The 57,671-nt window shown below is 61.3% G+C and carries 50 protein-coding genes (1 of these 50 running past the window's edge); 13 read left to right on the forward strand and 37 right to left on the reverse strand.

Going from position 1 to position 57,671, the window contains the following annotated elements:
- Nucleotides 1-19 precede the first annotated feature (19 nt).
- Together QM649_RS03890 and QM649_RS03895 are read right to left on the reverse strand one after the other, a co-directional pair.
- Nucleotides 20-2,290 (reverse strand): APC family permease, encoded by a 2,271-nt coding sequence (locus QM649_RS03890; RefSeq protein ID WP_415197701.1) that lies wholly within the window; start codon nt 2,288-2,290, stop codon nt 20-22.
- 204 nt (nt 2,291-2,494) lie between these two features.
- The gene (locus QM649_RS03895) at nt 2,495-2,620 is read right to left on the reverse strand and encodes a hypothetical protein (protein WP_415197702.1); all 126 of its coding nucleotides are present in this window, start codon (nt 2,618-2,620) and stop codon (nt 2,495-2,497) included.
- 84 nt (nt 2,621-2,704) lie between these two features.
- On the opposite strand from QM649_RS03895, the gene lnt reads away from it, so the two are divergent.
- The 3 genes from lnt to QM649_RS03910 all read left to right on the forward strand — a co-directional run bounded on the left by lnt (nt 2,705) and on the right by QM649_RS03910 (nt 5,979).
- Entirely contained in the window at nt 2,705-4,393 is a 1,689-nt protein-coding gene (gene lnt, locus QM649_RS03900) for an apolipoprotein N-acyltransferase (RefSeq protein ID WP_415197703.1), read from the forward strand.
- Nucleotides 4,394-4,410: 17 nt separating this feature from the next.
- Nucleotides 4,411-5,545 (forward strand): peptide chain release factor 2 gene (gene prfB, locus QM649_RS03905; protein ID WP_415197704.1). Its coding sequence is split into 2 segments (ribosomal slippage): nt 4,411-4,479 and nt 4,481-5,545, totalling 1,134 coding nucleotides; the frame shifts between segments, so codons are not numbered across the junction.
- A 5-nt stretch (nt 5,546-5,550) separates the two neighbouring features.
- The gene (locus tag QM649_RS03910) at nt 5,551-5,979 is read left to right on the forward strand and encodes a CoA-binding protein (RefSeq protein WP_415197705.1); all 429 of its coding nucleotides are present in this window, start codon (nt 5,551-5,553) and stop codon (nt 5,977-5,979) included.
- 3 nt (nt 5,980-5,982) lie between these two features.
- Here the strand turns inward: QM649_RS03910 and ligD are convergent, their stop codons facing one another.
- A complete protein-coding gene (gene ligD, locus QM649_RS03915) occupies nt 5,983-8,796 on the reverse strand; it encodes a DNA ligase D (protein WP_415197706.1) in 2,814 nt (937 codons plus the stop codon).
- Nucleotide 8,797: 1 nt separating this feature from the next.
- Nucleotides 8,798-9,724 carry a Ku protein gene (locus tag QM649_RS03920; protein WP_415197707.1) on the reverse strand — a complete coding sequence of 309 codons (927 nt, stop codon included), beginning with the start codon at nt 9,722-9,724 and terminating at the stop codon, nt 8,798-8,800.
- 61 nt (nt 9,725-9,785) lie between these two features.
- On the opposite strand from QM649_RS03920, the gene QM649_RS03925 reads away from it, so the two are divergent.
- Nucleotides 9,786-10,844: a Gfo/Idh/MocA family oxidoreductase gene (locus tag QM649_RS03925; RefSeq protein ID WP_415197708.1), complete on the forward strand. Its 1,059-nt coding sequence runs from the start codon at nt 9,786-9,788 to the stop codon at nt 10,842-10,844.
- A 68-nt stretch (nt 10,845-10,912) separates the two neighbouring features.
- Here the strand turns inward: QM649_RS03925 and QM649_RS03930 are convergent, their stop codons facing one another.
- Together QM649_RS03930 and QM649_RS03935 are read right to left on the reverse strand one after the other, a co-directional pair.
- A complete protein-coding gene (locus tag QM649_RS03930) occupies nt 10,913-12,259 on the reverse strand; it encodes a replication-associated recombination protein A (protein WP_415197709.1) in 1,347 nt (448 codons plus the stop codon).
- On the reverse strand, nt 12,256-12,999 hold the full coding sequence (locus tag QM649_RS03935) for a TrmH family RNA methyltransferase (RefSeq protein ID WP_415197710.1): 744 nt from the start codon (nt 12,997-12,999) through the stop codon (nt 12,256-12,258). The genes QM649_RS03930 and QM649_RS03935 overlap by 4 nt, the downstream gene beginning before the upstream one ends.
- A gap of 203 nt (nt 13,000-13,202) precedes the next feature.
- Between QM649_RS03935 and QM649_RS03940 the strand changes: the two genes are divergently transcribed.
- Nucleotides 13,203-13,847, forward strand: coding sequence for an L-threonylcarbamoyladenylate synthase (locus QM649_RS03940; protein WP_415197711.1), 645 nt, complete (start codon nt 13,203-13,205; stop codon nt 13,845-13,847).
- A 24-nt stretch (nt 13,848-13,871) separates the two neighbouring features.
- Entirely contained in the window at nt 13,872-14,570 is a 699-nt protein-coding gene (locus QM649_RS03945; protein WP_415197712.1) for a YdcF family protein, read from the forward strand.
- On the opposite strand, the gene QM649_RS03950 is transcribed toward QM649_RS03945, so the two are convergent.
- Nucleotides 14,567-15,340: a DUF92 domain-containing protein gene (locus QM649_RS03950; RefSeq protein ID WP_415197713.1), complete on the reverse strand. Its 774-nt coding sequence runs from the start codon at nt 15,338-15,340 to the stop codon at nt 14,567-14,569. The genes QM649_RS03945 and QM649_RS03950 overlap by 4 nt on opposite strands.
- Nucleotides 15,341-15,635: 295 nt before the next feature.
- Between QM649_RS03950 and QM649_RS03955 the strand changes: the two genes are divergently transcribed.
- On the forward strand, nt 15,636-17,135 hold the full coding sequence (locus QM649_RS03955; protein ID WP_415197714.1) for a hypothetical protein: 1,500 nt from the start codon (nt 15,636-15,638) through the stop codon (nt 17,133-17,135).
- A gap of 75 nt (nt 17,136-17,210) precedes the next feature.
- On the opposite strand, the gene priA is transcribed toward QM649_RS03955, so the two are convergent.
- The 8 genes from priA to QM649_RS03995 form a co-directional block, all read right to left on the reverse strand.
- Nucleotides 17,211-19,676: a primosomal protein N' gene (gene priA / locus QM649_RS03960; protein ID WP_415197715.1), complete on the reverse strand. Its 2,466-nt coding sequence runs from the start codon at nt 19,674-19,676 to the stop codon at nt 17,211-17,213.
- A 42-nt stretch (nt 19,677-19,718) separates the two neighbouring features.
- On the reverse strand, nt 19,719-20,615 hold the full coding sequence (locus QM649_RS03965) for a uracil-DNA glycosylase (protein WP_415197716.1): 897 nt from the start codon (nt 20,613-20,615) through the stop codon (nt 19,719-19,721).
- A gap of 157 nt (nt 20,616-20,772) precedes the next feature.
- Nucleotides 20,773-22,008 (reverse strand): bifunctional phosphopantothenoylcysteine decarboxylase/phosphopantothenate--cysteine ligase CoaBC, encoded by a 1,236-nt coding sequence (gene coaBC, locus QM649_RS03970; RefSeq protein ID WP_415197717.1) that lies wholly within the window; start codon nt 22,006-22,008, stop codon nt 20,773-20,775.
- Nucleotides 22,009-22,172: 164 nt separating this feature from the next.
- Nucleotides 22,173-22,406 (reverse strand): DNA-directed RNA polymerase subunit omega, encoded by a 234-nt coding sequence (gene rpoZ / locus QM649_RS03975; RefSeq protein ID WP_415197718.1) that lies wholly within the window; start codon nt 22,404-22,406, stop codon nt 22,173-22,175.
- Nucleotides 22,407-22,441: 35 nt separating this feature from the next.
- The gene (gene gmk / locus QM649_RS03980; RefSeq protein WP_415197719.1) at nt 22,442-23,152 is read right to left on the reverse strand and encodes a guanylate kinase; all 711 of its coding nucleotides are present in this window, start codon (nt 23,150-23,152) and stop codon (nt 22,442-22,444) included.
- An 88-nt stretch (nt 23,153-23,240) separates the two neighbouring features.
- Entirely contained in the window at nt 23,241-24,197 is a 957-nt protein-coding gene (locus tag QM649_RS03985; RefSeq protein WP_415197720.1) for a YicC/YloC family endoribonuclease, read from the reverse strand.
- Nucleotides 24,194-26,056, reverse strand: coding sequence for an ABC transporter ATP-binding protein (locus tag QM649_RS03990; protein WP_415197721.1), 1,863 nt, complete (start codon nt 26,054-26,056; stop codon nt 24,194-24,196). Before QM649_RS03990 ends, QM649_RS03985 begins: the two co-directional genes overlap by 4 nt.
- Before the next feature lie 63 nt (nt 26,057-26,119).
- On the reverse strand, nt 26,120-26,785 hold the full coding sequence (locus QM649_RS03995) for a TMEM175 family protein (RefSeq protein WP_415197722.1): 666 nt from the start codon (nt 26,783-26,785) through the stop codon (nt 26,120-26,122).
- Between the two features lie 187 nt (nt 26,786-26,972).
- Here QM649_RS03995 and QM649_RS04000 point away from each other — a divergent pair, with 187 nt between their 5' ends.
- The 3 genes from QM649_RS04000 to QM649_RS04010 all read left to right on the forward strand — a co-directional run bounded on the left by QM649_RS04000 (nt 26,973) and on the right by QM649_RS04010 (nt 29,416).
- The gene (locus tag QM649_RS04000; RefSeq protein WP_415197723.1) at nt 26,973-27,998 is read left to right on the forward strand and encodes a radical SAM protein; all 1,026 of its coding nucleotides are present in this window, start codon (nt 26,973-26,975) and stop codon (nt 27,996-27,998) included.
- 42 nt (nt 27,999-28,040) lie between these two features.
- Complete coding sequence (locus tag QM649_RS04005) at nt 28,041-28,760, forward strand: class II aldolase/adducin family protein (protein WP_415197724.1); 720 nt, start codon at nt 28,041-28,043, stop codon at nt 28,758-28,760.
- A 65-nt stretch (nt 28,761-28,825) separates the two neighbouring features.
- A complete protein-coding gene (locus QM649_RS04010; RefSeq protein ID WP_415197725.1) occupies nt 28,826-29,416 on the forward strand; it encodes a UbiX family flavin prenyltransferase in 591 nt (196 codons plus the stop codon).
- Between the two features lie 127 nt (nt 29,417-29,543).
- On the opposite strand, the gene QM649_RS04015 is transcribed toward QM649_RS04010, so the two are convergent.
- The 10 genes from QM649_RS04015 to QM649_RS04060 form a co-directional block, all read right to left on the reverse strand.
- The gene (locus QM649_RS04015) at nt 29,544-30,059 is read right to left on the reverse strand and encodes a hypothetical protein (RefSeq protein ID WP_415197726.1); all 516 of its coding nucleotides are present in this window, start codon (nt 30,057-30,059) and stop codon (nt 29,544-29,546) included.
- A 25-nt stretch (nt 30,060-30,084) separates the two neighbouring features.
- Nucleotides 30,085-31,173, reverse strand: coding sequence for an RNase adapter RapZ (gene rapZ / locus QM649_RS04020; protein WP_415197727.1), 1,089 nt, complete (start codon nt 31,171-31,173; stop codon nt 30,085-30,087).
- A gap of 145 nt (nt 31,174-31,318) precedes the next feature.
- Complete coding sequence (gene hpf / locus QM649_RS04025) at nt 31,319-31,999, reverse strand: ribosome hibernation-promoting factor, HPF/YfiA family (protein ID WP_415197728.1); 681 nt, start codon at nt 31,997-31,999, stop codon at nt 31,319-31,321.
- A gap of 265 nt (nt 32,000-32,264) precedes the next feature.
- Complete coding sequence (locus QM649_RS04030; RefSeq protein WP_415197729.1) at nt 32,265-34,007, reverse strand: RNA polymerase sigma-54 factor; 1,743 nt, start codon at nt 34,005-34,007, stop codon at nt 32,265-32,267.
- Nucleotides 34,008-34,161: 154 nt separating this feature from the next.
- Nucleotides 34,162-34,890: an LPS export ABC transporter ATP-binding protein gene (lptB, locus tag QM649_RS04035; protein ID WP_415197730.1), complete on the reverse strand. Its 729-nt coding sequence runs from the start codon at nt 34,888-34,890 to the stop codon at nt 34,162-34,164.
- Nucleotides 34,891-37,452, reverse strand: coding sequence for an LptA/OstA family protein (locus QM649_RS04040; protein WP_415197731.1), 2,562 nt, complete (start codon nt 37,450-37,452; stop codon nt 34,891-34,893). It abuts the gene before it with no gap.
- Between the two features lie 198 nt (nt 37,453-37,650).
- Complete coding sequence (locus QM649_RS04045; protein ID WP_415197732.1) at nt 37,651-38,274, reverse strand: hypothetical protein; 624 nt, start codon at nt 38,272-38,274, stop codon at nt 37,651-37,653.
- 122 nt (nt 38,275-38,396) lie between these two features.
- Complete coding sequence (locus QM649_RS04050) at nt 38,397-39,470, reverse strand: DUF481 domain-containing protein (RefSeq protein WP_415197733.1); 1,074 nt, start codon at nt 39,468-39,470, stop codon at nt 38,397-38,399.
- A 213-nt stretch (nt 39,471-39,683) separates the two neighbouring features.
- A complete protein-coding gene (locus QM649_RS04055) occupies nt 39,684-40,730 on the reverse strand; it encodes a 2-oxoacid:ferredoxin oxidoreductase subunit beta (RefSeq protein ID WP_415197734.1) in 1,047 nt (348 codons plus the stop codon).
- Between the two features lie 2 nt (nt 40,731-40,732).
- Nucleotides 40,733-42,571 (reverse strand): 2-oxoacid:acceptor oxidoreductase subunit alpha, encoded by a 1,839-nt coding sequence (locus QM649_RS04060; RefSeq protein WP_415197735.1) that lies wholly within the window; start codon nt 42,569-42,571, stop codon nt 40,733-40,735.
- A gap of 173 nt (nt 42,572-42,744) precedes the next feature.
- Here QM649_RS04060 and QM649_RS04065 point away from each other — a divergent pair, with 173 nt between their 5' ends.
- Nucleotides 42,745-43,710, forward strand: a complete 966-nt coding sequence (locus tag QM649_RS04065; RefSeq protein WP_415197736.1) for a TIGR03435 family protein — start codon at nt 42,745-42,747, stop codon at nt 43,708-43,710.
- Between the two features lie 118 nt (nt 43,711-43,828).
- Here QM649_RS04065 and QM649_RS04070 read toward each other — a convergent pair whose 3' ends face one another.
- Nucleotides 43,829-44,908, reverse strand: coding sequence for a dihydrodipicolinate synthase family protein (locus QM649_RS04070; RefSeq protein WP_415197737.1), 1,080 nt, complete (start codon nt 44,906-44,908; stop codon nt 43,829-43,831).
- A gap of 151 nt (nt 44,909-45,059) precedes the next feature.
- Here QM649_RS04070 and QM649_RS04075 point away from each other — a divergent pair, with 151 nt between their 5' ends.
- On the forward strand, nt 45,060-45,578 hold the full coding sequence (locus QM649_RS04075; protein ID WP_415197738.1) for a hypothetical protein: 519 nt from the start codon (nt 45,060-45,062) through the stop codon (nt 45,576-45,578).
- Nucleotides 45,579-45,583: 5 nt separating this feature from the next.
- Here the strand turns inward: QM649_RS04075 and QM649_RS04080 are convergent, their stop codons facing one another.
- The 9 genes from QM649_RS04080 to QM649_RS04120 form a co-directional block, all read right to left on the reverse strand.
- Nucleotides 45,584-47,056 (reverse strand): GGDEF domain-containing protein, encoded by a 1,473-nt coding sequence (locus tag QM649_RS04080; RefSeq protein WP_415197739.1) that lies wholly within the window; start codon nt 47,054-47,056, stop codon nt 45,584-45,586.
- 338 nt (nt 47,057-47,394) lie between these two features.
- Nucleotides 47,395-48,081 carry a hypothetical protein gene (locus QM649_RS04085; RefSeq protein WP_415197740.1) on the reverse strand — a complete coding sequence of 229 codons (687 nt, stop codon included), beginning with the start codon at nt 48,079-48,081 and terminating at the stop codon, nt 47,395-47,397.
- A 223-nt stretch (nt 48,082-48,304) separates the two neighbouring features.
- On the reverse strand, nt 48,305-48,511 hold the full coding sequence (locus QM649_RS04090) for a hypothetical protein (RefSeq protein WP_415197741.1): 207 nt from the start codon (nt 48,509-48,511) through the stop codon (nt 48,305-48,307).
- 82 nt (nt 48,512-48,593) lie between these two features.
- Nucleotides 48,594-49,523, reverse strand: coding sequence for a tetratricopeptide repeat protein (locus QM649_RS04095; protein ID WP_415197742.1), 930 nt, complete (start codon nt 49,521-49,523; stop codon nt 48,594-48,596).
- 154 nt (nt 49,524-49,677) lie between these two features.
- Nucleotides 49,678-50,445: a peptidoglycan-associated lipoprotein Pal gene (gene pal, locus QM649_RS04100; protein ID WP_415197743.1), complete on the reverse strand. Its 768-nt coding sequence runs from the start codon at nt 50,443-50,445 to the stop codon at nt 49,678-49,680.
- Nucleotides 50,446-50,527: 82 nt separating this feature from the next.
- A complete protein-coding gene (tolB, locus tag QM649_RS04105; RefSeq protein WP_415197744.1) occupies nt 50,528-51,886 on the reverse strand; it encodes a Tol-Pal system beta propeller repeat protein TolB in 1,359 nt (452 codons plus the stop codon).
- 56 nt (nt 51,887-51,942) lie between these two features.
- Nucleotides 51,943-52,749: an energy transducer TonB gene (locus QM649_RS04110; protein ID WP_415197745.1), complete on the reverse strand. Its 807-nt coding sequence runs from the start codon at nt 52,747-52,749 to the stop codon at nt 51,943-51,945.
- A gap of 16 nt (nt 52,750-52,765) precedes the next feature.
- Nucleotides 52,766-53,191, reverse strand: a complete 426-nt coding sequence (locus QM649_RS04115) for an ExbD/TolR family protein (RefSeq protein WP_415197746.1) — start codon at nt 53,189-53,191, stop codon at nt 52,766-52,768.
- Nucleotides 53,175-53,957, reverse strand: coding sequence for a MotA/TolQ/ExbB proton channel family protein (locus QM649_RS04120; protein WP_415197747.1), 783 nt, complete (start codon nt 53,955-53,957; stop codon nt 53,175-53,177). The genes QM649_RS04115 and QM649_RS04120 overlap by 17 nt, the downstream gene beginning before the upstream one ends.
- 301 nt (nt 53,958-54,258) lie before the next feature.
- Here QM649_RS04120 and recN point away from each other — a divergent pair, with 301 nt between their 5' ends.
- The gene (recN, locus tag QM649_RS04125; protein ID WP_415197748.1) at nt 54,259-55,944 is read left to right on the forward strand and encodes a DNA repair protein RecN; all 1,686 of its coding nucleotides are present in this window, start codon (nt 54,259-54,261) and stop codon (nt 55,942-55,944) included.
- A gap of 337 nt (nt 55,945-56,281) precedes the next feature.
- On the opposite strand, the gene QM649_RS04130 is transcribed toward recN, so the two are convergent.
- Both QM649_RS04130 and QM649_RS04135 read right to left on the reverse strand, forming a co-directional pair.
- Nucleotides 56,282-57,055: a hypothetical protein gene (locus tag QM649_RS04130; RefSeq protein WP_415197749.1), complete on the reverse strand. Its 774-nt coding sequence runs from the start codon at nt 57,053-57,055 to the stop codon at nt 56,282-56,284.
- A gap of 84 nt (nt 57,056-57,139) precedes the next feature.
- A protein-coding gene (locus tag QM649_RS04135; protein WP_415197750.1) for a M56 family metallopeptidase crosses the window boundary here: on the reverse strand, nt 57,140-57,671 show its end. The gene runs 899 nt beyond the window's last position; 532 of the gene's 1,431 nt are visible here — the last part of the coding sequence; the start codon falls outside the window, past its right edge; its stop codon occupies nt 57,140-57,142.

Raw genomic sequence — 57,671 nt, forward strand, 5'->3', positions numbered from 1 at the left:
AGAGTAAATATTCGTTATCTCAAAAGAGACCTGGTATGGAATAGCCCTCACCGCGACGTGAGCGGTCGCGGACCTCGTAAACAGAGCCTGTCGGCGTTCCGTCATCCTGTGTATAGCGGCGAAGCTCCTTCACCGTCTCGACCTTGTCACGGGCATATTCGCTGGCCAGCCGCGTAAGCGCGTAGGTCACGATATCGCTGTGATGCAGGCCCTGCATCTCCGGATCGCGGCGGAAATTCAGCCACAGACGATGCACCAGCTGCACATCTTCGGCCTGCAGCTGCGGAGCATGAGGACCGATGTGGAAGGCCTGCGCTTCGCCGTCAGGCATCACCACATAGAACGTGAATTGCCGCTTCGGCTCGGGAAGCGCTTCCCAGGCCTGTCCCACGCGATAGGCCTGTTCCTGCGCCGACATCTTTGTCGAAAGGCCGGAAACAAGCGCCGAAGCCTCGAGCTTGCTTGCCGTCTGCACCAGCGCCGCGAAGATGTCGCCCGCCGGCACCACCAGCAGAGAGATGTGCTTGCCGAAGCTTTCCGCGACAGACACAGCCTTGGTGAAGAGCATCTGCTCGTGCTCGCTGAAGGGCTGTTCGTCGACAATTTCCGGGCCACCGGCGCCCATCATGCGTACTGTCATCACGACGACGTCCTGCTCGTCCGTGTTGGTTCGCGAGAGCGCCCATTTCAGCGCGAAGGGATTGCCGGAATCGCGCATGGTGACCAGCATCGCGCCGGGACTGATCTCAAGTGCGTCGCGATCGATCGCCTCAGGATGCTCGAGCTGAAAGTGCTCCTTCATCTGGGCGGCGGTGGCAGCCTGCTTCTTCAGGTTTTTCTGCTCGGAGATGGAGAAGATGACGAAGAACGTCGCGGCAAAGGCAATTCCGCTCTCGGTGGCTACGCTCTTGGTGAAGAGATTCACGATCGCCGTCGTCAGCAGGACAAGGAATACGGAGAACAGGCCTACAGGGAATTCCGTCTTGCCGAACTTCAGATTGATCGGCACTTTCCATCCGCGCTCGCCTTTAAACTTCCAGCGCAGAACCAGCATCGCGAGGCTGTTGAACGTGAAGCTCCAGATCACTCCGAAGGCATAGGCCTCACCCAGCGTGATCACGTTGCCGCGGCTCACGATGATCGTGAACAATTGCAGCGCCGTGACAAGATTTACGATGCGGTAACTGGTGCCGTACTTGTGGTGCGGCTTACGAAACCAGTCGGTGAGCACGCCATCTTCGGCGACACGCATCAGCACGCCGGTCGAACCGATGAGAGAGGTATTGACCGCGCCGGAAAGAATCAGAAAGCCGACGATCACCACGAAGACGCGGAAGATGATCTTCAGCGTGAGCGGACCGACCATGTACATGGCCAGGCCGGCGATGAGGTTATCGCGATAGAGCGGCACGCGCACCGAGTCAGGAATGATCATGACTGCAAGCAGCGAGACGATGCCGGTAAACACGAAGCTGTAAATCGCGATGACAATCGCCGCGCGCTTCAGATTCTTGAGCTTGGGATGCTCAATCTCGCGGTTGACCTGCGCGAGCGTTTCCTCACCGCTCATGGCAAGCACTGAATGGCCGAAGGCCATCAGGATGCCGAAGAGCCCCAGCGCACCGGCAAGCTTGGTGCCGGAAAGAAAGCCCAGCGCGTCACTCGAGAAGTGTAGGTTCGATGGAACGGGAAACGGCGGCAGCGGGGAATGGCGGAGGACCGCCGTCACGATACCCCAGCCCAGCAGCAACACCACCATAATGGTGGTGATCTTCATCACCTCGAGGGCCTTGTCGCTGGACTCCTCGATGCCTTTGATGTTCTGCCACCAGTAATAGACCGTTACGATGGCGCAGAAGACCGCCGAAGTCTCATCGACCGGAAACTGCCATGCAGTCTGCCCGTGCACGAGCGCCGCGGGCAGCCATCCGTGCTGAGCACCCTGCACCATGAGTTCGTTCATCAGGCCCGTGATGTACTGCCCCGCGGAGACGCCGGAGATCGGGCCGGTGAGGATGTAATCGAACATCAGCGCCGAAACGCTCAGCTTGGCGAAGGTGCCGCCGAGGGCTTCCTTCACCACGCGGTAGACACCGCCGCGCGTGAACATCGAGCAGCTCTCCACGTACACCGCGCGAACGGCGAAGGAGAACAGCATGACGCCGAGGATGAACCAGGGAGCGGCCTTGCCCACCGCCTCTTCTGCAATACCACCGGCATAAAACGCCGAGGAGCCGAGGTCGTTCAGAACGACCGCTGCCGCCCTCCAGAACGAGATGAAGGTCAACATGACCGAGGAGGCTACGACGAGCCTGACTCGATTCGATTGCGGAGCGGAAAAAGTTTGTCCGGATGACATGGAATGTGGGCAAAGACTGCGGGTCAGAATCGGATGCCGGCGCTATCTTTCGCTAAAACCGGCTATCTTTCGTCCTGACGCTCTCGCTGAGTGTATGACCCACCGGCGAGGACGTCAATCGAATGGTGCCCTCACCTATTTCTCAAAAAGTTCGCCGAAGTCCTCAATGAAGCTGAGAACCACCACCACGGCCGCACCGGCAAGTCCCACGAAAAACAATGCGGTGAGCAGGTGCATTCCGAACTGAGCCAGCGCAATCATTCCCCTGATTGTAACCCCGCCCGGCTTTTGCCGCCGCGTCCCAGCCAGTGAACATCCGGGGTGTTACACTCGCGCTGAATGGCCGTGGCAATTGACAGCATCAAACCCAGCGTGGCGCACGGCTCTCGTAGCAGCGGAAAGTGGCCGTCTTTCTCTGCGATCGCACTGGCCCTGCTCGCTGCCGTCCTGCTCGATCTTCCCTTCCCCATTGCCGGACCGATGCCGCCCTGGCGTGCCACATTCGCCTGGATTGCGCTGATCCCGCTGTTGGTTGCGATTCTCCGGTCCGGATTCATAGCTCCGGCGCACTACCTGCGGCGCAGCGCTGTCACCGGATACGCTGGTGGCATTGCCTGGTACACGCTCAATTCCTATTGGATCGAGCGCACCATGCACCTCTACGGTCACGTTCCGGTGCCGGGAGCTATCGGAATCCTGCTGCTCTACTCGCTGGTCCTAGGACTCTATTTCGGGCTCTTCACGTTCCTCTTAGCTCTGGTTCGCTCGGTTACCCGGAGCATCTATCCTGCGCTCGTTCTCGCACCTTTTGCATGGGCAGCTGTCGAGATTGCGGCCTCCCGCATTACCAGCGTTCCCTGGGATCAGCTCGGCTATTCGCAGGTGGATAACCTGCTGCTGACGCACCTTGCGCCGTTTACCGGCGTCTACGGCATCTCGTTTGTGCTCGTAGCCGTAAATGCCGTGCTGGCCGCAGCCGTGCTGGCGAAACCGCTGCGCGTACGCCTCGCTCTTGCGGCCACCGGCCTGATCGCAGCCGCAGTCTTGCAGTCCGGAACCTGGAGCCGCGTACCTGCCGCGCCCACGCGGGCAACAGCCGTGCTGCTCCAGCCCAACTTCAGCGTGGATGAAGAGCACGACTGGCCCGGCGCAAAGTGGGACCAAAACATCGCCCGCTTTCTCGCCCAGAGCTCCGAAGCGCTGACACCGTATTACAGCGGCATGCCATCCCCCGCGAAGACGCTGCAGCCCGCGCCCGCTACGCCGGCACCTCCTATTTCATTGATCGCATGGCCCGAGGCGCCCTCACCGTTTGAGGAGACCGATCCGCGCTTTCTCGCCGCCATGCATCAGCTCGCGGCCAAGACCCATGCCGGCATCGTCGTCGGACTCCCGGCAGCCGACTGGGCAACGGACAGCCAGGGCCGCCAGTACATTCAAACCTTCAATTCGGCGACCATCTTCTCGTCCGCCGGCGACCGCATCGGCCGTTACGACAAGATTCACCTCGTTCCTTTTGGGGAATACGTCCCTTACAGCGATCTTTTCTTCTTTGCGCACAAGCTTACCCGCCAGGCCGGCAACTTCGACCGCGGCACGCACCGCAGCGTTTATACGCTGAATGGCCATCGCTACGGCGTTTTCATCTGCTACGAATCGATCTTCGCGGATGAGGTCCGCCACTTCGCGGACAACGGCGCAGAAGTCTTCGTGAACATCTCCGACGACGGCTGGTACGGCGACACCAGCGCACCCTGGCAGCACCTGAATATGGCCCGCATGCGTGCCATTGAAAACCGCCGCTGGATCGTGCGTGACACCAATACCGGCGTCACCTCGGTCATCGACCCCGAGGGCCGGCTTCTCACCAGCGCGCCGCGCGGCGTCTTCACCTCGCTCGCCGTCCAGTACGGCTTCCGCAGCGACGTCACCTTCTACACGCGCCATGGAGACCTCTTCGGTTATGCGTGTGTGATAATCACACTGGGCGTGGTGCTGCTGCTGGGTAAGCGGCGCATCCGATTCCAGCCCTGAAGACAGGTCCCGACCACGTGTTGAACGATCTTGAATTCGCCTACACTCCCGTACGCGAAAAAGTCCGTGGCCTGCGGGAGTATCTTTGACCCCGCCCGCCTCAAGTCTGATCTAGCCGAGATCGAGCAGAAGCTCTCCGATCCCAGTCTCTGGTCGAACCCCCAGCTCTCTCAGCCGCTCATGCGCGATCGCAAGCGCTTCGAGGCCCTCCTTGCCGACGACGCGGAACTCGAGCGCCGCAGCGGCGATGTGGAGGCCTACTTCGACCTGGCGCGCGAAGGCGAGCCCGTCGAAGCGGAGCTCGAACGCGAGATCAACTCGCTGAATGAATTTGCCGAAGCGATGGAAGCTCGCACGCTTCTCTCCGGCGAGACCGATGGTCTCAACGCCATCGTGACCGTGCATCCCGGAGCCGGCGGCACCGAAAGCCAGGACTGGGCCGAGATGCTGATGCGCATGTATCTACGCTGGGCCGAGCAGCAGGGTTTCAAAACTGAAATGAACGACTACCAGGATGGCGAAGAAGCCGGCATCAAGTCGGCAACCTTCACCATCAGCGGCGAATATGCATTCGGCATGCTCTCGGGCGAAACCGGTGTGCATCGCCTCGTCCGCATCTCGCCTTTCGACCAGGCCAAGCGGCGTCACACCTCGTTCGCATCGGTCTTCGTATCGCCGGAAATCGATGACTCGATCCAGATCGACATCAAGCCGGACGAGATCCGTACCGACACCTACCGCTCCGGCGGCAAGGGCGGCCAGCACGTGAACACGACGGACTCGGCGGTGCGCATTACGCACATTCCCACGGGCATCGTGGTGCAGTGCCAGAACGAGCGCTCGCAGCACAAAAATCGCGAGAAGGCGATGAAGATGCTGCGCTCGCGCCTCTACGAATACGAACTCGAGAAGAAGAACGCAGAGTCCAAGAAGCTCGAAGACTCAAAGCTCGACATCAACTTCGGTTCGCAGATCCGCTCTTACGTGCTGCAGCCCTACCGCATTGCCAAGGACCACCGCACCAAGGTCGAAGTGGGCGATGTGGACCGCGTGCTCGACGGCTATCTCGAGCCCTTCATCCGCGGCTACCTGTTGCTGCGCCGCAATGGCGGCGTGCCTTCCGTAGTGGATAGCGGCGACGATTTGGAGTAACGACGATGAACGAGCCCCAGCTGATCCAGCAGATTCTCGAAGACACGAAAACGATCGCCGTCGTAGGCCTGAGCGATAACCCCGCGAAGGCCTCGCACGGAGTTTCGAAGTTCATGCAGTCGCGCGGCTATCGCGTCGTACCTGTAAATCCGGCCATCGCAAGCGCACTCGGCGAAAAGTCCTATCCGTCGCTGGAAGAGGCCGTCGCTGCGCTCTCTTCGGAGGGCGTGAAGGTCGATCTCGTGAACATCTTCCGGCTGCCGCAGCACCTTCCGCCCATCGTCGACGACGTGATCCGCCTTGGCCTGCCTGCCATCTGGATTCAGGAAGGCATCATCAACGAAGAGGCCGCGGCGAAAGCCGAGGCTCACGGCGTAAAAGTCGTGATGGATCGCTGCATTCTGAAAGATCGCATGGCCGCAGGCTGGAACTAGAGCCTACTTCTTCCCTGCTTCGCGCACCGCAGCCAGCGCCTCCGCCGTGAGGCGCTGTTTCATTTCCCACATCTTGGTCCAGGGATCGCGCTTCAGCCGCTGCTTCCAATCGGCAAAATTCGCGACGGCAAACTCCGGGCGCTGCTTCAGGTCTACCCACGCAAGCGGCAGCGCCACATGTGCTCCTGCACGCGCTCTCGGTGAAAACGGCGCCACCGCCGTCGCTCCACGCTCGTTGCGCAGGTAATCGAGGAAGATCTTTCCCTTACGCGCGGCCTTGGTCATCTTGATCAGGTACAGCTCCGGATCGCTCGCTTCAATCGTCTCGGCGAAACTACGCGCAAAGGCCTTTACCTCGGTCCAGTCATGCTCCGGCACAATGGGCGCAACTACATGCAGCCCCTTGCCTCCGGTCGTTTTCACGAAGCTCTCGAGGCCCAGAGTCTTCAGCCCCGCCTTCACATGCTTCGCTGCATCCACGAGAGTCTCCCATCGGATGGCCGCATCGGGATCGAGATCGAAGATGAGCATATCGGGCGTCTCGAGCGCATCGTTGCGCGAGCCCCATGGATGCACCTCGAGCGCGCCCATCTGTGCCAGCCCCGGCAGCGCCTCCGGATCGCTCAGCGTGAGATAGTCCTCGGCGACGCCTTTCTTATCCTTGATGCGAACACTGCCGATGCCCTCCGGAACTCCCTGCCCGATATGTTTCTGGAAGAAGCACGGATGTCCCACACCTTCAGGACAACGCACCAGGCTCAGTGGCCGGTTCGCGATATGCGGCATCATGTGCTCCGCGATGGCTGCGTAATAGTCCGCCAGCTGTTGCTTGGTGAGACCGCTCTCCACGTCGAGCACTTTGTCCGGATGCGTCAGACGTACCTTCCCATGTTCTGCATCCTCCGCGCCGCTTGCGCCCGGTTGCGTCTTTGCCGCTTTACTCAATGGCGTCCGATGCGTGGCAGCCTTCTTCGAGCCTGTATCCGCTATCTCTCTTTCCGCGTTTTCCCGCGGAAGCTCACGCGTCACTTCCTTCGCAGGCTTGTCCTCACGTAGCCCCTTGAATGAAGCCTGCCGGACGAGCTTATCCGCTGTCCATGTAGCGAACGCGACTTCCGCCACAAGCACCGGCTTCACCCACAGCGCATCCTTGCGCCCATCGGCGATGATCCTGGCGAAGGGGCTTTTCTCGACCCGGATCTCCTCGAGGCGCTTGCGTAGTTCACGCTGCGATTTCTGCGTAAAGCCCGTACCGGTGCGTCCCGCATAGATGAGCCTGCCCTCTTCGTAGTAGCCCAGTAATAGCGATCCCAGGCCCGCGCCGCGATCACCCGGCAGCGTGAAGCCGCCAACCACAAACTCCTGCTGGCGGACGCATTTTACCTTCACCCACGCCGAGGAACGGCCGCTGCGGTACACAGCATCGGCACGCTTCGAAACGATGCCTTCCGCGCCCAGGCGGCAGGCATGCGCAAACACATCGGCACCGCTCTGGTGCACGTCGTCACTGAAGCGAATAACATCGTCTCCCCCTGCCAGAAGGCGCGCCAGCACAGCCTTGCGCTCGGTCAATGGTAGGTTGCGCAGGTTGTGCCCATTCAGGTGCAGCAGATCGAAGACGAAGTAGGTCAGAGGGTACTTCCCGTGTTCCTGGAATGCCGCCTGCAACCGCGCGAAGCTCGTCGCGCCCTCATCGTTCAGCACGACAACTTCACCATCGATCAGGGCAGACTCCACCGGCAGCTTTGCAACCGCCTCCGCCAAGCTACGCATGCGATGTGTCCAGTCGAGCCCTTTGCGCGTGAGTAGCGTTACGTTACCGTTCTTGATATGCGCCTGCACCCGATAGCCGTCCAGCTTAAGCTCGTGTATCCAGTCGCTCCCGCTCGGCGCTTCCTTCAGCTGCGCGCATAGTTGCGGCGCGATAAATTTCGGCATTGCCTCGCGCGGCAGGGATTTCAGTTCTGCACTCGTGACGTTCTTTTTCTCAGGCCTTTTGGATACCCTCGCGCGGGAGGATGCAGCCTTCTTTGGTGTCTCTACCGGGGCCGGCGTCTTCTCGTCGATCTGCTTCGTGTCCTTCGAATTCCAGATGTGGTCTTCGTCCTCCGCGATGCCATCGAGGTCGCGGCCCGTCACAACGCTGTCAGGAGCTTCTTCCGTGATCGGCGGATCCCCTTCGCCCTGTTCATACTCGTCATGCTCCTTGATCAACAGCCAGTTCGGCTTGGCTTCCTGCGCAGCCTTGCCTCCCATGCGCACCAGCGTCCAATTGCCCTTCAGCTTCTCGCCATGGAGTTCGAACTTCAGGCGGCCGGTACGCAGTCCCTCGTCAGCATCGCCATGCGGAGTCCATGTGCCGTGATCCCACAGCATCACCGTGCCGCCACCATACTGCCCCTTCGGAATCGTGCCCTCGAAGCCGCCGTACTCGATGGGATGATCCTCGACCTGTACCGCCAGGCGCTTGTCGCCGGGATAGTAGCTGGGCCCTTTGGCCACCGCCCAGCTCTTGAGCACACCACGCCAGCCCAGGCGAAAATCGTAATGCAGCCGCGTCGCCGCGTGCTTCTGGATCACGAAAGGGAGCGCCTGCTCCTTTGCTGCTTTGCCACCCGCAGGCTCCGCCGTCACGGAAAAATCCCGCATCGAGCGATACTTCTTTAGCTGCCTGTCGACTTCCGCCGACGCTGAGATATGGCGGCTCCCCGCCTTCGAGCTCGCAGTCTTTGGGGTCCCAGCTTTTGATATTCCAGTCTTCTTCGGAACGACGGCCTTTTTCGTCGACTTCTTCTGCGCTGACTTTTTCGCTGCCATCTCAGGCGCTCTTTCTGCGGGCCGCTGGCGCGCGCTTCGCTGCCTTCGGAGATATCACCCGCTTCGCCGCAGTCTTCTTTGCGGGAGATTTCTTTTTACCTGCGCTCTGTGCGTTCAGGCTTGCCCGCAGCGCGTCCATCAGGTTGATGACCTTGCCCTTCGCCGGCTTCTTCTCATCTTCATCCAGCGGCAGGGGCTGCTTCTTCACCTTCGCTTCGACCAGCTTCTTCACAGCGTCCTCATAGTCGTCATGAAACTCCGCCAGATTGAAGGGCTGCGTATACTGCTCAATCAGGTCCGTCGCCATCGATAGCTGCTTTGCATCGACCGTTTGTGCGCCGATATTGCCGAAGTACTGATCCTCATCGCGAAGCTCCGTACCATAGCGCAGCGTGTAGATCATCATGCCGCGGCTCTTCTCGCCGGGTGCGGCAGTAATCGCAACAAGATGCTCGCGCCCCGCAAAGACAATCTCACCCAGGCCGGCTTTGCCGCTCTTCGCCAAGGCCCGCTGAACCACCGCAAACGCCTGTGCCTGCTCCTTGCCTCCCGGCACAACGAAATAGGGCTTTTCGAAAAGTGTGAGCGGAATCTCGGCAAGATCGACGAACTGCGCGACCTCAAGCCTGCGCTTGCTCTCGATGCGCAGGCGGTCTATCTCCTCGGGCTCGATGGTGACGTATTTTCCCGGGCGATACTCGTAGCCTTTGACGATCTCCGCCTTCTCCACCGGATCGTTCCCGTCGATGACCTTCATGTGTCGGACGCGCTCGCCCGTGTTGCGGTCGATCTGGTGAAAGGCGATCTCGCTCGCGCTGTTCACCGCCGGAAACAGTTCGATGTCGAACGACACCAGAGAAATTTGCAGCTGCCCTGACCAGTACGCACGCGCCACGCCTGAGATCTCCTTGTGGCGATTGGATTCCAATCCCCCGCCTCTGGGTGGCCAGAGGCGGGCGAAACATGCATGCAGGGACTATAGTGCTGCTATGAGCCAGAGCACCCCTTCTCAGCCCATTCGCGCCGGAGTCGTCGGCTTCGGACTCGGCGGCCGTATTTTTCATGCCGCCGTCATCGCCGAGACCCCCGGCCTTGAGCTCGCAGCCGTCGTGCAGCGCAGCAGCCACTCCGCAGCAGAGGTTTATCCCGGCATCACCATCGCCCGCTCCATTGGCGAGCTGCTCAAGGATGAGTCGATTCAACTCGTGGGAATCAGCTCTCCGAGCGGCGACCACTACGCGCATGCCAAGCAGTGTCTCGAGGCTGGGAGGCATGTGATGGTCGACAAACCGTTCACGCTTACCTCGGCGGATGCGCGGGAGCTTGTCGATCTGGCCGCAAGTAAAGGCCTGGTGCTTGCGCCCTACCAGAACCGCCGCTGGGACGGAGATTTCGTCACGCTGAAGCAGGTTCTTGCCTCGGGCGAACTGGGCCGCATCGTCACCTATGAGTCTCACTTCGATCGTTTCCGGCTGAAGCAGCGGGATACATGGAGGGAAAACGGTACAGTCGGAGGCGGCCAGTTATTCGACCTCGGCTCCCACCTGATCGATCAGGCTGGCGCGCTCTTTGGCGACCCCGTGAGCGTGTGGGCGGACGTCCGCACCGATCGGGAAGGCAGCGTTGTGGACGATGCCTTCGACATCGAACTGAAATTCGCGGGCGGTCTCTCCGCCTGGCTACGCTCCTCGATGACGGCGCTCTTCCGCGGTCCGCGCTTCCTCGTTCATGGCACCGGGGGCAGCTTCGTGAAGTGGGGTCTCGATCCTCAAGAGCCGCAGCTGCTCGCCGGGATGCAGTTCACCGATGCCGGCTTCGGGGAAGATCCGGAGACAGACTGGGGCACGCTGCATCTCGAAGGCCAGCCGGACCGGCGCATCGCAACGGTCCGCGGTGATTATCGTGGCATTTACGCGAATGTGCGCGACGCGATTCTCGGAAAGGCTCCCCTCGAAGTCACGGCCGAGCACGCCTGGCGCACGGCGCGCATCATCGAACTGGCGCGGGAATCTAGCCGCAGCGGTCAGCGGCTGCCATTCCCCGGCTGAATATCGAATGAATGAAAAAGGCCGGAGCTTTCTCTGAGAGCTCCGGCCTTTTTTCGTGACGTTTTCAGTTAACTTCTGTTGTTCTCGCGCTTCGACTCGCGAATACGCCGGATCTCTTCCAGCCGCTGCCCGAGCAGCTTTTCCCGGCCTTCTGCGGTCGGGTGATACCAGCGCCGCCCGCGCAGGCGATCCGGCAGGCACTCCATGTCGGCAACCTTCCCGGCTTCGTCGTGCGCATATTTGTAACCGTGACCGTAGCCTAATGTCTTCATCAGACCGGTCGGCGCGTTGCGGAGGTGCAGCGGCACAGGCTCGGCACGATTGCTCTCAATCTCGCCCAGAATCTCACCATAAGCCGTGTAGACAGCATTCGACTTGGGAGCGAGAGCAAGGTAAACCACTGCCTGCGCCAATGCGAGATCGCCCTCCGGCGAACCGAGGAAATCCATGGCATCGCGCGCCGAAAGGGTGAGGTTCAGCGCCTCAGGCGAGGCCAGTCCGATGTCCTCGACCGCCATGCGCACCACGCGCCGGGCCACGTACATCGGATCTTCGCCCGCCTTGAGCATCCGCCCCAGCCAGTAGAGCGCCGCATCGGCATCGGAGTTGCGCACCGACTTGTGCAGCGCGGAGATCAGGTTATAGTGCTCTTCGCCTTTCTTGTCATAGAGCAGAACGCGCTGTTGCAGCGCTTCGACGGCAAGATCCTTCGTGATCGTCTTTTCGCTGCGCGCATCGGCCAGCTTCGCGGACACTTCGAGCGCATTCAGCGCATTGCGGGCGTCACCGCTCGAATAGGCGGCGAGCGTCAGCAGCGCGTCATCCTCCGCACCAATACCCATGCGGCCCAAGCCCCGCTCTTCGTTCTCTAGGGCACGGCGCAGCAACAGCAGCAACTCTTCATCGCTGAGCGCCTGCAATGTATAAACGCGGCAACGCGACAGGAGCGCACCGTTGATCTCGAACGACGGGTTCTCGGTCGTCGCGCCGATCAGGCGAATCGATCCGTGCTCGACATACGGCAGGAAGGCATCCTGCTGTGCGCGGTTAAAGCGGTGAATCTCGTCGATGAAGAGAATCGTGCGCGAGCCGAACTGCGCCGCCTTCTCCGCATCCACCATCACCTGCTTGATCTCTTTGATCCCCGACATCACCGCCGAGAATTCAATGAAGCTGGCATTCGTCGCGTGAGCGATGATCTTGGCCAGCGTCGTCTTACCGACGCCCGGAGGTCCCCAGAAGATCATCGACGCCGGATCGTCGCGCTCAATCTGCACACGCAGCGGTTTACCCGGTCCAAGCAGATGCTTCTGCCCTACGTATTCCTCAAGGTTGCGCGGACGCATGCGCTCGGCAAGTGGCGCAGTGAGATTGCCAGAAGAAGAGAGGTCCGGTGTCGGCTGAAAAAGACTCATCGCTTCCCTCCACGCTGACGGGCAGCCTCATAAAGCAGCACCGATCCGGCCACTGCCGCGTTGAGAGACTCCACCGGTCCGGGCATGGGAATCGTCAGCCGCACTTCGGCCTCAGCCAGCAGCGACGGCGAAAGCCCCGCTCCTTCATTGCCGAGCAGCAGCGCAGCCGGCTTTGTGAAATCCCATTCACTTGCGGACTCTCCCTCTGCGGCCACCGCAGCGGCGATCCGGATTCCCCGCTCATCCAGAGCCTCAAACAGATCGTCTTCCTTCACCGCAACACAAGGCAGGCGGAAGGCCGACCCCGCAGAGGCGCGCAGTACCTTCTGGTTGGCAAGGCTTACCGTGCCCGGCAGCATGATGAATCCTGTTGCGCCGAAGGCTTCGGCCGAACGAATCAGCGTGCCGAGGTTGCCCGGATCCTGCAAACCTCCGGAGACAACCAGCAGCGCGGGCTCTTCGCGATCGAGAATCTCATCCAAAGTCCACTCCGGCATTCGCACCAACGCGGCCACACCCTGTGGAGACTCCGTGTGCACGGCGCTGCTGAAGACATCCCGCGCGACCACCAGTACTTCCGCATCCGCTGGCAGAGTCAGCCGTTCGAGCCGATGCTCCTGCCCCTGCTCGACGAAGATCGCTGCAAAGTTCAGTCCGCTCTCCGCGGCTTCAGCCAGCAGGTGCTCGCCCTCAATGGCGATATCGCCGGCCGCCGACACGCCCGCGCGCAACTCCTTCACACGTGCATTCTGTCGGCTCTGAATCAGTCTTGGCGCGGCCATGGGCATAAAGGGATTCTATCGCTCCTGGCATCGTCCCAGAGCCACACTCCCTGTGGACACGCCGTGGCATAGAATTGAAAGCGTCGCATCTGTTCCGGTCCGGTGCCGTTCCGGAAGCCGCAAGAGCCGCCGGACAGCTTTTTATTTTGATGGGAGCCACCTTGTCTGCAGAGATTCTGCGCATCCATCCGGATGAGCCCGAACCGGATCGCGTGCAATACGTTGTGTCCTGCCTGAAGAGCGGCAAAGTTGTCGCCATGCCCACGGATACCTTCTACGGGCTGGCCGTCGATCCCGTGAACCTGCGCGCCGTCGAGCGCATTTACGAAATCAAGCACCGTCTCAAGCAGAAGCCTCTGTCGCTGCTGATCGCCAATGTGGCTCAGGCGTATGAGCTGGCGCGGGAGACCGGCTCGACTCTCGACCGGCTCGCCGAGCGTTTCTGGCCCGGCCCTCTCACGCTGATCGTCAAGGCCGGCTCGAAGCTTCCGCTGCGCAGCACCGCGAACACCGGGAACGTGGCTATCCGCGTTCCCGATGCAGCCATCCCGCGCGCTGTCGTCGAGGCCTTTGGCCTGCCGATCACCGCGACCTCGGCCAACCTGCAGGGCATGCCGGAGTGCACATACGCGGCTGGCGTCCGTGACCAGATCGGCGACCGCATCCCGGTCATTGTGGACGGCGGCCCAACCGGCCGAAGCCTGCCCACCACCATTGTCGACCTCTCGGGCGGCGAGGGCACCTGGCAGATTCTCCGCGAAGGCGCCATTCCCACCCATGAGATCGCTCTCGCGTTGCAGTCTTAACGACTGCGGCCGTCTTCCTTATCCATGATCGTGCCTGCTTCCAACCTGCGACCTCTTCATCCGCCGGTAGCCCCGGGCCGCCGGCGTGGGCGCAGCGGCCGGGTCATCGCCTTCACCCTGCTCCTGCTGCTCATCGGCATCGCCGGTTGGACAGCATGGGTCTATAACCAGATACTCAGCTACGCAAATCGCGACGACGCTCGCCCGGCCGACGCCATTGCCGTCTTCGGAGCCGCCGAATACGACGGGCGCCCGTCCCCTGTCCTGCGCGCTCGCCTCGATCATGCCCTTGCGCTCTACCAGGAAAAACTCGCTCCCATCGTGGTGACGCTCGGCGGAGGCGATCCGGCCGATCTCCACTCCGAAGGCGGCGTAGGCCACGACTATCTCCTCGGCCAGGGTGTGCCCGAGCGCGCGATCATCGCCGAAACGGAGAGCCGGAACACTGAGCAGTCCGCACGCAGGCTCGCAGTCATCGCCGATGCAAACCATCTGCGCACCGTGGTCGTCGTCAGCGACGGAACCCACCTCTTCCGCATTCACGCCCTGTGCGAAAGCCTCGGGCTTACCGTCTTCACCTCTCCGCGCAGCGCGGGTAAAGGCCTGGGGCGCAAGGAAGAGGCGGAACGGATCGCCCACGAGATCCTGAGCTACAGCGCATGGCGGCTGCGCCGCGCCGCCGGGCTCGACCGTTCCGGCGTTACCGCACCTGCCACCAGCTAAACCATTCCCGCCAGCAGAAAGCCGGCGAGAGCCGCCGCACAGGTGGAGAGGAAGTTCACCGCATCGTTGTTGAGCTTCCCGCCGCGCTCCAGCGTCGCCCCCAGCAGGCTATCTACGAATAGACCGAGTACGCCCGCGAATGCGGCAATGAGCGCCTCGAGAGGGCGTAACGGCAGGACGAGCATGGAAATCACGGCGATCACCACTGCGCCGAGGCAGCCGGCCAGCGTGCCCGCGATGCTGATCGCGCCGTCGGTGCCCGGAGGCACACGCTGACCGCTCGTAATCATCAGCGGATCACCGCCCAACACAGATCCCAGCTCCGAGGAAAGCGTATCCGCCGTTGCCTCGGCCAATGCCGCTACCGCGCAGACGATCATCGGCCAGCTCAGGCTGGCCAGGACCGGAAGAGTGACGTGCGAGAGAGTGAGTGGGACACTGGCGATCGCAGCCATGCCGAGATTTGCCGCGACCTGCGCGGCGGACCGGCCGCCATGGCCTTCGGCGACCTCAAGCTTCTCCTTCTGAGATTTCCCGTAGCGCGTGGCGGCGAAGGTAAGGATAAAAAGGGCGACCAGCGGCCAGAGCAGGGTCCGCCAACCGGGCTGCGCCAGGTAGAGCGCCACGGTAAAGAGGCCGCCGGTCGCCGCCGCTGCGAGCGTAGCCGCCCGCAACCCGTAAACCAGCAGGGCAAACACCAGACCAATGATCGCCGCCTGGACAAAACTCCCAGGGCCGATCGACGCCGGGGCAGCAGCTGTTCCCGCCACTGCCGACAACGCTCCCAATACACAGACGGCCAGCACCAGACGGGACTGCCACCCCAGATCTCGCCAGCGTTCCGATATATCGTTCGGTCTCCCCAAACCGCTCCCCCTCACCTGCCTGTTTTCCACATGGATTCGACTTCGTTCTTTCTCCTCAGCTTTCCTTCCGCCTGCCTCTTAAGTCAAACCCTACGGTGATTTACAATCGAACTTCCATCGGGTTTCGCTATTCTGTTCTCGGGAGCGGCGGGCATCGATCCGGAACGATCGTGGAGTGAGGTATTTACGAGTGCAGAGTATGAAATGGCTGGCAGCCGCGCCGCTGCTGGTTCTGGCCGGTCTCACGGGTTGTGGTAGCCAGTATCGTCCCGTTATCAATCAGGTGACTTCGACTGGCCCCGCTTCGGAGCCAACCGCCTATGCTGTAGTCGTTTCGCAGCCGGAGCTGACCCCACCGCAGAGCCTCGCTACCACTGCGCCGCCGTGCCTGGCCTCGAATGCGGAATACAGCAACGACGGCATCGCGACCATTTACGACTTCTCCGGTGACAGCGTGATGGCACAGGCCGAAATCGGGAACGGTCCTCTCAGCTTTGCGCTCAGTGCCTCCGGCAGCGATGCGTACACGCTGAACTGCGACAACACGATGAGCACCATTCCCATCTCCACGTCGTTGCAGACGAAGAACGTGCTGAGCAGCACCTTCTTTACCAAAGCTGCTCCCTACAATGCGCTGGCCGCCAGCGCCACGGAGTACGTCGTCGCCCAGGCGCGCGACGCCGTTGATGCTTACACAGGCAGCCCGGCTGCTCTGGCGCAGGAAGTAACCGTCGCACCGTCGGTCGTCAACGTAACCGGCATCTACTCCGGAGCGCGCGTCTACGCCATCAGCCAGGGCAGCAGCTCTGCCTCGGTTACCTGGGGTGCATGCTCCGATCCCACCTCCGTCTCGACTAATGGTGAAGCCGACGCCATCGAAGTGGCGACGAACACCGTCTCTTCGCACCTCGCCCTGGGCGTCTGCCCCGTTTACGGCGTAACCTCGGCAGACGGCCTGCGCACCTTCGTGATGAATCGCGGCAGCGGTACGGTAACGGTCATCAATGCGCAGACGAATTCTCTCGATACCGGCTCCAACCTCGGCACCAACGCAACGATCAACCTTTGCAAGACCGGTGCCACCAGCACGAACGGCTCGACCGGTTGCGACGCGCAGCCTGTGTACGGTGCCATGTACACGCTGGGTGACCTGCTGGTGACCGCCAACTACGGCAACAACACCATGACCGTCATCGATACCTCGACGGACATCTACGGCAATGACAGCTCGACCTTCGGCAAGGTTGTCGGCATCATCCCGACCGGCGCCAATCCTGCGGCGCTGACGATCCTTGGCGATGGCAGCAAGGTCTACTCGGCAAATTCCGGTGATGGTACGGTAACGGTCGGCAGCCTGACCAGCTATACCGCGGTGACGACCATCAGCCTGCTCGGAACAACGACCTCGAACAACACCATCTCGAACACGGCGATCCTTCAGCCCCGCGTGATCGACTCGATCTATAACTACCCCGAAGGTCGCGTCTACGTCGGAGCTCCGAACAGCGAGTATCTGAACATCATCGATACGGAATCCGATACCATCTCGGACTATCCGCTGGTGGAAGGTCAGATTGTCGACCTGCACACTACGACCCAGTATGCCGGCGGCACCTGCCTCGCAACCTCCACGACCGGTACCGAGACATATTGCAACCAGATCCTTACCAGCCACTCCTACGGCTCCGGCGCGCAGTAGTGCCGAGACGTATGGAAGCAAAGAAGGGCGGCCATCAGGCCGCCCTTCTTCATTTCCCCTCGACGATATCCCGCTTCACATCAGGTTGACAGCATCCACATCGACAATCAGGTTGCGCCGTGGAATGCCCGCCGCGTCGGCATGCGCCAGCGCTCCGCGTAAGACCCTCGCCAGCGCAGAGCGCTTCTCCGCCTTCAGCACCAGGTGAAAGCGATAGATGCGCTTGATGCGAGCCAGAGGAGCTGTCGCCGGTCCCAGCACCCGCACACCATCCAGCTGCGTCTTCTGGAACCACCGTCCCAGCGTCGCCGACCACCCTGCGGCTTCCTCGAGATGAGGGCTCTGGATAATCAGGTTCGCCAGCGCAGCGTAGGGTGGATAGTGCATCCATCGCCGGTACTTCATTTCACGCTCAACGAAGCCGTGGAAATCATGCTTCGCCGCGCACTGTACCGCGTAATGATCGGTGTGATAGGTCTGCACCAGCACTGTGCCCGGCAGCTCGCCGCGCCCCGCACGGCCTGAGACCTGCGTGAGCAACTGGAAGACACGCTCCGCGGCACGGAAGTCCGGCAGACCGAGCGCATGATCGCAGCCGACCACCCCCACTAGCGTCACTCCGTGGATGTCATGCCCTTTGGCGATCATTTGTGTGCCGACCAGCAGATTGATCTCGCCAGAGTGCAGCCGCATCAGCAGCTTCTCCATGTCGTGCCGCCCACGCACCGTGTCGCGGTCCATACGGCCGATACGCGCGCCCGGAAATATCTCCTGCAGACGCTCCTCCCCCTGCTGAGAACCCGCGCCGAGGAAATACAGATGCTCGCTGTCGCATTTGGGGCAGCGCGGCGGCACACCGGTTTTGTAACCGCAATAGTGGCATTCCAGACGCTGCCCGACAGGCGCGATGCCGTCCTCGCCTGTCACCTGCTTGTGATACGTAAGCGCAATGGAGCAGTTCTCGCAATCGAGCTTTTCGCCGCATGAGCGGCACATCACGATATAGGAGTATCCGCGCCGGTTCAGCAGGATGATCGCCTGCTCTCCGCGATCGAGCGTTGCCTGCGTCTTCTCGATTAGCGCTCGCGAGAAGAGATGCTCCTGCCCTGTCTCCTGGAACTCCTGCCGCATGTCGACTAGTTCGACCTTCGGCAATGGGCGATTCTGCACGCGCTCGTGCATCTCAATGCGCGCGTACTTCCCTTCCTCGGCATTCCGCCACGATTCGAGCGACGGAGTAGCCGAGCCCAGCACCACAGCCGCTCCCGCCAGCTTCGCACGCACCACGGCCGTGTCGCGCGCATGGTAACGAGGCATCGATTCCTGCTTGTAGCTCGAATCGTGCTCTTCATCGACCACGATGAGACCAAGGTTTTCGACCGGTGCGAAAATCGCCGAACGCGTTCCCACGACAACGCGCGCATCGCCGCGGCGAATGCGATGCCACTGCTCGCTGCGTTCCTCGGGCGTCAGCGCCGAATGCAGCAATGCAACGTCGCTTCCGAATGCATGATGCAGCTGCGCGGCCATCTGCGGCGTAAGACCGATCTCCGGCACCAGCAGAATCGCTGTGCGCCCGCGGTTGAGGGTCTCGCGCATCGCCGCGAGATAGACCGCCGTCTTGCCCGAGCCTGTCACACCGTGCAGAAGATGCGGCTTGAATTCTCCCGCATCCACCGCTGCTGTTATCGCGTTGAGAGCGCGGCTCTGAGCCTCGTTCAGATCGTACGCTGCCTTTTTCATGGACGAGAGATGTGTGAGATGGAACTCCGCGGGGCGCTCCTCGATGCGCACCAACTCACGCTTCACCAGCGTGGCGAGGGTCGACTGTGGCACCTCAAGCTCGCGCAGCTCCGCCACCGGCAACTCGCCGCCGCTGCCTGCAAGCTCGGCAAGGATCGCCTGCTGATTCTCATTGAGCTTCGGCAGCCGCGTGCCTTCTATCAGCACTGCATAGCGCACCAGCCTGCGCGCATCGCGAGGAGCGGCGCTGGTCTCACGCGTAATCCACTTCTTGCGCAGCATTCCGGCGATCAATTCGCGGCTGATACCGGTGGCCGAGCGCAGCCCTGCCGCCTTTATAGGTTCGCCACTCTCGAGATAATTGAGTGCCTTGTACTCGGTGTCCTGATCTTCCGGAGAAAGCTTCGACCGCCGCGAGCTGCCCCGCTCCGCGCCCTCGAAAAGCGCCGCACGGCCAGCGTCCGTAATGCGGTAGAGAACCTGCTTCTTGACTTCGCTCATCAGCGGAAGCATCGCCCGCAGCACCTCGCCTAATGGCGCGATGTAATAGCCGGCAATCCACTGCGCGAGCTCCAGCAGCTCTGCCGAGACGATAGCCTCCTCGTCCATGACCGCTACCAGCTGCTTCGCTTCGACCGGCGGCGCGTCGTCGTGCAGACGCACCACGACGCCGGCCATCTTTTCGTTGCGAAATGGGACCAGGACCCTACCGCCGACCGGCGGATCCACCGCGCCAACCACGTAGGTAAACACGCGGTCCAGCGGAACGGGCAGGGCTACATCACAAAAGGCTGACACTGTTTCAGGGTACTAGAGATGAACGGACCGGATGCTCTTTGACTACCGCGCGGACTTGAGTCCCAGCTCCTTCATCGCAATCTGCAGATCCTTCCAGGCTTCCTTCTTCTGGTTCGGATCGCGCAGCAGGAAGGCGGGATGGTAGGTCACGATCAACTTCGAACCGCGCAGCTCGTGGATACGTCCACGCCAGCTGGCCAGCGAAGCCTTCTGCCCCATGAGATACAGAACCGCGGTCGCGCCAAGCGCAACGATCACTTCGGGCCGCACGATGTCGATCTGCCGCCAGAGGAACTGCATGCAGACGTTTGCCTCATCCGGCTCCGGCTGGCGGTTTTTCGGCGGACGGCACTTCACCACGTTCGCGATGTAAACCTCTTCGCGCTTGAGGCCCATCGCCCCGATCATGTTGTTCAACAGCTGCCCGGCCTTGCCCACGAACGGCAACCCCTGCGCATCTTCGTCCGCACCCGGGCCTTCACCCACAAAGAGAATCCGCGCATTCGGATTGCCGTCGGCGAAGACGATCTTATGGCGGCCCTGGAAGGCTAACGGACACCGCGTGCAGTCATCGCCGATCTCGGCGCGAAGAGCTTCGAGCGCCGCAGGGCGTGCGGCAGCGGGCAAAATCTCCGGCACTATCGCCGGAGGCTGGGTAATGGGTTTGCGAGGAGGAATGACAGACTCCGTATCGGGAAAAATTTCAGGCGCTGGGGCGATTTCATGTGCCGGAGTAGCAGGCGGTATCACTGGCGCCATTGGAGCTTCGATTACCGCCGGAACCGGCTCCGCAATCTGTGTCACGGATTCGGATGCCGCTTCTGTCACCGCAGCAGGTACATATTCTCCGCGGCGGTAAAAGTCATAGATACCGAGGTCGCGAAAGTATCGCAACCGGGCGGCGAGCTCCAGTTCCTGTTCCGGTGTAAGAAAGCTCATGAGCAGAAAGGCTCGGGGCAGGCCCGGGCAGCTCTCAGTGTAAAAGGAAACTGGGTGTGGATGCTTAGCTGGCCAGCTTCGACTCGATTACCGCAACGCGCTCCCGGATATCGGAAAGCTCACGCATCCACGTGAGGCTTGCGCAGACTTCAGTAACCTACTCGGTCAGCGGTCCCGTTTCCGCCACGACGAGCTGCGGCCGGCGCAGTCCCAGAACCTCTTCGAGGATCCTATCGGCCAGATCGCGCTTCGGCATCTCCGGCAAGTCCAGCGCCCGATGCGGAGTCAGGAATGTGACCGCATTCCGATCAGAATCGAAGCCCAGACCTTCGCGCGAGACGTCGTTCAGCACGATGGCATCCGCTCCCTTGCGCAGCAGCTTGTCGCGGCCATGAGCGACGGCGTTCTCTGTCTCCGCGGCAAAGCCGATAATCAGCTGCCCCGGATGACGGCGCGCCACCACCTCGGAAAGAATGTCCTCGGTCGGCTCCAGTTCCAGCGACATCGGCCCCACTCGCTTCATCTTCTGCTCGGCCTGGCGTTTGGGGCGATAATCCGCGACCGCAGCAGCCTTAATCACGATGGAAGCCTGGTCCGCGCGGTTCAGAACCTCGCGACGCATCTCTTCGGTCGTGATGACGGGAATGATCTCCACACCTGCCGGGGGGCGTAACGCCGTAGGAGCCGAAACCAGGATCACCCGCGCGCCACGCCGCACCGCGGCCTCGGCCAGGGCGTAACCCATTTTGCCGCTCGAGCGATTACCCAGAAAGCGAACCGGATCGAGCGCCTCACGGGTGCCACCGGCGGTAATCAGCACCGTCTCACCGCTGAGGTCGTTGCGGTGATGCAGCACGCCGAGCACCGCATCCACGATGCGCGAGGTCTCGGCCAGCCGCCCGCTGCCCGTCATGCCGCAGGCCAAATAGCCGGACTCGGGCTCGACGATGCGCACGCCACGGCTTTCCAGCGTCTCAAGGTTGGCGCGCGTCGCCGGATGATTCCACATGTTCACGTTCATCGCCGGAGCGACGATCACCGGCGCAGTCGTCGCCAGGTAGAGCGTGGTCAGGAAGTCGTCGGCGATGCCATGAGCGAACTTGGCAAGGATATTTGCCGTCGCTGGAGCCACCACCAGCGCGTCTGACGACTGCGCGACATCGATATGCTCGACGGCTGAAGAGAGATTGTCGTCAGGAATCTCGGGCAGCGTCCACAGGCTGGTGATGACCTTATGCCCGCTGAGAGCGGCAAACGTAACCGGCTGCACAAATTGCTGCGCCGATTCCGTCATGACTACATGCACATCCAGCGCCTGCTGCTGCAGGGCACGGACAACCTCCGCCGCCTTATAGGCAGCGATTCCACCGGAAACACCGACGGTAACCTTCATAGGCAAATTCTAAAAGGAAAGCAGCCTTCTACCGCGCAGAAATTTACACACAAAACCACGAGATCCGGAGAAAACCTTCTCCGGCGTGATGTCCATGCCGGCCAGAAGAAAACCCGGCGCACTGGGCAGCGGGGTTCTCCGGCCGATAAAGGAAATTTCAGTTTTTAGGAAGCGACGAACTTTGGAATATCGGGAGCCGCGACTTCCGGCTTGTGGATGGGCGCACCCATCTTCACGTAACCCACTTTACCGGCCGCAATTTCGTCCTGTGCGACTTTGCAGGCCTTGCGCGAATGCGAGTTCACCAGCGGCTGGGAACCATTCTGAAGCTGACGGGCCCGGCGTGCGGCTACCATCACATAGCGGAAATTGCTGTCGAACCCCTGCTCAACGCTCATGGCTTCTCCTCAAGCTAACGATCCGCCCAGGCGCCCTACACAGGTGCAGCCTCGGCATTCACTACACCGAAAGCCCGAAGCACCGGTCTGATCCGAGCCTCAGAGTTTCGTTGCCGGCATCGTTCTGCAATTTCTTGAAGTCGTCGATCCTCGTCTGTTACCGGACCCGCGCTACGGCTGAGCCGCTCCGAGGAAACAATCGCTGACATCTCTTCCACAGCAATATCCAGGATGTCGTTGACGAGAATATATCCATATTCCCGGTAATTCTCAATCTCGAGCCGCGCATTCGTCAGACGCCGGCTGATAACCGCCTCATCCACCACGCCCTCAGCCCGGCTGCGGCCACGCAAACGAGTTTCCAGCACCTGCGGCGAAGGCGGCATCAGGAAGATGCTCACCACCTCGGGCAGCCGTTCGCGCACCTGGCGCGCTCCCTGCACGTCGATATCCAGAAGCAGGTCCCGCCCCTCGGCAAAGGCATCGTCCAGCGAGTGCCGGGCCGTGCCGTAGTAGTTACCGAAGACCTCGGCGTGCTCGAGGAATGCATCCTCGGCAATCATCTGCTCGAAGCGCTCGCGGGTGACAAAGTGATACTCCTGCCCATCCTTCTCCGATCCGCGTGGCGCGCGTGTCGTATAGGAGATGGAAAACTCGAGGTCGGTGACCAGCGAGTGCAGCCGGTTCACCACCGAAGACTTCCCCGAACCCGAGGGAGCTGAAATTAAAAACAAAATACCGGCCAAAGCGCTGCCGCCTCCTTCAAAAAAGATGTCCGTTTGCCTCGGACCGCGGCTCGATGCTGTTGCGCGTCTGCGCTCCTACTCGAGATTCCTATTCGAGGTTCTGGATTTGTTCGCGCGCTTTTTCGATCTCTGCCTTCATGCCGAGGCCGATCTCCGTCACCCGGGCGCCATTTCCGGCCACTCCCCCGGTCTTCGAAAGAAGCGTGTTCGCCTCGCGATTCATCTCCTGCAGCAGAAAGTCCAGCTTCTTGCCGATCTCACCACCCTGCGCAAGCAGTTCCCGAAAGTGCCCGATATGCGCCTTGAGCCGTGCGACTTCTTCCTCTACATCGCTCTTTTCGGCCAGCAGCGCCGCTTCCTGCAATACACGCTGCGGATCGAAGGCCTCGCTCACCATCGCTTTCAGCCTCTGGGCGATGCGCTCGAAATAGGCTTGCTGCACATCCTCACGCAGCGTCGCGGCCTCACCCACCGATGCCTCCAGGCGATCGAGGCCGGCGCGCAACTCGGCGGCGAGGACGCTCCCCTCGCGCGCGCGCATCTCGTTCAGCGCATCCACCAATGCAGGCAGGTCCGCGAGGACAGCCGTCTCGATGGCCTTCGCCTCTTCCTCAAGGTTACGCTCACCCTGGCTCCGGTCGCCGCGATTCTCGCTGAAGACGCCCGGCATGCGGAAAATCTCATTCAGGTCCGGCTCGCATACCAGCCCGTGCTCTGCAGCAGCCTTGCGAAAGATTTCGACGTAGGCAGCTACCTGCGACGCATCGTAAGCCACCTCGTTGCGCGTCGTGCGATCGAGGTTCAGCGTCACCTCGACATGGCCGCGGGAGAGCCTCGCCTTTAATTCCCGGCGCAGCTCCATCTCGAGCGCGTCGGTGTTCGAGGGCAGGCGGAGATGTAAGTCGAGAAAACGATGGTTCACGCTCTTCAGGCTCAACGTGAAACCCAACAGGTCGGAGACGCGGCCGCTCCGCCGCGCAAAGCCGGTCATGGAATAAACCGGTCGCGGCTGGGCGCTTTCGGCGCTCTTTGCAGCAGTCTTCATGCTTCCCCTTCCACGCTTAAAACAGGCTCATGCACATCCGCTTCGGTGACATCCATAAACTGCAGCCGGTAAAGCTTCTGGTAGGTCGGCGAGATGCGCAACAGCTCCTCGTGCGATCCGATGGCCGTAATGTGCCCGCGCTCGAGCACCGCGATGCGGTTCGCCCGCCGGACGGTGGAAAGACGATGCGCGATCACGAAGCTGGTACGATCCTGCATCAGGTTGTTCAACGCGCCCTGCACCAGCGACTCGCTCTCCGCATCGAGCGACGAGGTCGCTTCGTCGAGAATGAGGATCGGCGCATCCTTCAGAATTGCGCGCGCAATTGCCAGCCTCTGCCGCTCTCCACCTGAAAGCCGGAAGCCCTTCTCGCCGATCACCGTGTCGTAGCCCTCCGGCAGGCGCTCGATGAACTCATGCGCGAGCGCGGCCTTCGCCGCCTCAATCACCTTCGCCAGCGGCACATCCGGCTGTCCATAAGCGATGTTATTGCGGACCGTGTCGTTGAAGAGAATAATCTCCTGCGTCACCTTGCCGATCTGGTCGCGCAGCGAGCGCAGGCTCACATCGCGCAGGTCGTGCCCGTCGATCACGATTCGTCCCGAAGTCGCATCGAAAAAGCGCGGAATCAGGTTTACCAGCGTCGATTTTCCTGCTCCGCTCGGACCCACCAGCGCCAGCACCTCGCCGCGCGGCACCGTCAGGTCGATATCGTGCAGCACGGCGCTCTCACCGTCTTCCGAGCGATACGAGAAGCTCACATGCTCGAAGCGAATCGCTTCCTTGAAGCTCTTGACCTGGTACGGATGTTTCTTCTCCTGCACCTCGTCGCGATCGTCCATGAAGTCGAAAACCGCCTGCGAAGCGCCGAGCGCCTGTTGAAAGCTGTTGTAGTACACCGCCGAACGCCGGATCGGATCATACATCTTGAACAGCGCCACGATGAAGGTGAAGAACATTCCGGTCGTCATGCGTTGCGAGCTGATCGCATTGCGTCCGACCAGCAGCAGCAGAGCGATCGCGATGGCGCCGATCAGGTCCATCAGCGGCGAGCTGATCGCTTGTGCGCGCACCGAGTTCAGATTTGCGCGGAAGAGCCGCTTGGCCGCCTTGCGGAAACGCAGCAGCTCCCAGAACTCCATGTTGAAGGCCTTCACAATGCGATTGCCGGTGATCGTTTCGTGCAGGATGTTCTGAATCTCGGCCAGCTTGTCCTGGCCCTTGCGCGTCGTCTGCCGCACGCCGCGGCCGATCTTTCGGATCGACCCACCCACCACCGGCACAAAAATCAGCAGGATCCAAGCCAGCTTGCCGCCGATCACGATCACCGCCGCCGCGGTGAAGATCAGGGTAAAGATCTGCTGCAGAAAGTCGGAAAGCACCGACGACATCGCGGACTGCATCCGCTCGATGTCGTTGATCAGCGCCGAGAGCAGCGTGCCGGTCGCGTGCTTCTGAAAGAAGGAGATGGAGCGCCGCAGAATGACCTCGTAAAGGTCGTCGCGCAGGTCGGTGATGATCCCGAAACCGGCGTAATTCGCCAGGTAGGTGCCCAGGTAATCGCACAGGCCCTTCAGCAGCGTCGAAACCACAAACGCAAACGCCACCACGCTCCACGGGTTGTGGAGATGCGAGGGCACCAGCTTCATCAGCTCGGCCTGAAAATGAGCAACGAAGGCGGGAGAACCAGAGCTCGATTCGTGCTGGCCGCCGGGATGCAGCACCGTATCGAAAATCGGGCTGATCAGCAGGACACGGAATGCGTCGAACAGGCCCACGCCTGCCGCCAATGCGACAGAAGCGATCACCTGCAGCCAGTACCGCCGGGCATAGTAGAGAAGTCGCCCCACACGCTTCATGCGCGCACCACATGCAGTGGGGATTGGGGCGTCGGCAGTTGCCGGTCTTGCTGGGCCATCGTTCTATTTTAGACGGTCCCTCGTGGGGAGAAGTTCAGCCTCATCCTCAGGCCGGAGGGAAAGATCCGCCCCATCCACATGGCATTCCTGAACGCCCATCTGAGGCACGATCCAGATCAGGGTCACAACCAAGTTCAGCGCCAGTGAAATCCACGGCTTATAGAAAGAAACAGCGATGGAAACCACATACAGGAACAGGCTCAGCCGGTGCTTCCAGAACTCGTTCCTGTCTCCTATGGTGAGCGCTCCCGTCTGGGCCTGCATTTCCAGAACGGTCCGCCGCAGGATATAGAACGTGAATCCGGCGAGCAGCATGACCACTTCATAAAGCAGGGTCGAGAACGGGCTGAACTGCTTGTCGTCGAGGTAATCCACAAAATAAGGGATCAGCGACAGCGCAAAGAGGAAGATGAGATTCGCCCAGAGCATGCGGTGGTCGGCCTGCTCGGTGCGGCGCAGCAGCTCGTGATGGTTGATCCAGTAGATCCCGACCGTCAGGAAGCTCAGCAGGTAAATGCCCAGCCGGGGCGCCACCGTCCACAAACCGGCGAGGCCGTCCTGGTGCGGCACATGCAGCTCGAGCACCATGATGGTGATGATCACGGCGATCACACCATCTGAAAAGGCCTCCAGCCGGGAGGTCTTCATCTCTCCGTTTTCTGCCGCCATCGCCCCTCCTATCCTGCTGTACCACTAGAGCTTACCGTGGCCTGTGAATTTATGGAGAAGCCGGAACGGGATTTCCTGCGTCTACTCAATGAACGCTGTTTTTCGGGGACTGTGACCGGCCCGCGACCGCGCAGTCCAATTCCCCCGTTGCCGGAACCTATTCGGCCCGAACCTCGACGGAGAACCGATGAAGACATCGGAGCTGCTGCAGGCCTGGACTCGCATCCTCACAGGCCGCGCCCCTTCCCTTTCCATTGAAATCACCAAAGAGTGTCCGCTGCGCTGCCCCGGCTGCTATGCCTTCGACGACGATCACCTGGGCACCGGCAACAGTATTCGTTCTCTCGCCGACTTCAAAGGCGATGAGCTCGTACAGCGCGTCCTGGCGCTCGTGGATGAAAAGAAACCCGTCCATCTCTCCATCGTCGGCGGCGATCCTCTGGTCCGCTATCGCGAGCTCGACTCGCTGTTACCCCAGCTCGGCGCACGCGGCATCCATGTGCAGCTGGTCACCAGCGCCTTCCGCGTCATCCCCAGGGCGTGGATGGAGATCCCCGGGCTTTATGTCGTCGTCTCGATCGACGGGCTGCAGCCGGAACACGATGCCCGCCGCAAGCCGGCTACTTACGAGCGCATCCTCAAGAGCATCGCAGACACCCGCGTCACTATTCACTCGACGATTACGTCCCAGATCGCCGGCCGTCCCGGCTATCTCGAGGAGTTTCTGCGCTTCTGGAGCGCCCAGCCGCAGATCCAGCGGGTTTGGTTCAGCCTCTTCACCCCACAGCGCGGCGCGACCGATCCCGAAATCCTCTCGCAGGAGCAGCGCGCCGAGGTCGTCCTTGAGCTGAAGCGGCTGCGCCGCCTTTATCCCATCCTCGAAATGGGAGACCGCATCATCGACGAAATCCACACCCCGCCTTCGAACCCCGAAGAGTGCATCTTTGCGCGGACCACGGAGACCATCTCCGCAGACCTGCGGACGAAGATCACACCGTGCCAGTTCGGCGGCGACCCGGATTGCTCGCAGTGCGGCTGCATCGCATCGATGGGATTGGCCGCCGTGGGCCATCACGGGCTGGTTGGAGGTCTCACCGTGGGCGACCTTTTTCTCGCCTCCGACCGAATCGGTCAATCCTGGAAACTGATGCAGGAATGGTTCCGTCCCGCCCCGGCAACCCAAACTGAGCTCTCGCCATTCAAGATCCTGTAAAGTATCGCCGGGCCAATCCGGTGCACGATAAAGGGAACGAATATGGAAGACCGCAGCGAAGCCACCGTTGGAGCCGCTCTGCCCGGCTCGCTCTTCCCCGCCGAGCATGTCGCACGGCACGAAACCGCCCAGCGCCGGGAGATCGTCCGCTACGGACGCTGGCTCTCGCGCCTGGGCTATGCTCCCGGAACCTCGGGGAATCTTTCCGTCCGCCTGCCGAACGGCAATATCCTCGTAAGCCCGACAGGGGTAAGCAAGGCACTCCTGCGTCCCTCTGACATGGTGACGGTCGATCTCGAAGGCCGTCAGCTGGCAGGAGCCCGCAAAGCCACCAGCGAACTCGGCATGCATCTTGCCGTGTACCGCCTGCGCGATGACGTCAGCGCCGTGGTCCACGCGCATCCGCCGCTAGCCACCGCCTTCGCCTGTACTGGCCGTGCCCTTGACGAGATGCTCTGCCAGGAAGCAGCCATGGCGCTTGGTCCTGTGCCGCTCGCCGTCTACGCCACCACTGGCACAGCGGAGGTCGCCGCAAGCCTCGAGCCGCTGATCCCCGGGCATCAGGCCATTCTGATGGCGAACCATGGAGCCGTGAGCTACGGTTCCTCGGTAGCCGATGCCTTCTACAAAATGGAAACGGTCGAGCATCTGGCGCAGATCCGTCTCGCCGTTCACCAGCTCGGCACGCCGCAGCCGCTCACCCAGCGTCAGTTGGAGCAGCTGGTTTTCGCCCGCCACCGCTACTTACAGAACGCAGGCTGAAAGCCCGTTTTAGCTTTTGGGCGGACTCGCCCGGAGCCTGCGCTTGCCTGTACGCTGAAGGCAGCATGAATCTCACCGTCGCCATCACGGGCGCCAGCGGCTCGGTTTTCAATCAGGAGCTGCTTCGTGCGCTCGACGCCGATCCGCGCATTCAGCACATCGACTTCATCGCCTCGCAAAGCGCGCTGCGTGTCGCCGCCGAGGAGCTCGAGCTGAGCAGCCGCAACGATCTCGCCGAAAAGCTGCTGGGAGCTCCGTCCTCAAAAATCAGGCAGCATCATGACGCGGACATCGGCGCCTCGATCGCCAGCGGCAGCTACCCTTCGGCCGGCATGATCGTGCTGCCCTGCAGCATGGGTACGCTCGCCTCGATCGCCAACGGTCTCGCGCAATCGCTCATCGAGCGCGCAGCCGATGTCACGCTGAAGGAACGCCGCCCGCTCGTGCTTTGCGTGCGCGAGACGCCGTTCAATAAGATCCATCTGCGCAACATGACGTTGGCCGCCGACGCCGGAGCGACAATCTTCCCGGTGATCCCATCGTTTTACAACCGTCCCATCGACTCGACGGAGATGGCGAAGCAGTTCGCCTACCGCGTGCTCGCGCACTTCGGATTACCCCAGCCCGATGCGTACGTCTGGAAGGGTGAGGCGTAAGAATCGCAGCGCCCTTAGCGCCGCAGAAATCTCCGACGCACGAGTACCAACACGACCACCACTGCGAATAGCAGCAGTACCGGACGCAATCTCATCGTTCACTCCTCCGCATTCACCGGTACACCAGCTAAATTACAGAGCCCTGCGATTCTTGCAGGTTGTAGAGCATCCCTCCCGCGGGAGCATTCGCATCGAGGATGCCAGACTTCAGCACAATGCTGACCTTCCCTGCCCCAACCGGCACGCTCTCCTCCAGCACCTGCGTGTGCTGCGCGCGCAGATAGATGACGTCCAGTTCGCCATCCCCGGCCCAGCGCACGCTCAAGCCGTAGGCGCGATCGTTGCGCATGGCTCCGTCAAGATGCGCGACCGTGTGCGTTTCTCCGTTGGCCGTCAGCATCACGTCGTAGACAAACGCCGTCTTCCCAACGGGACCGGGCTCTTCTGAAACCGTCGCCGTTGAGCGTCCGTCGGGCGAAACCACACGCAGCACTTCATGGCTGGCAGGCGGCTGATTCCGGTAATGCACACGCAGAGCCACTGCCAGCGCGAGCGCAACGATTAGTCCAACGAAAATCCCTACGGCAGAGGTCAGATAGAAGCGCGAAGGCTTGCTTCGTTCCAGTTTTGCAGTTGAAGGCATAAATACCTGTTCTTTCTTTTTTGAATCAGCGCGGCATATCGCGGTGATGCGCCTTCACCTGGTAGTTCTCGCGCGCCAGCCGCTTCTTCATCTCTTCGGCAATCATGACTGAGCGATGCTGGCCGCCCGTGCATCCGAAGGCCACCGTCAGATAGCTCTTGCCCTCGTTGATGTAATGCGGCAGCAGGAAGAGCAGGAGGTCCGTCACCTTATCCAGGAACTCCTTCGTCTGCGGAAAGTGGCCCACGTAGCCAACTACCTTGGGGTGCCGGCCAGTCAGCTTACGGAATTCCGGCACGAAATGCGGATTCGGCAGGAAGCGCACATCGAAGACCAGATCCGCTTCGAGCGGCACGCCGTTCTTGTAACCGAAACTGAGCGTTGAAACCAGCAGGCCCTTGCCGTCACTCTCACGCTTGAACTGGTTCTGCACGTACGCCCGCAGTTCATGCACGTTGAAGCGCGAGGTATCGATCAGGATATCGGCTACGTTGCGAACCGGATCGAGCAGCTTGCGTTCGGCCTGGATCGCCGGCCCAACACGTTCCTCGCGTCCCAGCGGATGCGGACGGCGCGTCTCAGAGAAACGCCGCAGCAGCACCGGCTCCGAGGCCTCAAGATAAACGACCGTAGTGTCCAGCTGTCGCCGCAGTTCCTTGAGCATCGCGGGAAAGCGCTCGAGCCGCTGACCTTCGCGCACGTCCACCACCAGCGCCGCGCGGGTGATCTCCGTCGACTGCGCCACCAGCGCCGCGAAGTGCGGCAGCAGCTCTACAGGCAGATTGTCGACCGCAAAATAGCCAAGATCCTCGAAGGCCTTGAGTGCCGATGCCTTGCCCGAACCGGAAAGGCCGGTCAGCACTACCAGCTCACGTTTCGATTCGCCATGACCGGAGGAATGACCGGATGCATGGCTCGCAGAGGGAACAGCGGCTGCAACTTCCGGCTTCTGATCTTTCTTACGAACTGCGGTCTTTTCGACGACAGACTTGCGTGCAGCGGTCTTACGTTCAGCGGTCTTGCGCCCCTTCGAGCCCTTGCGCTCTGTGGGCTTCACAACTTTGGCCAGACTGGACTGGCGTCTCTCAACAGCCTTTTTCGGCGGACGGGCCATAGAAAAATCCTAGCAGCAACCGGCACAAGCTCAAGCATCGAATCTGCTTTCCGCCGTCTGCCTCGCACGCACAAAGAGAAAAAGGCGCGAACCCATGGGTCCGCGCCTTTCTCTTCCCTTATCCCGATCCTGTTGCGGTCAGCGTCTACGGCTCTTCGATCAGCTCCATCTTGCCGTCGCGCTTGCGGTGCAGCACCTTCACGTGACCCTTACTGTCACGGAAGACGAAGACTTCGCGGTCGCGGAACTCCGCTTCCTTCACCGCTTCTTCGAGGGTCATGGGCCGCAGCGCCACGCCATCGGTCGAGCGCACGATGTGCGGCTCGAGAATCGGCGTGCGCGAAGGAAAGGTGTGCACCGTCACCGGGACGGTCACACTCGCGGCCCTGCGGCCGCTGCCGTTTCGACTGCCATTGCCATTGACCACGGCAGGCACCTCATCCAGATCTTCGACGGGACGTGGCATCAACTTGGCGGCCTTGCGCGCCGGACGCTGCAGCTGCGTCTCGGCCACAATCTTCTCCGCCTTCGGCGTGCGTTTCTTCGCCTCCAGTTTCTTTTTGCACTTGATCGCCTGAGTCTCGGCCTTGTCGAGCGCTTCTCGCAACGCCGTCTCCATGCTGGTTGACTCCGAGATTCCAAGGAACTCGTGCAGCCGCGTCTTGATGGTCACCTCCGCCGTCTGCCGATACTTCTCGGCGCTGAGGATCACATGCACGCTGGTGATCCGCGGGAAGAGCTTCGCTACGCGCTCCACGCCCTCCTCGGCCAGCGTTCGAAAATTACTACTGATGGTCACCTGCCTGCCGGTGTACTCAACCTGCATGGTCAAAGCTCCCTTCTCTACAACGGGTAATAAGATTGCCGTTCCAAACCGCAGCTGTTTCCGGATCGCAGAACAGGCCGCGGCCAAGAAATGCATGAGACATATCCCTGTAAGAAGACACAGGGACAGTAGGGGATGGTTGGGAAGAGGATTTAGGACAGGGATCGAGGATGGGTGGGAAAAGCGGGTCAGGAACCGTGCTGGCGCTCAGTCCAGAAATAGGTGCGACTCCCGTGCAACGGTCCCGTGCGGGCCCGTTAAGACACTATCCTCGCACACGTCGCTGGTGCGTGCTAGGAATTCTTAAATCTTCGCGATATTTTGCAACCGTCCGCCGGGTCACTTCAATACCCTGCCCCTGCAGCATCGACGCAATCTGGTCATCGGTGAGCGGCTTGCGGGGATCTTCTTCTTCGATCATCTTCTTCACCTTGCGCTTCAGCAGCAGCAGCGGCGTCGCCGCGCCCTCGCGGCCGTTCACGCCCTCGGAGAAGAAGAAGCGCAGCTCATAGACGCCCTGCGGCGTGTGCGCGTACTTATTTGAGACAGCCCGGCTGACCGTGGAAGGATGCACGCCGATTTCCTCCGCAACCTCCTTGATCATCATCGGCCGCAGCGCCTCGACTCCGTTTTCAAGGAAGTCGTGCTGACGTCGCACGATCGACTCACAAGTGCGCAGGATGGTGTTCTTGCGCTGCTCGATGTTGCGCATAAGCTGTAGAGCCGAGCGGTAGCGCTCCTTCACGTAATCCTTGACCTCTTTCTCCGCGCCCTCCTGGGTCAGCATGCGCCGGTATCCCTGGTTTAGGCGGAGATTCGGAAGGTCTTCTTCGTTCATTACGACCACGTACTCGTCGCCGCGCTTCACAAAGACCACATCCGGCTCGATGAGCCTCGCATCCGAGCGGTTGAAGCGCTGGCCGGGACGCGGATCGAGCGTACGGATAAAGTCGATGGCCTGCTGCACCGCATCCGCCGGACGGCCAATGGCCCGCGAGAGCTCCCGCGGATCGCGCTTCTGTAACAGCGTCAGATGCTTATCGACGATCTTTGCCGCGTTCTCAAAAAGCTCGATGCGCGGGTCGGCCGGGTATTCCGTCTTCGAGTCGGCCTTCCCGTCGGGAATCGACTCTCCCGCGCTCAGATCCAGAGCTTCCGGATGCGTATCTGTGTCTCGAACAGCAGGAGGCCGCTGAGCCGGTACCGAAGCAGCATGCCCCGTGGCCTCAGCCTGCCGAGCCGCCTGCTTCTGACTCATCAGCTCGTACTCGCCCCGATGCGCGTCGATTTGCACCAGCAGGCATTCCCGCAGATCACGGGTACCCACACCGATCGGGTCGAGCTGCCGCACGATCCCCAGACCAGCCTCGAGATGGGTGCGGGCGCGGTCGAGCATGGGCGCCGGAAGCGCGGCCAAGGCCGCATGCAGCTCGCCGTTGCGCAGCGCCGCGTCACCCGCCGGCGACAACTGCTCCCTCAAATATCCTTCAAGCAGCTCTTCGTTGGTTGCGGTTAAATAGCCGTCTTCATTGAGGTTACCGATAATATATTCGGCTGCGTCCCGCACCGCCGCGCTCAGGTTCATCGAACCCAGCTGCCAGAAAAGATGGTCGCTCAGCGTGCCCGGCGCGGAGAGATAATTCTCGATCGAGGGCGCCTCGGTGATTTCAAAACTGTTCGGGGAGCGGAAGCCCGGGTCGAGATACTCCTGAAAATACGAGCCAAAGTCGATCTCTTCGAAGGGATCGGTCTTCTTATCCGGCTCCGACTCGGCCGCCCGCAACTCAATCGCGCGGTCGTGCTCGATCTCCTGGCTCGCCACCTCGTCGAGCATCGGCACCGACTCTTCGATCTCCTCGAGAATGGGATTCTCGGTGATCTCGGCGTTGATCATCTCCTTCAACTCAAGCTTGTTCAACGCCAGCACGCTGACCATCTGCATCAGGCCAGGTGTAAGGATCTGCCGTTGGGCGACCTTGAGGCTTAGCTTGGGTTGAAGAAGTGCCATGGCGTCGAGTGGTGTTTCGGGTCCTCAAATTTTCTGATTCAGTGTACATGCCGGGGTAGAGGCTTCGTCAGCCTGCCTTCGGCCGGGAGTAGCTGCGCCGGTACTGACTCTATAGACAATTCCCGGACCGAAATGACAGCTACGGAAGCGGCAGCTAGTTCAGCGTGAAACCTTCGCCAAAGTACAACCGTTTCACATCCGGGTTGCTGGCCAAGTCGTCCGGCGTGCCGTCGGCGAAGATACGGCCCTCGCTGATGACATAAGCACGGTCGGTGACGGAGAGGGTTTCACGGACATTATGGTCCGTAATCAGGACACCAATACCGCTCGCTTTAAGATTCGAGATGATCTCTTGCAGATCAATGACCGCAATGGGATCGATTCCCGAAAAGGGCTCGTCGAGCAAAATAAATGACGGCTGGATGCAGAGGCAGCGTGCAATCTCTACACGACGGCGTTCGCCACCCGAAAGCGCGAAGCCATTCGTCTTGCGGATATGCCCCAGATTCAGCTGCTCGATCAGCTTCTCAGTACGCGCGCGCCGCACCTGTGGTGGCAGGTTCTGCACCTCGAGCACCGCGAGGATATTCTCTTCGACCGTGAGCTTGCGAAAGACCGAGGGCTCCTGTGGCAGGTAACTGATGCCAAACTGGCGCGCCCGCAGATACATCGGCACCCGCGTGATGTCCTCGCCGTCGGCAAGGATGCGCCCGGAATCCGGCGTCACCAGTCCCACGATCATGTAGAAGCTGGTCGTCTTGCCGGCTCCATTCGGACCCAGCAGCCCGACCACTTCGCCCCGGCTGACGTGCACGCTGACGCCGCGAACCACCTGGCGCCCCTTGTATGACTTGCCTATTTCGTCCGTAGAAAGCTTCTGCATTTACTTGGGCGTGCGCGTGTCAGTCACAGACCCGGAGGGCCCGCCACTCACCACGACGCTATCATCCTGACTATGGAAAATCAATCGTTCCCCGGTCGTCGTACCCTTAACCTGGTCGTACACATGGGGAAGTTTTGTTGGTGTTCCAGTTAATACATACTGGCCATCATCCGCGGTGTAGACCAGCTTCTCGCCCTCGGCTTTCCGGCCTGGCTGGGTCATCACCACATTTCCTGTGGCCACGATGTGGTCGATCTGGGTCTGGTCCTGCTGCGGACCGTTCTGCGCAGCTCCGGTCTTGGCCTGCTGTGTCGGTGCTACCGGCTTCGGCGTAAGGAAGACATCCGCCTGGTCCGCATGGATCACGCCATCGGGCTCCTCGGCCACCACCGATCCTTTGAAAACTCCCTGTCGATCCGCATCCGCATAGTCCAGCGTCTTCGAATGAATGCGCACCACGCTCGGCTGCTGCTTCGGGCCCAGGTTCGAGGTCAGATTAGCCGCCACCGGCGTGCCCGTGCTGCCCGGCGCGCCGTAGGCCTTCAAGGTCTGCGGATTCTGCGTCAGCTCGAGGATCGGCGCTGCAATCGCGTGATCGCCCTGCCACATGCGAGCCGGAACGGCCGGCACTCCATAGAAGAAGGCCTTGTTCTCCGAATGCTTCAGGTTGGCGTGGTCCGCGGTGATGGATACCGGACCGTTGCCGCCGATATCCGGACCCGAGCTTGCAGGCGAAGTCTTCGCCTGCGGTCCGTTCTGGTTCTGCGTCTGGCGATAGACAGCCTTCACCGCCCCGGTCGCTGTCGCATCGCCCGAGTCCTTGTGGTAATCGATCAGCGTTGCGACCAGCTGCATCGAATCGCCATCCTTGAGACGCGGATTGCCGGTAAGGTGCAGGATCTGGTCAGCCGAGTGATACTCGGCGTGATTCGACCACGCCGTGAGCGTATCCGGATCCGTCTTGGCATCCGGCTTCTTCGCCGGGGTCTGCGTCATGATGACGTGACCGTCCTGGATCGCGGTTTCGATCTGCGAGACTTCGGAATCGCTGGAACCAGCCTTCTTCGCAGGCTTCGCGACCGGCGCGGCACCTGCTTTAGCTGTCTTGTCACCCTTTGCGGGCTTCGGCTCCGGCGTGAAGTCTACGTGCAGCTTGTCGCCGCTACTCGTATTCTGCGAGCCATCTTTGGCAAGATCTGTAACCTTCGTATGCCCAAAGCCATCGAGCGTCTTGATCGCTGTGCCGGTCTCATCAAGATTCGCCAGCAGCTGGTCGCCCTTGATATTGGTAAGCTCCTGGCCGCCGGTAGAAGGAATGGTGTGCAGGTTGACCTCGGCCGAACCTGTTCCAAGAGCCTTCTGCGCGACAGCCTTTTTGCCATCCGGGCTTGGAACAAAATCCACATCGAGCTGCGAAGCCTGTACCTGGCGGGAAGCCGTTCCCTTCGGATCGTCCGCCAGCCTGAAGATCTGCTCGACGAAGTTCACCGCATCATTGCAGCGCGCGTGCTTCAGCATCTCCTTCGGCCCATAGGTCAGGGTGCAGCGGATCGCCGTACCGTGCATGCTGGAGTTGTCGCCGTTCGAGACGAAGTTCACGCCCCCACCGGCATCGGTCTGCGTAGGCTGGCTCTTCGTATCGAGTTCGGTCAGCGTGTTCTCCGCAGTCAGCACCGCGCCGCTGTCCGTCGTCATGCGCACATGCCCCTGCGCCTGGATCTGCGAAGCTGAACCATCCTTGCGGAAATAGACGATCGCCTGATCCGCAGAGCTCTTTTCGGTCTGGTAGTCGGTAACGGGATTCAGCAGAAATGCCTGCATCGAGCTGCGCAGCAGGGTTGCGTGCGTGGCGTGCACAACGGCCTGATTGCCGTCACTGCTCGTCGTCAGCACCACTTGCTTGTCAAGAACCAGCAGGCCGGTCTTCGAGTTGTAGCTCGCGCCGGTGGAGTTGCCCGCCGCACGCGGCAGCGCAAACTCCGTGTACTCGTTCGTAGTGGCGTCGCCGGTCTTCTGGTTGAAGGTCAGGCCGCTTGTCTTGATGTGCACATCACCCTGCTGCGATGCCGCGCCATCGTCCTGTCCAGAAGCCTGCCCGGCGGCCTGCGCCTGCTGTTGTGGTTGCGGCTGCGTGCCGGATTTGCCATCAGCCGGAGGATTGTCGCCATTCAGGCTGGAGAGATCGATCTGCACCTCACCCTTGGCCGTGACGATGCCGGAATCCTTGTCGTAATCGAAGTCCGAACCGTAGATGTGGTCCTGCCGGTTCGAGCCCGGCGCGCCGTAAAGCGTGATTTCGACGTTGTGCAGCGTGGCGTGACCAGCCTTGTACTGGAAGAGCTTCGAGGCGTGGATGGTGTAGAGCGTATGGCCCTGGCTCGATTGCGAGTAGGTAAAGCCGTCGGCGGTCTGTTGGATGTTGACCCCGAGCCGCCCCGGAAGATCCTTCTCGATGTGCCGGAAGCGATACCGCGCGTAAAAGAAAAATCCCGCCAGAACAAAGAACAAAAGGCAGGCCAGAACCACAATTCCCTGGCGAAGCCTCGCCACCGTTACGCGCATATCGTTATCTTCTCAAAACCAGAGCAACAGAGACTCAGATGCAAGTGGAACAACTGTCAGATGCAGGACAAGGCAGGCAGCCCCGGAAACAATGGACCCGGAGACAATGGAACGGCACACCCGATCAAACCCCGCCTGCGTGCCGATGTTTCGTCCTACGTCCGCGAGCGATCCAGGCAGCGACGAGACGAACCCGTCTTAGTTCACGCTCTGCAGGCGTGCAATCAACTTCTGCGCCAGCGTCTCACCGGATTCCGACCATAGCAGCCGCGTGGAGATGCCGCCGTGCTGCTGCACCGCGTTGGTAAAGTCCACCAGCATCTGAACGTTCTGTTTCACGCGCTCCGCTGCTTCCTGGTCGAGGTCCACGTCTTCCTGCAGAAACGGTGTGTCCACTCCAAAGTCGATGCGCACGTGGCCGTTCTGCTCATAAGCGCCTTCGTCGAACTCCGGTCCGAAGCCGATAACCTTCACCACCGAGGGCGTCTTCTTCCACGCGGTCTCGAGGCCGTCCCCACTCTCCGGCGTCCACAGCTCCCAGGCCAGCTCGAACTCGTAGGCAAAATCGTCGTGGATGGTCTCCATCGCGTCGGCGATCGCATTCCTTGGCTCGGAGGCTGCGAGATCGGGCGCATGCTCCTCGTCATAGACACGCTGGTAGGCCGCCGGCTCATGCCAGTTGATGGGATAGACGCTGACCGCGCGCACATGCGCCGATCCGGCCACCTGGCCGAACAACTCCATCACCTTGTCGAGCGCGGCGGGCAGTGCGGTCAGGCGGAAGTTTGGGTACCACAGGCTCAAATACAACTGATCAGACATATCGCCTTATTAGACGACATTTCCCCCACCCTACGACTCGCCTCCGCTACGGTTTTTCTGCGTATTTCCCTTACATGGAATGAAAAATACGCTCTCATGCGTGGACTCACCCGGAATCATGGTCATTTCAGAGTGTAGGTGACACCCGTCGTGAACTGGAAGGTGTTCCGCTGGAAGCCCTGCGGGGGATCGCCCAGATAGTTGTCCGTCGAATTCACCGTGAAGTTGATCTGCTTCCAGACCGGCACAGTGAAGCCAGCAGTTGCCGCGGCCGAACCGCCCTGAACGAAGTTGAAAGTCGGCATCAGGGCAAGACTCTCCGTGAACTTGATCTTGTGTGGCAGCGTCCGGCTCCAGTTCTCGCTCACCGTCGCGCCGATCAGGTTCTCGTCCGGTGTGCCCAGTCCGCTGACCACGTTGTTATAGAACTGCTGCTGCTCATACTGCAGGCCGAACTTCAGGTCGAGCTGGTTCGCCGGGCTGCGCAGCAGGCTCCAGCCCACGCCACCGCCATAGGCCTGCTGCAGTTCGAGACCGTTGCCGAAGTTGTGATCGGCGCTGGCATTCCCCAGCACAAAGATTGCGCGATTGAGATAGTGATCGTACTCGGTATCGCCGTGCAGGATGTCCGTCTTCGTGATCGAGGCCGTCTGGTAGACGTAGCCGCCCGAGACGATCGTCGGATCCTTCGCCAGCCCGTAGGTACCGCTCAGGTTCAACGAGATCCGGCTCAGCGGTGGCAGGCCGGTCAGCGTGGGGATCGCGCGCACCAGCGCAATCGCACCGTTATAGGTCTGCGCGCTATTCGTCGCCGTCACGATGCTCACACCTGCCGTGGCTGAGCCGGTCCAGCCATAGAGCATGTCGTACTGATCCTTGCGATCTTTCTCGAAGGTCGGCGCATCGATGAGGAATCGCAGCTGGTCCGTTGGAAACGACTCGGTCTTTGCCTCCGGCAGAGTCACCGTCACGGTGCTGTTCGCAAGCTCGATCTTCCCTACCGGAACCTTCGCAGCCACAGTCGCCCGCGTCAGGTGCTCGCCCTTCTCCCCCACAGCGAATTCACGCGCGGAGTGCATCGCCGTGACCTTCTTCATGTCGATCGAGAGATCGCCGAGGACGTCGCTGTGAAAGGTCAGCGTCCCACCCGACACACGCGTGATGATGCCGGTGATGGTGTCACCGTTCGAAAGCATGACAGAATCGGGAGCCGGCTTCTGCGGCGCGGCGGGGGCTTCTGCGAAAGCGCAAGCTCGCAGAACTCCGAAGGCAATGAGAAGGAACAGGAAAAGAGAACACGCACAGGAGCGCAGACCAGCATAAGGCATGTCTGCTTGGATGCAACGCATGCAAAACAAACACCCCGCGCCGAAGCGCGGGGTATCGTGTTTCCAGACGGGCTGTGAAGCCTACCGAAGGCGCGACATCACATCTTCCAGCACCTGCTTCGAGGGGCGCGTGCGCTCCTGTGGCAGGGTGGCCAGAGGCTCGTCCACCGTGTTCAGCATGTCGGTGAAGCTGGGCTTCTGGGTGTCGAGATAGAAGATGCCGGTCAGGACTTCGCCCTTCTCGTGCGCTTCCATCAGATGATGCACTGCGTTCACGCGGCTGGTCGGATCGTAATCCTCACGCAGCTTGCGCAGGCGCAGCTGCGAGCCATCGTGCATGCGCACATCGTGGGTCGTGCCCTCTTCATAATCGACGGCAATGTCCTGGAAGTGCGGCACGAAGCCGATCTCGTTGATCGCTTCCTCGTGCTCCTGCATGTACTTGTAGCTCTTGGTCGAGCCTTCGTGATCGTTAAAGGTCACGCAGGGCGAGATGACATCGAGCATGACCGTGCCCTTGTGGGCGATGGCGGCCTTGAGCATCGCGAGCAGCTGCTTCTTGTCGCCCGAGAAGGAGCGGCCCACGAAGGTCGCGCCCAGCTGGATGGCGAGCGAGCAGGTGTCGATCGCAGGCAGGTCGTTGATCACACCGGTCTTCAGCTTCGAGCCGAGATCGGCGGTCGCCGAGAACTGGCCCTTGGTCAAACCGTACACGCCGTTGTCCTCGATGATGTAGATCATCGGCAGGTTGCGGCGCATCAGGTGCGTGAACTGGCCCATACCGATCGAAGCGGAGTCGCCGTCGCCGGAGACGCCGATCGCCTGCATGGTCTTGTTCGCGAGCAGCGCGCCGGTGGCGACCGCGGGCATGCGACCGTGTACCGAGTTGAAACTGTGCGAACGCGAGAGAAAGTACGCCGGGCTCTTCGACGAGCAGCCGATGCCGGAGAGCTTCATGATGCGCTCAGGCTGGACACCCATCTCATAGAACGCATCGATGATGCGCTCGGAGATGGCGTTATGGCCGCAGCCGGCGCACAGAGTGGTCTTGCCGCCGCGATACTCGAGGATCGGCAGGCCCAGGCGATTGACCTTGGGCGCGGGAGCGGGAGTCGGGGTCGTTGCCATGATTAGATTCCCTCCTGCAGAACGAGCTCGTCCGTGACCGAGCGCGCGTCGATGGGCAGGCCGTTGAAGTGGCGGATGCTGCGCAGCTTGACGATTTCCGTGGCAGGCAGATCGAGCTTCAGCAGGCTCTGCAGCTGGGCGTCGCGATTCTGCTCCACGATGTAGACACGCTCGTGCGAGGCAACGAAGTCGAGCACTTCCTTGGTGAACGGGAAGGCGCGCACACGGAGATAATCCGTATCGAGCTTGTACTCGTTCTTCAGCTGGTCGCGGCTTTCCGTGATGGCGAAGTCCGAGGTGCCGAAGGCGATGATGCCGATCTTCGAGGTGCCGTTCGCGACGACAACCGGAGCCGGAACCAGCGTGCGGGCGGTCTCAAACTTGCGGTCGAGACGCTCCATCATGTTCTGGTAATCGTCCGGCTTCTCCGAGTAGAGCGCCTTCTCGTTGTGGCCGGAGCCACGCGTGAAGTAGGCAGCCTGCGGATGGTCGGTGCCGGGGAGTGTGCGGTACGGAATCGCGTCGCCGTCCACGTCCTTGTAGCGGGCAAAGCCGCCCAGGCGGGTCAGGTCTTCCGCGGTCAGAACCTTGCCGCGATCAAGCGGCTTTTCCGGATATTCGAAGGGCTCGGACATCCAGTTGTTCATACCCAGGTCGAGATCGGACATCACGAACACCGGGGTCTGCAGGCGCTCGGTCAGATCGAAGGCAGCGATCGAGAACTCGTAACACTCCTTCACCGACCCCGGCAGCAGGATGACGTGCTTGGTATCGCCATGCGAGAGATACGCGAGCGAAAGCAGGTCGGACTGCGCGGTACGGGTCGGCAGACCGGTCGAGGGTCCGACACGCTGAATGTCGAAGATCACGCCCGGCAGTTCAGCCCAGTAACCGAGACCGATGAACTCGGCCATCAGCGAGATGCCGGGGCCCGAGGTCGCGGTCATCGAACGGGCGCCAGCCCAGCCAGCGCCGAGCACCATGCCCACAGCCGCCAGCTCGTCTTCGGCCTGAACCACGGCGAACGAAGCCTTGCCGTCCGGCTCGATGCGGTACTTCTTGAGCAGATCGATCAGCGACTCGACGACCGACGACGAGGGCGTAATCGGGTACCAGGTCACAACGGTGACGCCGGCAAACAGCGAACCCAGCGCGCAGGCTGCGTTGCCGTCGATGATGATCTTGCCTTCGGTCTCGTGCATCGGCTCGAGGACGAAGGGGTCCTGTTTGGTGAAGGTCTCGGCGGCGTAGTTAAAGCCGGCTTCGACAGCAGCCCAGTTCAGATCGGCGGCCTTCTGCTTCTTGGCGAACTGCTTGCGCAGGGCCTTTTCGACGGCCGTCATGTCAAGACCGATGATCTTCGCCACGACGCCGACATAGATCATGTTCTTGACCAGCTTGCGCAGGCGCGCCTCAGGGCAGACGGCGGCGGTGAGCTTGTCAAAGGGAACGGGGTAGCAGGTGACGTCAGAGCGATGCTGATCGAGGCCGAGCGAGGCCTCGTAGATCGCCACCGCGCCTGCGGGCAGCGAGAGAATGTCGTCCTTGGCCGTTTCCGCGTTCATCGCAACCAGGATGTCGATATCCTTCTTGCGCGCGACATAGCCGTTCTTGCTGGCGCGAATCGTGTACCACGTGGGCAGGCCGGCGATGTTCGAGGGGAAGAGATTCTTACCGCTCACCGGAATGCCCATGCCGAAGATGCTGCGCAGCAGGACGCTGTTAGCCGACTGCGATCCGGAGCCGTTGACGGTGGCTACCTGGATGCTGAAGTCGTTGATAACGGGCTTGCGCCCGGAAAGATCGTCGTTCGTGCCTGTGCTGGGCTCTAGATTGCCCAAGGCAACGTCACCTGTCGCCATTTGGCGGAATTCCCTTCAGAAATAGATGGAAAGAAAACGGTTCTCTCTGACTCATCATTATAGCGAGAGGAAGGGGCGAAGCAGACTATACAGGTCCGAACGGCGACACATGCCCACTCAGCGGTGCATATCTGTCCCTGAACGGAGATGCAATGGTTGTATACATTGCAGAAAGATTTTTTATCGCGGCCATGCACTTGCGGCTGATGCATTTCTCGCGTTTCTTCCGTCTACCAGCGATCTCCAGACAAGGAGAAGCATCCGTGTTTCGACAGAGCTCTTTTTCACTCGCGTGCTGGGCGCTGATCTTCAGCACAGCCATTTGTCTGTCAGCCCAGAACACAGTCTCCGGCAAACCCGACATGGTCCCGCCATCCATCGCCTACAAACCTCATTTAGCCTTCGATGTCGTTTCCATTCACGAGGTGAAGAACCCGACCTCCCGAGGCATCAATAACGTCCCAGGAACAGGCGTCTGGACCGGTCAAGCCGTCTCCCTCTGGGGTCTGCTCGTCACAGCTTACGACATCAAAATCGGTGCACTCATCGTTGGCGTACCCAAGTGGGCGGCCAATCTGACGTATGACATTGAGGCACAGTCCGACGCCTCGACGGACCGGACTCTATCGCAGCTGAACCGCGATGACTTCGAAGCGGAAAAGCGATACATGCTGCAGCGGATGCTCGCCGACCGCTTTCACCTCAAGGCTCACTTCGAAGATCGAACGGGTACAACCTACGAGCTTCTTGCGTCACCGGAGACGGCGAAGCTCATGAGACCGATAGCGAAGGACAAGGTAAATCCAGGAAACAACTGCTATCCCAGAGTTTCCCGAAGCGGTGAGGAGTATCAGTCCTCCGGCTGTCCTTTTGATCTCCTCATACATCAGCTAAAACAGGACCTGGGCACGGAAGTCCTCGACCGCACGGGCATCACGGGCTTCTATGCTTATCGACTCACTTACACCACGCGTCAAAGCGCATCACCCGACGCATCGGAGCGTTTTCCCTACGTCACCGATGCCCTGCGTGAGCAGCTGGGATTGGAACTGAAGCGTACCAGGGGGCCGGTGAAAACATTAGTCATAGACCACGCTGACCCGCCGACGCCAAACTGAGCTATTCCCGCCTCGCGGCCTCTGGCAATCAGATCTGAAAGACGAGTACCACATGCAAGCCGCACAGCTTACGGCTCAATGAGGGGACAGTCGCCATACTGACCGGTGAGCACCGCCATCAATTCCGCAGATCCCGCATCGCGTCCGCTACCTTCGCCTTCGTCTCCGCATCGAGCGGCAGCAGGGGCAGGCGCGGCACACCGCCGTAGAAGCCGTTCAGGTCGCATGCGTGTTTGATCGCCGGGATGCCCAGCTTGCCGACGACATACTTCGTTGCTGCAACCAGCCGCTCTTGCTTGAGTGCGGCCAGCGCGGGGTCGCGGTCCTTCCATGCCATCTGCACTTCCAGGCAGGCCTGCGGCGCGCACGCGGCCAGCCCCAGGATCGAACCGCTTGCGCCCGCCTGCAATGACGGCAGAATCTGGTCCGAAGCGCCGCTCAGCACCTGGAAGCCGATCGTCTTCTTGCGCGAAGGCCGTGCAGGGATCGCCGCCTCAGGCGTGAAGGTCGGCAGAACCGTGAGCATATCCGCAGAGATGAGATTATCCGTCGCGGGAGGCGGTACCTGCTGCATGCGGCCGGTCATCGCCTCGAAAGTCGTCGTCACCGTGACCTCACGCTTCGGTGCATTCGCCGTCGCGGCCACCAGTTGCTCGATGCGCTCGACGCTCCCGCTCGAATCCTTGATGCCAAGGATGTTCGGATGCTGCGCCAGCTCGCCCACCAGCGCAGGCGAAAGGTCATAGTGGGTGTATTTCGGAATGCTGTAGAGGATCACCGGCAGCGGCGAGCGGTCGGCCAGCGTGCGGTAGTAGGTCAGCAGCCCCAGCGAATCCTCGCGCTCGCCATTGCTCGAAGCGTATTGCGGCGTGTAGTAGTGCGGCGTACGCACCAGCACCGCGTCGTAATCGTGGTCGGCAGCAAACTCCGCCAGCCGCAGAGTCTCCACCAGGCTCTCGCGTCCGATGCCCGCGATCAGCACCTTGTCGTCCGACGCGCTGTTCCGCGCGTGACGCAGCACGTCGCGCGTCTCCTCATCACTCAGCATCGGCGCTTCGCCTGTCGAACCGAGCACCGTGAGTCCGCTCAGCGGGGTGCGCGAATAGTGTTCGACATTCTCTTCGAGCTTGTGCAGGTAGAGGCGGCCATCCGCGTGGAAGGGGGTGGTAATCGCAGCAAAAATTCCATCGAGCAGCATGGCTTGATTGTACGGCTCCGCTGCATGGCTCTGCGCGCCGGCAAACGCGATCCCACGAAAGGGGTATGATGGCCGGGTTTTTCCTGCCGCGCAGATTCGATACCCTTAGAATCAGCCGCATCAAATGCATAGCGGCGCAGGGAGCGAGCATATGGCTGGTGCACAGGCACAACCGATCAAGCAGATGGAGCGGATCAACCTGAGCGGCGCGGAGATGGCGAGCCAGTTTATGTGGTTCGTGTTTCACTCGCTCTTTGGGCTGATCGCCTGGGGCGCGATGATGGGAATCGTGACGCTTTTCCATCCGGAGTCGATGCCCGCGGCCTTCACGCTTGTCCTATCGCTGGCCATTCCGCTGGCGGCAGGCTTTTTCGTTGTGCGGATTCGCTCCAGTAACGTGGCGACACTCACCTGGCTTGCCGGCCTGGTGTGGTTCACCATCGTCGGCCTCTGGATCCTCGACATGCCGACCGGCCCCGATGCCTGCTATCGCTGCGGCCCCGGTGACAAGCTTTGGTTCACCTTCTTCAGCCTCAACTGGGACAGCGGCATGATTGACGGGCAGGGACGCTTCATCGGCACCTGGCCGGCCGTTGCCATGCTCGGCTATTCCATCGGCGCAAAGATCGCCATGCGGGGCCGCAATCTCGAACCGGGCACCGAAGCCTAACAGGCTTACACTACGGCCAGGACCGGCGCTTCCAGCAGATCGTGGACGCAGACCTGGTTCCTTCCCGTCCGCTTCGCCTCATAGAGAGCCTTATCCGCGGCATCCAGCAGCTTGCCGCTGTGCATGCTGCGGCTCGGCGACGCCGATGCGACGCCGATGCTCACGGTCAGCCTCTTCGCAAACGGCGAATCGAGATTGACTAATCCCGCCGATCCTACTGCCCGATGCATGCGCTCCGCTACGGCGCGTGCGCCATCCAGACCTGTATTCGGCAGCATCAGCACAAACTCTTCACCGCCGTAGCGGGCCAGATGATCGCCTGCCCGCGCCCCCTGCAACAGCAGCGTGCGCGCCACGGAGGCGAGACACTCGTCGCCGTATGCATGACCATGGCGATCGTTGATGGCCTTGAAAAAATCGAGATCGATCATCAGCAGAGAGATCGGCCTTCGCTCATCCGCAGCTACAGCCCATGCAGACTCGAGCGCCTCAGAGAAGCCGCGCCGGTTGGCCACGCCGGTCAGCGGATCGATGTGCGAGAGGTGCAACAACCCGGCATTCGCCCGCTCCAGCTGCCGCTCACGCTCCAGCAGCGTGCGCTGACCGGAAAGATAGTTCACCTGCACGATTCCCGCATGGAGCCCCTGCAGCACCAGCATGGCCAGGATGGAACAGCGCGCCAGCACAGGATGCGTCCCGAGCAGGGTGCAAGCCAGCGCAAACAGCCCGATGGTCATCAGCACAGGACAGAGGCTCTGTAACAGCAGCGCGGCTCGTGGAAAAAATGGCCGAACCTCTTCCTGCTCGGCCTCATCCGGAAGCTTCAGAATCTGCCACGCGGCGAAGAGGAAGGGCACGCTCCAGAGCAGGTCGAACAATGTGCCTTCCGGCAGATGCCAGTGGACCGTGGCATAGTCCATCCCCAGCTCAATCGGTGTGTAGATCCAGACGGTCGCCGCCAGGCATTTCATGCGCTGCCGTTCCTCGCGGGACGAACAGCAGAAGAAGCGCACAATGGCGGACACCGCAAGCAGCACGCACTCCCAGTCGTAAATGACGAACTCTGCGCTGCTCGCTTCGGCCGGGCTCTGCACCACCCGGAACGTACGGTAATAGATCAGCAGAACAGCCAGCGCGAACTGGGTGAAATTCAGGTACAGGATCCCGGGAATCGATTCGTTTTCCGCTGTATGGCTGATGGCAAGTAGCACCGGCAGCGCGGCGCACATGTACAGCAGGTCAGAGGTCGCGGAAGCCCATGTCCCCGGCAGAACCGTCGTCAGAATCTGCCCCCCGGCCCACAACAGAGGAGCGAGCGCCAGGTAGCACCACGAGATACGTTCGCGCCGGACCAGTCCACGGCTTCTCCAGAACGCGCAGGCTGCCAACAGGATGGGAATCACAGCAGTCAGCAGACGAGAGGCCGTAATCGCTTTGAGGGGGAACATCGCGAGAATCGCCGCGTGCAGCAGAAGCACCCCAAAGAGGATGCTGAGGAGGAAGCCTCCTCGCCGCGGTAAAAAAGATACGTATTGATTCTCGACGGTTCGCGCCATTGCCAGCTATCGCCACTTCCGGACCGATCCCCGGACGGAAACAATCTCAATTCAGCATCTTCCAGCACGCAAACAAACCAAGCCGTCCGCCCTAAACCGCGGACCGGAGAGCTTGCCTGGGAATACCCTTTGCTGCTTGAAGATGAGTGCTTTGATTATGGCGATCCTTAACGCATCTGCCTACAAAAAAGTTGATCTCGATCACGCCAGCGCTAACGCCAGAAGCAGCCCTCTGAGCTGCTCCTGGCGGTGAACTGCTCTTAGCGCTTCTCTCCCGGAAACGGCGCTGTCTGCTGCTCGATGACGGACACCACCTGGCCGCGAATCAGATCGTAATCCGGAAGCCCGGAGAACATGTGGTAATCGTTGCGCACGTCGGCGTCCTGCCCCACGAGCTGAAACTGCCGTTTGCCCTGCGCGGCTTCCTCGGCATGCGCTCCGGCCCAGGACTTCTGATCGAAGTCGTTGCTCTCGACATCGATCTGCCACACGCGACGGCCATCGGCATTGCGGATCACAAAGCGGTAGTAGAGGTGAAACTTGCCGACCGGCTGAAAGTATTCCACCGCCTCCACACGATACTGCTTCACCGGAAACATCTCCACCAGGAAGCCAGCCGTCTGCATCGCATCGGGCGCATGAGGATCGGCATGCAGCTTGCGCAGGATGTCGCGCTCCTGGTCCCGCTGCTGCTTCTTCCCTGCTTCGGCATACGCCGCGACCAATGTGGTGTGCACCTTCCAGTCGTCCGGCTGGAGCTGCTTCGCCTTTTCGGCGTACTGCACCGCCAGATCGCCTTTGTAGAGGCTCAATGCCGCTGTCGCCGCCAGCAGGTTCGCCGCGGCATCGTCCGCATTCAGTGCGAGTGCCTTCTGGAAATCCTCAAGAGCCTGCTGTGCCTGATTGCCCTTCAAAGCCTCGAGCCCCTGGTTTTCGATTTCCTGCATGGAGGGAGAAGCCGCTGGAGACTGGGTTTCGGCAGGTGGCGCGGATTGCGCGGGAGTGGTTTGCGCAGCGGCAGAGAGAGAAAGCGTGGCAGCCAGTAGAAGTGCCGCAGGGCGAACGAACGAAGTCATCACCTCTGCAGTGTAAGGGCTGCGTGCCGCAGGAAGGAACAGCAGCAAAAGAACAAGGCCGCCGGCCGGAGTCTCCGGCGCGGCGGCTGTTGTGCTACGAACGCTGGCCGCTGTGTTCCGGGCTCGAGCCCGGCTCCGGAAAATCGGAGTCCGCGCCGTCGAATTCGTCACCATGACGATGCGGAAGCTGATCGGCGAGCACACTGTGATGATCCGCGCGAGGGGGGATGTCGTTGGGTGACTGGCTTTCGACCGCGCCTTTATGCGCGTCGGCGTCGGGATGAAGTTTCTTGTCGGTCATAACTGCTTTCCTTCGATGCAGCTTTTCGCATGCGAGCATGCGCGCCATGGTGGATTTCGCCGTTCGTCCGCCGGCTTCGTGTTCAACGATACGCCGAGGGTTTGTCAGCGACCAGGCGCACACCCATGCCGTTCAGCCGGCTGCGGGCCTGCGCGGCCTCAGGCGTCTGCGGATAGCGCGCGACCAGGCTGCGCAGATCGCGGACACCGGCATCCTTCTTGTTCGCTGCAATCTCCGCCAAACCCTTGCGCAGCTGCGCAGCGGGGGCCTTGGAACTGCCGGAGAACTGCTCGAGAACGGCATCATAGTTCTGGATCGCCGTCGGGTAGTCCCCCTTACGGTAGGAGATCTCGCCCAGGTAGAAGTAGGCATTCCCTGCCATGTCGTCTTGCGGATAGTACTTGATCACGTCGCCGAACTCACCGCTGGCCAGGTCATAACGAGCGCTGGTGTAGTCGCGCAGCGCGGACTGGTAAAGCTGGTCGACCGGCGGAGCCTGGGGCTGCTGCGGCTGTGCGGGAGCGCCGCTCATTGCCTGCGGGCTGCCCGGCTGCTGCCCCTGTGGCGTCGCGCCGGGTTGACCGGGCTGTCCCGCAGGCTGACCGACCGGCTGCGACTGAATGTTCTGGAGCTGCGACTGGATGTCCTGCAGGCTCTTGTCCAGCTTTGCCATGCGGGTCTTCATCTCGTCGATCGAATCGTTCACGCCCTGGATCTGGCCCGAGAGCTGATCGACCTTACCGCCCTGCCCGTTCTGGGCCTCTACCTGCTGCTGAAGAGTGTTGAGCGTCTGCTGCATGCGGCTGACGCTGTCGGCCGTCTGCTGGACGAGGTGCTGGAGCACACCCATGTTCTGGTCGTTCGAGGTTTGCAGGTGCTGGAGCATGTCCTGCAGCTGCTGCACCTGGGTTTGTAGCTGGACCATTTCCTTGGAGACAGCGTGGGCCGGCGGGGCCGGAATCAGCAGGGCCAGGGCGGCCACGGCAGAAAGCGGAATCAGGGACTTGCGCATAAGAATCACTCTCCGGGTTCCGCTCCCGGCTAGCTCGGCTGAAGCGGGGAGACGGAGGTGCTGGGAAAACAGGCTCTCGTACGGCAAAGGCAGCACCGCACGGTTATGCGGTGCTGCCGATGGTTACGCGAGGACTTCGCGGTTCGCAGTCAGTTTAGCGGTCGACCGAGAACTGCGCGCGACGATTCTGCTGCCAGCAGGCTTCGTCGTGATCGGTGCAGAACTGCTTTTCCTTGCCGTAGCTGACGGTGCGCAGGCGCGACGGGCTCACACCAGCCGACACCAGGGCCTGCTTGGCGGCATTGGCGCGGTTCTCGCCGAGGGCCAGATTGTACTCAACCGAGCCACGCTCGTCGCAATAACCGCCGATGACTACCTTCAGGTCCGGATGCTGGTTCAGGAAGGCGGCATCCTGCGAAATCACCGACTGCGACTGCGCGTTCACGTCGTAGCTGTCGTAATCGTAGAAAACATCTTTCACGTTCTGGTGGAAGGTCGCGTCGTCGATGTTCGACTCGGCCGGGGCGCTCGGCGGCGGCGGCGCGCCGACGGTGACGGTCGCGGTTGCATCCGTCGAGCCACCTTCGCCACGTGCGATCAGGTGATAGCTGGTGGTCTGGTTGGGACGAACGGACTGCGTGCCCGAGCTGGGAACCTCGCCAATGCCCTCAATCTGGATGTTGTTGGCATTGCTGGTGTGCCAGGTCAGCACAACGCTGTCACCCGGCGCGATCTGCGTCGGCGTGGCCGTGATGTCCGCGGTCGGCGCAGCGGCGTTGTTGCTTAGCGGCGGCGGCGGGGGCGGCGGCGAAGCCTTCTTGTGGCAGCCGGCCACAAACAGCAGGGCCGAAACGCTGGCCGCAAGGGCGAGCGTACGGCGGCGGGTCTGACGGTTCAGAACAGTATGAAGTTGGAAAGACACGATCTCCTCCTAGGGAGCTTTGTTTTTATGGTGCAACCAAGGCAACAGGCGGAAAAACTCCGCCTGCTTTTACTACAACTCGTTATTTCCAGCTCCAGTTCGGCATCGAGTTGTTGCCGCGATGAGTGAGCTGTTGTTGTTCTGTTCCGTCAGCCAGCATCGACCAGATCTGGGCGCCATTGTCGTCTTCCCGCTGGAAGACGATGTGGCGGCCATCCGGCGACCAGGACGGGAAATCATTGCGGCCGGCATCGTGGGTCAGCTGCGTCCAGCGCTTGCTGGCGATATCCATGATGTAAATATCCTGCCCGCCCGGCGCGCCCGGACCGTACTTGCGGTTCCATGCGAAGGCGAGGAACTGGCCGTTCGGCGACCATGAGGGCGAGGTGGCGTAGCCGCCGTCCGTCATACGCATGACGTTGGCGCCATCCGAATCCATGATGTAGATCTGCGGGAGACCGGTCCGTCCGCTCACCCACGCAATCTGTGAGTTCGACTTCGGATTCCAGGTCGGCGAGACATCCGGACCGCGGAAAGCCGTGATGCGATGCGCACTGCCGCCGCTGGCATCCGAGGAGTAGATCTCCGGATCGCCGCTGACGCTCGACGAGTACGCAATCTTGCTGGAATCGCTCGTCCATGCGGGAGAGAGCGTAGTGCCGCCCGGCGCGTTGAAGTTCACCATGCGATTCAGCACCAGCGAGTACATGCGGATGGTCCAGCCGCTGCGGCCGAGCGAGGAGAAGGCAAGGCGTGAGTTGTCCGGCGAGACGCGCGGCGAAAGCGAGATCGTGCCCAGATGGGTGATCTGGTGCGGATCGTTGCCGTCGTAGTCCATCGCCCAGATCTCCTTGTTGCCGTCACCCGAACGTGCAACGTAATAGATCTTCGTCTCGCAGATGCCGGCGATGCCGCCGCCGAGCTGCGTGATGATCTCATCCGCGAAGCGGTGGGCAATCTGGCGGGCGTTCTCGTCGTTGGCGGTATCGGAATACTGCTTGCCGAGAATCTGCGGGCTGTCCGCGTTGTGCGTATCGAAAACGAAGCCACGGACGTTGATCCGGCCGCCATCCACCGAGAAGCCGCCGAAGACGACCATCTGCGCATTGGAGGGAGCCGCGGCCCACTGCCCTAGATTGATCTCCTGCGGGCTGCCGGGCGTGGCCTCGGGCGCCATGCTCTTGGCCACCATGTCAAAGACGCCGGCATTCTTCAGGTCATTAAAGAGCACGGTGTCAAAGGTGGCGCGGAGCGGCACGGTCTGCGGATCTCCGGACGCAACCTTGAAATCGGCGGCCGCAATGCGGATTCTCTGCACGCCGAGGTTGGTGCCGGTCTTAACCCAGTCCTGTGCGCGGAGCGCGGGCGTGGCGAGAAGGAAAAGAAGTAAGAGTGAAAACGCGTACTGGAAGGTCGGGTGCTTCTGCTGCTTACCGGTCATCGTGCCTCTGGGCTTGCATCGGTGGCAATGGAATGAACAGGTGAACGATCGCTGGGTCATTTCGCAGGCTGATCGTAGGTAAAAGTGTACTCCACGGAGACACTCGATTTGTTGTATCCCGGGGGTAACGGCCCGAAGCTCTCGATGCGCTGAACCGCGCGAACAGCAGAGGTGTCGAGCGTAGGCGAGCCGCTACCTTTGGAGATGCGGATATTGCTGGGTGTGCCGTCCCGGGCGATGGTGAAAGTCACGTGGCACTGGGCGCCCATCTGGGTGCCGGTCACCTCGTAGAGATACCAGGCCTGCTGGACCTTACGCTGGATGATCCCCACGTAATACGGATAATTGAACCCTTCCCCGCCGCCAGTGACATTGATCGGCGTTTGGGGGCCAGGATTATTCGCCACGGAACGTGGAACCTGTGCGGGCGCGGCCTCGCCATACTGGGCGCGATTCTGCAAAGGCGTCGGCTGCACATGCTTCGGCGTCTCGGGTTCCGGCTTTTTTTCTACCTTGGGCTTGGGCGGCGGTGGCTGCTTCACGGGGATGGGAACCGCATCCGGTGGAGGCGCAACCGGCTTCGGCTGCGGCTTGGGCGGCGCCGGAGACGGCGTCTCGGTCGCCAGCACATTCGGCGTCGGCGGCTGATCCTGCGGCAGCGGGATGGCCGGTGCGGAGCTCACCAGGGTGGCCTGAATCGCGCCCGGAGCCTTGTTGTCGCCCCATTCCGCGCCATGAAAACGCCCGGAGAGCCAGGTGTACAGGACAATGAGCCCCACGATAAGCAGGTGCAGGCCAAAGGATTTGGCCATGGGCGTGCCAACTGGCTCGCGCTCCAGATCGATTGTCGTCCGCTGCGCCATCTAGCGATTCCCTGCCTTACCGCGCTTTGCCGTTGTTCAGGGGCTGCGTGACGATGCTGATGTTCGTGATGCCGGCCTGCTTGACCGCATCCATCACGGATGCGAACGCGCCGAAGGGCACCTTCTCATCAGCCTCGAGATAAATCACCTGGTGCGCCGGATCCTTCCCCGAGCTCAGCAGCTTGCCGGTCAGGTCATTCAGATTGATCGGCTTGTCCTGGTAAAAAATCTCGGAGTCACGGTTAATGGTCACCACTACGCGCTGCTCGGTGATTTCCTTCACCGTCTTCGTCTTCGGAACATTCACCTCGATGCCCGATTGCAGCACCGGCGCGGTCAGCATGAAGATGACGAGCAGCACCAGCACCACGTCGACCAGCGGCGTAATGTTGATGTCCGAAAGCGAAGTCTGGGTGCGCCCCGAGTTATTGGTGAAGGCCACGCGCGGCCTCCCTCTCGACAGGATCCTGACCGGGGCGGAGCGAAACCTCTTCCATGCTGTTCAGCAACTCGCGCGCAAAGTCGTCGTTGCGTGCAGCGAAGTCGCGGCAACGCGCCGTGAACTGGTTGTAGGCGACAACCGCCGGAACCGCCACCAGCAGGCCAGCGGCTGTGGTGATCAGCGCTTCCGCGACGCCCGGCGCAACCGCGCGCAGCGTCGCTGTACCGGCCTGGCCCAATCCGTGGAAGGCGTCCACAATGCCCATCACGGTGCCGAACAGTCCGACGAAAGGCGAGATCGAGCCGATCGTCGCCAGCCACGTCAGACGGCTTTCCATCGCGGTCACCGACTCATTCGAGGCAGTCTGCGCAGAGCGTTCGAGAGCAGTGATGTTCCGCGGAGCGCCGGATCCGCCCGTCTGCCGCTTGTAGGTCTCGTAGACTTCGTCGAAGACACCTACCAGCGGGCTGGGCTTGAACTGTTCACTGACAGTGGCAATTTCCTGCAGCCGCGTCGCCTTGCGGAATGCGCGAAGGAAACGGCGGCTCTGCGCGGAAGCGCGGCGGAAGTTGCTCCACTTGCCGAGAATGATGGCCCACGACCAGATGCTGGCGAAGACCAGGATACCGAGCACGGCAAGAGCGACAGGACCGCTGTTGCGGAGCATTTCTAGAATGGCACTCCCGTTATTTACAACCGGGGGCGCGCCGGCATCGGCGTCGGATTGAAGGAAGAAGAAGGCTATGGTCGCAAACAGGGGTGTCATCGCGCTCTATATGTCCAAGTTACCAGACGCGGAGAAGCCGAACCAAGTTGTCTCCCGCGCGGTTCATGATTGGTCAACAGCAGCGGGAACGAGCAGAAAGTGCAACAAAACGCTGCAGAAAGTCCTATCAGCCCCTGTCGGCGCGGCCCATGATCTACGTCAACCCGCACCGGCACTGGCTCAGGGTTGGACGTATCGTGCTGTGCAAATGTCACGCGCGCGCCGGGTAAAGGCTGGCAGCTGTTAGAGATCTGTACACGCCGGCCTGCTATGCTGAGCGAGGATTCACCTCAAGTCACCTATGCTGCTGGAATTGCGCGCGGAAAACTATGCGGTGATCGACCACGCGGTCGCCGTTTTCGGGCCGGGCCTGAACCTGCTGACAGGCGAAACAGGCGCCGGAAAATCCATCCTTGTCGATGCACTCGCCCTGCTGCTCGGCAGCAAGGCTTCGAGCGACGTCGTCCGCCATGGAGCGGATCGCGCCGTCGTCTCCTGTGTCTTTGAAAGCACCCCCGCAGCCGAGGCCGTCCTTGAGGCCAACGGCATCGATGCGGAGGGCGCCGAAATCATCCTGCGCCGCGAAATCCTCGAAAGCGGCAAAGCGCGGGTCTACGTGAACAACCAGCCGGCCACGGTAGCGGTGCTCCGCCAGCTCGCGCCGGAGCTCGCCCTGGTACATGCGCAGAGCGAGACCATGGGAGCGTTCGACCAGATGCAGCAGCGTCTGCTGCTCGACCGCTACGGCGTCATCAGCACCGATGCGGTCTCCGCCGCCCACACCCGCTGGCGCGAAACTCTCACCCGCCTCGAAGAGCTCGAACGCGATGAGCAGGACCGCCTGAAGATGCTCGACCTCTGGAGCTTCCAGGCCAACGAAATCGAAGGCGTGAAGCCCGAGGCCGGCGAGGATGCAGCCCTCGAAACCGAGCGCCGCGTGCTCTCCAATGCCGAGAAGCTCTACGCCGCTTCCATGAGCGCCTACGACCTGCTCTACGACGGCACAGGCTCGGCCGAGGCCACGCTGCGGGCCGCGCTCAAGCAGGTGGAAGAGCTGGCACGCTACGACGCCAAGTTCAGCGAAGCCGCCCAGCAGCTCACCTCAACGCTCGCAGTCGTCGAAGACGTGGGCGCTACCGTGCGCGATTACGCCGAAGGCATTCAGGCCTCGCCCGAGCGTCTGGCCGAGATCGAAGACCGCCTTGCGGCGCTCGACAGGCTCAAGCGCAAGTACGGGACAACACTCGCAGACGTCATTGCCTACGGCGAAGAGGCACGCCGCAGGCTCGACGAGATCGAGAACCGCGACGAAATCCTCAAGACTCTCCGCGAACAGCTCGCCCGCGAGGCCGCTGCCTATCGCAAGGCGGCCGCTGCCCTGCAGCAGGAACGCGCCGGCGCAGCAAAGCAGCTCGAAAAGCTTGCCGAGGCACAGATCAACGATCTCGCCATGCGCGTCCGCTTCTCCATCGCCGTAACCGCGGATGAGAGCGAAGCCACGTGGTCCGCGCACGGCTGGGACACGGTCTCCTACCGCATCGCCACCAACGCCGGCGAACCGCTCAAGCCCCTCGAAGAAGTGGCCTCCGGCGGCGAAATGTCACGCGTGCTGCTGGCGCTCAAGGTCAGCGTGGAAGAAGGCGCGGCGCGCGGCAAAAAGAAGACGCAGGTCCCGCGCACGCTGGTCTTTGACGAAATCGATATCGGCATCGGTGGCCGCGCCGCGGAGGCTGTCGGCCAGAAGCTCAAAGCGCTCTCGCGCGCGCAGCAGGTGCTCTGCGTTACCCACCTGCCGCAGATTGCCGCCTTCGCCGACCAGCACTTCCTCATCGAGAAGCAGGAGAAGCAGGGCCGCACGCGGACCTCGGTACGCCTGATCGGCACCACCGAACGCACGGAAGAGATCGCCCGCATGCTCAGCGGCGCGACCCTCACCGACACTTCCATCAAGCACGCCGAACAGATGCTCAAAGCCAGCCGGGACTAACTGCTGCCCGCAGGGCGAATCGCCTTCGGCCTCCGCCTACAAACCCTGTCATTCCGAGCGAAGCGACCGCAGGGAGCGGAGCGGAGGAACCTGCAGTTCTCTCCAAGAGCGAGGATGCGACGGTGGCCCATTCAAGCCCGAAGTTGGCTTGAGTGGGGAAGCACGGGCCTCTCCCTCCTACCGGAACAGGCGCAGTGGAGGACCCGCAGTTCCCTTCACCAGAGAAGAAGAGTGTGCCCAGTCCAGGCTTTGCCTGGGCGGGAGGAAACACACGCCGATCGCGACCAAAAGTGCGCCAACAAGCCAAAGCATCTGCAAAAAACGCCACGCAGAACAATTAGCCCTTCGGATAAATCTCCGCGATCTTCGCCGCGCGCAGCATCATCATCTGCGCGGCCATGTCATGCAGCAGATAGAGATCGCGGCGGCGCGTCCATGCCTGTCCGGATTCGGCGTCATACTCCACCGGCAGCGGCACTTCCTTTGCCACCCACGCATCCATACCCCGCGCACGCGACGTGAGCACGCAACGTTTCGCATGATCGCGATGTCCAATCACCGTCACTGGTCCAAGAGCGGTAACACCACCGGCCTTTTTCACCACGGCCTCGGCCACGCCGTCGGTGCTGAGATAAGTCACCGTGCCATCCGGTGCGACCACCGGCTCGATGCTCACCACGTCCTTCAGGCCATGCTTCACGACGAGGAAATGCGCGATCTCCCACTGCGCATACACAGGCGTGCCGGGCGCCATCAGCGCACGCACGCGAACCACGGCCTCCGCAAGCGCCTCGTTCACCGGGCCAGGCTCCGGCTGCGCCTTTGGGTCGGACGTGAGCCGGTTGCCGAAGCTGTACGCAACCACTGCGCGCAACTCCTTAGCTGGACGCATCGGCGGTGTCCACTCGAAGCCGACATCGAAGATGGAAGGGGCAAGCTCCGCAGCGACAGAAGCATCCCCCAACTCCTGCGCAAGCTTCTGCCGCATGCGGGAAACAAGCTCGGTATCGGGCATGCCTTGAGGAGAAGCATCCTGCGCATGCATGGCAGTGGGAAGCACAGTAGCAGAGAGGGCAAGCGAGCGGGTAAGGAATTTACGGCGGTCGACCATCCCTTCATTCTGACGGGGGCAGGTCAACAGGATGTAACTCACAGGCAGATGCGGAGCGCATCCGCACTCCCCATCTGCCTGGCTTTAGTTCAACTGCGATTCGCTGGCCGGAGGAGGTGGTGGTGGCAGATCGGGTTTGCTGCTATCCGCAAGCGAGTAGATCACATTGATCTCCGTCTCAACTTCGACTGGCTCTCCGTTCAGCAGAAACGGCTTGTAGAGCCATCCCTTGACTGCATCCAGTGCCGATTTCTGCAGGAGTTTCGGACCGGACTTCACCACCAATCCCTTTATCTTTCCGTCCTTACCGATCTCAGCCCCAAGCACCACCGTGCCCTGTACTCTTGCCTTCTTCGCTTCCGCCGGGTACTCCGGCTGCGCGCCACCGATCTTGTTCCCAGCGATCAAGCCGGAAGCTACTGCAATCTTCGTCGGATATTTTGTCGGCGTTCCCTCGTCGCTCTGCGCCGATACGGCATTCACGTGCATCCCCATCGCCAATGCCGATCCACAGACACCTACGCCCACCGTTGCGCAGGCAAGCATCACCGCCAGTCGCCTGGCTCCCCGCATCTCACCCTGCTTTGCTGTCAGCTTCATAAGTCTCCTTTCGAGA

The organism is Silvibacterium sp. (genome assembly GCF_047605705.1).
Classification (GTDB): domain Bacteria; phylum Acidobacteriota; class Terriglobia; order Terriglobales; family Acidobacteriaceae; genus Silvibacterium.

What these genes read in the sequence shown, in the direction of transcription:
- QM649_RS03990 (WP_415197721.1), bottom strand. Translation starts at nt 26,056, where the DNA reads ATGAAGCGTGTGGGGCGACTTCTCTACTATGCCCGGCGGTACTGGCTG.
- QM649_RS04010 (WP_415197725.1), top strand. Translation starts at nt 28,826, where the DNA reads ATGAATCTCACCGTCGCCATCACGGGCGCCAGCGGCTCGGTTTTCAAT.
- QM649_RS03930 (WP_415197709.1), bottom strand. Translation starts at nt 12,259, where the DNA reads ATGAGTCTTTTTCAGCCGACACCGGACCTCTCTTCTTCTGGCAATCTC.
- QM649_RS03945 (WP_415197712.1), top strand. Translation starts at nt 13,872, where the DNA reads ATGATCGTGCCTGCTTCCAACCTGCGACCTCTTCATCCGCCGGTAGCC.
- rpoZ (WP_415197718.1), bottom strand. Translation starts at nt 22,406, where the DNA reads ATGAGCGTTGAGCAGGGGTTCGACAGCAATTTCCGCTATGTGATGGTA.
- QM649_RS04095 (WP_415197742.1), bottom strand. Translation starts at nt 49,523, where the DNA reads ATGCGCAAGTCCCTGATTCCGCTTTCTGCCGTGGCCGCCCTGGCCCTG.
- coaBC (WP_415197717.1), bottom strand. Translation starts at nt 22,008, where the DNA reads ATGAAGGTTACCGTCGGTGTTTCCGGTGGAATCGCTGCCTATAAGGCG.
- QM649_RS04075 (WP_415197738.1), top strand. Translation starts at nt 45,060, where the DNA reads ATGGCTGGTGCACAGGCACAACCGATCAAGCAGATGGAGCGGATCAAC.
- ligD (WP_415197706.1), bottom strand. Translation starts at nt 8,796, where the DNA reads ATGGCAGCGAAAAAGTCAGCGCAGAAGAAGTCGACGAAAAAGGCCGTC.
- QM649_RS03955 (WP_415197714.1), top strand. Translation starts at nt 15,636, where the DNA reads ATGAAATGGCTGGCAGCCGCGCCGCTGCTGGTTCTGGCCGGTCTCACG.
- QM649_RS04085 (WP_415197740.1), bottom strand. Translation starts at nt 48,081, where the DNA reads ATGCAGGAAATCGAAAACCAGGGGCTCGAGGCTTTGAAGGGCAATCAG.
- QM649_RS04065 (WP_415197736.1), top strand. Translation starts at nt 42,745, where the DNA reads ATGGTTGTATACATTGCAGAAAGATTTTTTATCGCGGCCATGCACTTG.
- QM649_RS03985 (WP_415197720.1), bottom strand. Translation starts at nt 24,197, where the DNA reads ATGAAGACTGCTGCAAAGAGCGCCGAAAGCGCCCAGCCGCGACCGGTT.
- QM649_RS04005 (WP_415197724.1), top strand. Translation starts at nt 28,041, where the DNA reads ATGGAAGACCGCAGCGAAGCCACCGTTGGAGCCGCTCTGCCCGGCTCG.
- QM649_RS04110 (WP_415197745.1), bottom strand. Translation starts at nt 52,749, where the DNA reads ATGGCGCAGCGGACGACAATCGATCTGGAGCGCGAGCCAGTTGGCACG.
- QM649_RS03995 (WP_415197722.1), bottom strand. Translation starts at nt 26,785, where the DNA reads ATGGCGGCAGAAAACGGAGAGATGAAGACCTCCCGGCTGGAGGCCTTT.
- QM649_RS04040 (WP_415197731.1), bottom strand. Translation starts at nt 37,452, where the DNA reads ATGCGCGTAACGGTGGCGAGGCTTCGCCAGGGAATTGTGGTTCTGGCC.
- hpf (WP_415197728.1), bottom strand. Translation starts at nt 31,999, where the DNA reads ATGCAGGTTGAGTACACCGGCAGGCAGGTGACCATCAGTAGTAATTTT.
- QM649_RS03890 (WP_415197701.1), bottom strand. Translation starts at nt 2,290, where the DNA reads ATGTTGACCTTCATCTCGTTCTGGAGGGCGGCAGCGGTCGTTCTGAAC.
- QM649_RS04050 (WP_415197733.1), bottom strand. Translation starts at nt 39,470, where the DNA reads ATGCTTTCGAACGGTGACACCATCACCGGCATCATCACGCGTGTGTCG.
- QM649_RS03910 (WP_415197705.1), top strand. Translation starts at nt 5,551, where the DNA reads ATGAACGAGCCCCAGCTGATCCAGCAGATTCTCGAAGACACGAAAACG.
- QM649_RS03925 (WP_415197708.1), top strand. Translation starts at nt 9,786, where the DNA reads ATGAGCCAGAGCACCCCTTCTCAGCCCATTCGCGCCGGAGTCGTCGGC.
- QM649_RS04120 (WP_415197747.1), bottom strand. Translation starts at nt 53,957, where the DNA reads ATGACACCCCTGTTTGCGACCATAGCCTTCTTCTTCCTTCAATCCGAC.
- lptB (WP_415197730.1), bottom strand. Translation starts at nt 34,890, where the DNA reads ATGCAGAAGCTTTCTACGGACGAAATAGGCAAGTCATACAAGGGGCGC.
- QM649_RS03895 (WP_415197702.1), bottom strand. Translation starts at nt 2,620, where the DNA reads ATGATTGCGCTGGCTCAGTTCGGAATGCACCTGCTCACCGCATTGTTT.
- rapZ (WP_415197727.1), bottom strand. Translation starts at nt 31,173, where the DNA reads ATGGCCCGTCCGCCGAAAAAGGCTGTTGAGAGACGCCAGTCCAGTCTG.
- QM649_RS04015 (WP_415197726.1), bottom strand. Translation starts at nt 30,059, where the DNA reads ATGCCTTCAACTGCAAAACTGGAACGAAGCAAGCCTTCGCGCTTCTAT.
- recN (WP_415197748.1), top strand. Translation starts at nt 54,259, where the DNA reads ATGCTGCTGGAATTGCGCGCGGAAAACTATGCGGTGATCGACCACGCG.
- QM649_RS04030 (WP_415197729.1), bottom strand. Translation starts at nt 34,007, where the DNA reads ATGGCACTTCTTCAACCCAAGCTAAGCCTCAAGGTCGCCCAACGGCAG.
- QM649_RS04045 (WP_415197732.1), bottom strand. Translation starts at nt 38,274, where the DNA reads ATGTCTGATCAGTTGTATTTGAGCCTGTGGTACCCAAACTTCCGCCTG.
- QM649_RS04055 (WP_415197734.1), bottom strand. Translation starts at nt 40,730, where the DNA reads ATGGCAACGACCCCGACTCCCGCTCCCGCGCCCAAGGTCAATCGCCTG.
- QM649_RS04070 (WP_415197737.1), bottom strand. Translation starts at nt 44,908, where the DNA reads ATGCTGCTCGATGGAATTTTTGCTGCGATTACCACCCCCTTCCACGCG.
- tolB (WP_415197744.1), bottom strand. Translation starts at nt 51,886, where the DNA reads ATGACCGGTAAGCAGCAGAAGCACCCGACCTTCCAGTACGCGTTTTCA.
- QM649_RS04090 (WP_415197741.1), bottom strand. Translation starts at nt 48,511, where the DNA reads ATGACCGACAAGAAACTTCATCCCGACGCCGACGCGCATAAAGGCGCG.
- QM649_RS04000 (WP_415197723.1), top strand. Translation starts at nt 26,973, where the DNA reads ATGAAGACATCGGAGCTGCTGCAGGCCTGGACTCGCATCCTCACAGGC.
- QM649_RS03965 (WP_415197716.1), bottom strand. Translation starts at nt 20,615, where the DNA reads ATGAGCTTTCTTACACCGGAACAGGAACTGGAGCTCGCCGCCCGGTTG.
- QM649_RS04130 (WP_415197749.1), bottom strand. Translation starts at nt 57,055, where the DNA reads ATGGTCGACCGCCGTAAATTCCTTACCCGCTCGCTTGCCCTCTCTGCT.